Consider the following 57671-nt stretch of genomic DNA (forward strand, 5'->3'; position numbering starts at 1 on the left):
AATCAAGTTCGTTGAAAATTTTCATTATTATCAATTAGGTAACGAAGAAATGCAGTCAGGAATTTTTGAGCTCGACTCACGGAAAAAGTGCCGGTATTCGATTCAACCCCGAGGCGCCGGCCGTTCCATCCTGGGCGGTGCGTGTCTCGAATTCGGCTTCAACCATCAGCTTCCGCTGACAGGAATAAGGAGGTAGCCGACCATGACCATGACTTTCATGCAGAACAATTCGGCTCTCCGCGAAGCCGCACAAGATCTCCCGATACACAACGCTTGAGTTGGGTCACCAACTGCCTGCGCGATGTCTGAATACTGATATCCGTTGCGGTGGTATCCTAGTCACTGTCCCGTCGTGACCGCAAGGGTCCTGTCGAACAGTTTCAATTGCTGATGTCGGGAGACGATCTCTCTTCTTTGTCGTTTTGACCGGCACAGCACTCTCTTCAAGCGATTGATTTTCGAACCCGCCGACGCGCGGGAACAGGAGACCTGTGCCATGTGGAATGAACTGAACCTTCTCCGCTCGTATGTCCGCCAGGGCAACACCGATGCCGGTGGTTCCGTCTGCCGAATAGCTGCCGTGAACAGTCACGTCAGAACCAAGCAGAACAGGAGACCACCATGTCCAATGACAATCCGGAATACTACAAGGCACCGCGTGCATCTCGCACGTCGCGCAAGGTCACTCTGAAATCCACGGTTTCGTCCCGCGGATTTCTTTGGAACCACACCAGCGATCGCTGGGCTGGATACGAAAGTACCCTCGAAAGGGACTTTCTGACGATCTTGAACGTCCGCAGTGACGTCAAGCTCTGGCAAGAGCAACCCGAGCCCGTGACCTATGTCGATGATCAGGGAAAGCGCCGCACGCACACGTTCGACGTGTCGGTTCACCTTTTTAACGGCGAAACGGTTGCATGCGACGTCAAACCCCAAAAACGACTGGTTCGCAGTGGGATTGAAGAAGTTCACCGCCTCATCCGCCGCCAACATCCGGACTACGCGGACAAGTTCCTGATCCGCACCGATCGGCACATCTCTCGCGTTCTCGTTCGAAACGCCGAGCTGTTCCTCCGAGCACGAACACTCCGGGATGAGGAAAGCATTGAGGAGCTGCGCCGGCATCTCATCTCGATGCATGGCGTGTACCGCTTGGCTTCACTCGTCGCCCTTCTGAACGACCAAGCGGCCGGCTTCAACGCCGTACTCAACCTTATTGATAGCCGGGAATTGAAGCCGGTCACACGCGGCAGCATCAACGACAACATCGAACTCGAAATCTGCAAAGCAGTCTAACAGGAAAGGAAATTGAAAATGGCCAAACTTGACAAAGACTGCGGTGGCAGCCTTCAGGGTTCCGAATCTGAGACCAGGATCTGCCTCGACGAGCATGCGAAGATCACGCTCAGAGGACAGCCGCATGTCACGGTGTCGTCCAACCAGAAAGCTTGCGTGCTTCGACGTGTCGACCGCCCGCGGGTTTACACGAAGTTCACAAATGCTGAACTGGGTGATTTGATCGCAAGGGGCCTTCTTGTCCAGGAAGATAAACCGCTTTCCCATTACGAATTGCGTCTCAAGTACGATCACGAAATCCAAATCTGGCAACTTCCAGAAAAAGTCGCCAATCGCGTCGATTTCAGAAGATTCATTTGCCTTGAATTTCTTGCGTTTGAAGCCGCTGGCATCACTTCTCGAAGTGATGCCTCCATGGCCGTCGTGATCAGCCACATCCACGCGCATTGGCTGAAAGTAAATTCGAAACAACGCGGTGGCCACAAGCGCTTTTGCTCATCGCGAAACCTTCAGAAATTCCGCTGCCCACACCCCAGCACCGTTCGTCGTTGGCTCCGCAAATTTGAAGCCGGTGACTTCAAAGCCATGGCTCTCTGCCCGCCGGCACACAAACGCATCATCTGGAACCGGTGAAAGCCGCGCTGGAAAAGCACCAGTCCCGCCTGGAACCAAAACCCAAAAGGAAAAGGAAACCGATCATGACCGAACTCAACAGCACTCAGAACACCCCTTCAGTACCGGGCGCCGAAAGTCGCATCCGCTTCGCACCTGACACAAGAATTACGATCAAGGGTGTTTCTTATACCCAGGTCTTTTCCGACGAAGAAGCGTGCGTGTTGCGCCGCCTTGATACTCCGGAAGTCCATGAGAAGTTCACTTTTGCTGAACTTCTCGACCTTGTTGCGCATGGCCTCCTTACTGAAGAACCGGGCGCATTTTCACCGACCGTGGCACGCCTCAAAGTTGGACCAAACATCAAACTTTCAGATTTGAAACCGGAGGTCGCCGAACTGGTCAGGTTCCGCCAGTTCATCTGCGACGAGTTTCTCAAGATGGAGACAGAGGGACAAACCTCGCGCAGCGACGCAGCAATGGAGCAAACGATCAAAGTCCTTTTTGGACAGTGGTTCACCATGCTTGTGCAACGGGCGCCAGGCGCCCGGTTTAGTAGTCAGCAGACACAGGGAACCTTCAAAATCCCAAAGCCCAGCACCGTGCGCCGTTGGCTTCAGAAGTACGAAGCCGCAGACTTCAATGTGATGGCGCTATGTCCCTTGAAGCACAAATGTGGCAACCGGACGGACCGCCTTCACCCCGACGTTAGGGACCTCCTTCGCAGCAGTGCCAGGGAATACGCCAGCCTCCTGAAACCGACGATGGTGAAGGTCTATGAAGACTTCGTCGAACACTTCGACGCGTTGAACGAAGCACGCGCCCAAAAAGGGTTGCCAGCCCTTCCCAAGCCTAGCATCAGGGCCATGCGCACGGAAATTCGCAATCTCGCCCCTTATCACGTCGATGCCGGTCGAAATGGTGAGGCCTTCGCGGCGAAAAAATATGCGTATATCCAGGGAAAGAACAATCCTGAGTGGCCCCTGCAAGTGGTCGAAATGGACGAGTGGAAGGTCTCTCTCCAGACCCTCTTGAAGGGCATCGGCAGCTGGGAAAAACTCGGACTTTCGACCCGTGAGGATCTCAAGAAGGACCTCGGACGCATGCAGCTTTCAGCCGCAATCGACGTCCGGACAAAGTGCATTCTGGCAATGCAGCTGGCGCCCACGGCGACGACCGACCTCGCAATTTCTACCTTGAAAATGGCGATGTCCGACAAGAATGATTTCGCCAAAGCTGCCGGTTGCGAAACACCTTGGGACATGGCAGGTCGCATCCAGACGGTAAGGGTGGACAATGGACCGGCTTATACCGCCGGTGCATTTAGCACTGCCGCAATCGATGCCGGTATTGCCGTCGACTACACCGTTGCCGGTGCACCGTATCTGCGTGGATCCATCGAGCGTGTGTTCAGCACCATCCATACCAAACTTATCTCAGGATTTGACGGACGCACTTTCAGCAACGTTGTCGAGAAAGGTGACTACGACGCAGGTGCGCGCGCATCTCTTACGATCGAAGAACTCGCCCAGGCGCTCGTCCGCTAGGTGGTTGATGTCTACCACAACACGCCGCACGAAGGTTTGGGTGGACAAACGCCGCGAAGTTGCTGGCTTTCCCTGCGGAAAAAGGTCGGCGTTCCGCTCGCACCAAACGAAGATGCTATGCGCGCATGCTTCGGGATTACCGTTGAACGTCGCCTTCGGAGTGAAGGGATCCAGCTTTACTCCAACAAGTACCAGTCCACCGAGCTTCAGAGCATCCGTCGGGAACATCGAACCGGACAACTGAGAGTACGCTTCGATCCGGACGATATCGGGCACATCTCCGTAGATACGCCTAAGGGTTGGCTCAAGGTTCCTTGCACGACGAAAGAGATGCACGGAACGTCCCTCGAAGCGCATGTCGCCAGTCGGCAACGTCTGTTGGCACAGTATGGAGAAGAGGCTGCCCAGTCAGAAGCGCTCGTCAAGAAGGCACTCGCGGATCTTCGCCGGCTCTCGGACGAGAGCCGCAAGAACCGGAGCATTGCCTCCCCAGTCTTCACGGCTGACAACCTCGCCAAACTTGACGCCCATTTTTCAGACGACCGTCTGAGGGTCGATGAAGACTTCGAGGGCGACATTCTTGGGCTCGATGAACCCAATGAAACTGCCCAGACCAAACACGATCCAGACAGCCCAATTACCCACATCCAGGACGCTCCGCCGTTCCTGGGTGACGACGATGACGATGACTACATTTTGGAGGACTAACATGACATCTTCGAATTACCATACCCCCGCCCCTGAAGCACAATCGCCTGGCCCGAATGCGCCTGGCCGACGGCAGAGGTCGGCTGAGATCACGAAGCTTGAGGCAGAACTTCAGCACACCTATTTCCCTCAGAAAAGTGACGAAGACCTTCTCGACAGGCTGAACGACCTTCTCGACACCTTTGAAAATTACACCGACGCTGTCGAAACAATGGGATTGAGCCATGTGGGGAGATTGAAAGAAGGCCGCGCGCTCGCCATCGTCGGCGCATCCGGTGTTGGCAAATCAAGATCCCTTGAACGCGCCTTTGAATCTCTCGGAATGAATGATCGCAAAAGCCCGTTTCGGATTATTTCGATCAAAGCGCCATCCCCGTGCACACTGAAGCAACTGGGTACCTCTGTCCTTCAAGCGCTAGGCTATCCGGTTCGACGTGAACTGCGGGAAAATGTTGTTTGGCGCAAGGTGCGAGACCAGCTCAAGCTCCACGGCATTCGCTTCCTGCATCTTGATGAGCTGCAACACCTCACCCAGCTTGAGAACCCCAGCGATTCCATCAAGGTCTGTGACACCTTGAAGGGGCTCATGCAAGACGAAGATTGGCCGGTTTGGTTGGTTTTGTCCGGAATGCCCAACCTGGCGGCTGTGATTGAAAGCGACTTTCAATTGCGCCGTCGCTGCACATTTGTCCGTCTTGATCTGATGACACCGTGCGCAAATGATCTCCAGACAGTCCAGCGGATCATCAAAAACTATTGCAAGAAGGCGAAACTTGAACACCAGAATCTTCCGATGAACGAACTTTGCAGTCGCCTCATGCACGGCGCAGAGGGAAGAACCGGATATCTGATTGAAATCGTCCAGGACGCGCTTTGCAAGGCGTTGAAAGCTCGACGAAACATGCCCCTCATGGGCGACTTCGAGCTTACTTTTGAGGCCAGAACCGGCTGTCGCCCCGAACACAATGTTTTTGCCGAAGACGTCGAATGGCAGAATATTGACGTCCGAAACACTCTTTTCCCCGAAGACAAAGAAGAGGACGAAGTACCGCAGCCGAAAAAACGCCGTCTCAAGATCGTTCGGGGGGCCTGAGCATGGAACTGGACCCCGTCTACATTCCCTGTATCTATCCGGACGAAACCGTCGCCAGCTACGTTTCACGCGTAGCAAGTAAGGCCGGCTACACTGCCCGGGACTTTTGTCTCGACATGGAGATGAATTTCCAGGCTCTTTGCGATGGCAAACCGGAAGCGCTCGCCCGTTTCTCTGAACTTGTCCGTTTCGAAGGCGACCGGTTCCCGGCAGCAATCTTCAAACGCACCGGCGACTGTCGGTTCGAATTTAAGCAAGAACCGTTTTCCAGAAATTCGCTTCGTCGAGCGACAGTGAGGGTCTGTCCCCATTGCATTCAGGAAGACCTCGAGCGAGACGTTGATCATGAAAAGGTCAGGCCATACGGGCGTTGGTCTTGGAACATCGCCTCCATTCGGACCTGCTTGAAACACAAAACGCCCTTGGTCGTGGCTGCGCACGAGGACCATCCGCAGAAGGTGCATGATTTTTCGCCGCTCCTCCAACCGTTCGTGGAGGACATCAACCGACACGTTCTCGCTGCACAGTTACGTGAACCTTCAAGCCTCGAGATCTACCTGGAAAAACGGATCAGCGGAGATCAGCCCGAGAACTTGCTGTCATCCCTTCACCCTCACGCTTATGCCGCTGCCCGGGCCTGCGAAATCATCGGCGCGACAAAACTTTATGGCGCAAGAATCGTCGCAGAGAGTTTGTCTGAAGACCAGTGGTACGCAGCAGGTCAGGTAGGCTTTGACATCGCCATTCAAGGGGTAGATGGAATTCGCCACTACCTCGATCATTTGCAACATAAGTTTGCAAGCAAAAACCAAAACTGGGGCCCAAGACAAATCTACGGCCGATTGTACGAATGGCTTGCTCACGAAACTGAAGACACGGCTTATGACGATCTCAGGACGACAATCACCGAGCATGCATTTGAAACGCTGCCCATGGGGCCAAACGACGAGATCTTCGGTCGGCGCCCGGCAAAACGTATCGTGCATTCCGTTCATTCCGCTCATCAGGAAACCGGTGCTCATCCAAAACGACTGAAAAAAATTCTCCACGCGGTCGGGCTCATCGACCAAAGCCAACTCGGAAAGACCGACGAACGCATTCTTTTCAATGCTGACGACGCAAAGTTCTATCTCGACCGTGTCGAACAGAGCATGTCGATGAACCAGGTCAGGGCTTACATTAATGCGCCGCGGCCCGTCGATAGGTTGCTATTCGAAGCAGGCATTCTGAAGCCATGGCTTACCGGCGGAACAGTTATCTTCAAGGATCATGCTTTCGCGAAGTGCGACATGGATGAGTTCCTTTCGGATCTTACAACAGACACAAAACCTGTGACAAACGACGAGACTAACTTGGTTCCAATTCTCAAGGCGCAAAAATTGGCCAACTGCTCAACCTTGAAAGTGGTGCAACTGATCCTGGAACATCGCCTTCGTACGCTCCGTACTGATCCTAACGAAACGGGCTTTCTCTCCATTCTTGTCGATCCTGAGGAAGTGAAATCGCTCGTCCGGGGCAAAGACCATGGTGGGTATTCTCTGCGGGAGGTCGAAAAGAAACTGAAAACCTCAACCAAAGTGGTCAAAGCACTCGTCCAACGAGGTTGCCTGGAAGCCGAAACGGCCATCAATCCGGTCAACCGGTGTCCGCAAACCATCGTGAAGCGCGAAATCTTGGACGCTTTCATGAACAAGTTTGAGACCGCAAGTTCGCTGTCACGACGATTGGGTATCCACCTCCAGACGCTGATGAAGCATCTCCGGTGTTCGGGGATCGAACCAGCGTTCGCCGTTGAGGACGTTCACGCGACAATCTACGATCGAGAAATCGCGTCAAAGAAAGCGCAGGAGTTTACCAGACATGACCAACAAGAAGAGTCCTGACAAGCTCACGAATGTCGACGTCAGTTCGACCCCGGCCCTTCGGAACAGGTCCTCTGCTGAGTCTTCCGGTGCCACGAACCTGTGGCTCGATGAATTCACCGAACGGATGACACATCCAGGGCCAAAAGAAGAAGAGTTCTTTGAGCGCCGCCGGCAGCTCAACTTGGGCGCAGGCATCGATAAAAATGGAAACTTGGTAACATCAGGTTCAAAGCCCAAAGAATGAGCGGACCATACTGACGGAAACGCCCCGCGGCAGCCGAAGTTTGTATGCCTGGCAGGTTCGAACTTCAGTCGCCATCACCCTGATTTAGATACTCAGCGCTGCGGAAATTTCCGATCCTCGTTCGCATCAACATCTGGTTGGAATGCGCCTCCCTTTCGGGAGGTATTTTTTTGCCTGACGTCAGCTTTCCAAGCGTTTCTACCGAAATTGAGCAACACTTAGCTTTCATTTGAGTACTTCTTTGACCGAATTTCCGGATTGACTGAGCCAAATTTAGAAATAAAATTGTTTATTTTCAATACCTTACATATTCCGTGCGCCATACTATGCTTACCAGCACAGTTCGCCCAGGCTGGTTTCCACCGGCCAAAGCGCGGCTCCCGGCGCCCAGAACATTGAACACCCGCCCATCGGAAACGATCAGGCGGGTTTCATCTTTGGGCCATGTCCAATGATGCCGGATGCCTAACGCACCACGTCTATCGAGAGCTGCTGCACCGGAAAACGTGACTGTACGGCCTCACGGATGGCGAGATGCTATCAGGAACTCCCCCGAAAAATACAATACTGCGGGGTTGTTCCCGGAGAACTGTGCCTAAAGGCCCGCTGCTTTTGACGAGCCACACCGCAACCGCATGTCAAATTTCTCCCGGAACCCCTTCAGGCACCTGTATAAAATCACGCAAAATAAGCACCCAACCCAAGATTATTTATAAAATTACACAACCTAAAGTATTTTTCGCAGTAATGCGCCTCAATATTGGGCACGATCACAACACAATTTTTATTTACTATCCCGGATTATGGAAATCTGGCTAAAGCTGCAGTCTAATACATAGCCAGAGGAGCCGAAAGGAAGGGTGTTGACGGCATTGGATCTAAGGTCACTCAGCGGTGCTGCGATCGGTTTTTCCGCTCGCATTCGCGCGGTTGCGTGCCTGTTGCTCTTCGCTGCGCTCCCGCTCAATGCGCCCGCTGTTCAGGCGGAAAACATCATCCCGGACTTCAATCTGCTGACCGAAGACTGGAAGCCCTATCATTATGTCGAAGATGGCAAGGTAAAGGGCCAAACAGTCGATCTCCTCCTAGGTATTCTGGAGGAAATCGGATCAAGCCAGGGGCGTGAGGACATTGTGTTCCTCCCTTGGGCCCGCGCCTACAGGCAGGCACAAACCGAGCCGAACACCATTTTGTTTTCAACCGGCCGCACGGAAAACCGGGAAAAGCTGTTCAAATGGGCCGGGCCGATTCTCAAGTTTGACAGCTACTTTATCGGCAAGAAGAAGAGAAACTTCAGCATCGAAACGTCGGAAGACCTCCATCAGTACAAGGTCGGTGTTGTGATTGACGGGGCGAGCGCTGCCCTTGCGAAACGGCACGGCATCCCGCAGGAAAACACGACCTTCAACAGCGAGGGCGTCTTGAATGTGAAAATGCTGGCTGCCGACCGGATAGATTTTATCCCCATCCAGTGGAAGAATTTTGAGAGATTGGCAATCGAGGCGGGCATTGACCCGTTACAATTTGAGCCGGTGTTTTTGGCAAACACCATCAGCTTGAACTTTGCGTTTCATCTGGACACCCCGGACTGGGTTGTCCGGGAATTCCAGACGGCACTTGATGACGTGCTCGCACGGCCCGGACACGATGACGGCTCGAGCCCGTCGGACCTAAACTAGCCCTTCGGCGCATGGCAGCAGCCAAATATGATTTGCGCCAATTCTGCGCCCTCGGTGTCGGTATTATTTGACCGACTACAGCCTGCCGCTTGAGAGTCACCCCCGCGATGTGCTGACCATAAGCATCGTCCCCGAGTAAACGCGCCATTCCGAATTGGCAAAAATGCTATACCATTCAGATTTTTATCAATTGCCCGCTCCGGAGCAGGCGGCTAGCCTCTCGTGGTGGAAGTTTTCGAGAGGTGTTCGGCAGGCGTTTTCCGGTTCATTCAGTTTCTATTCCCCAAACAACAACTATCCAACAACAAGTCCACCGTAGACAACGGGCTTTACCCATTCTGCGCTTGGCACCAGCCGCAGCCGATACCGCTCCCAAACATTCCGGTTTTCATGGGAGGTCAGTTTATGTCGACATTCAAACTGGGGCGTATGGCAATTGTTGCCGGTGTTGTGCTGCTTGCTCCATTTCCTGCTTTTGGACAAACACAAGAAAAGCCCAACATCCTTGTCATCTGGGGCGACGATGTGGGGCAATCGAACATCTCCGCCTACACATTCGGCCTGATGGGCTACCAAACGCCGAACATCGACCGGGTCGCCAAAGAAGGCATTATGTTCACCGACTATTATGCCGAGCAATCCTGCACTGCGGGCCGCTCGTCCTTCATCATGGGGCAATCGGTGTTCCGCACCGGTCTGTCCAAGGTCGGGCTTCCCGGAGCTGAAGAAGGCATGCAGGCGGAAGATCCCACCATCGCGGCCCTTTTGAAAGACGAAGGCTATGCGACCGGCCAATTCGGCAAAAACCACCTGGGTGACCGGGACGAGCACCTGCCGACCAATCATGGTTTCGACCAGTTCTTCGGCAATCTTTATCATCTGAATGCCGAAGAAGAGCCCGAAAACGAAGACTATCCGCGCGATGCCGTTCTTCCGGACGGCCGGACCTTTCTGGAAGCCTTCGGGCCGCGCGGTGTGATCCGGTCGTCCGCGTCTTATGACGGGGGCACGGTGACCCAGGACATTGAAGACACCGGCCCACTCAACATTGAGCGCCAAAAGGTTGTTGACGATGAAACATCTTCTGCTGCGATAGCCTTTATTGAGGAAAAAACCGCCGAAGGCACTCCCTGGTTTGTCTGGTGGAATGGCACACGCATGCACTTCCGCACTCATGTGAAAGACGAAATGCGGGAGATTGCAAATGGTCTGACAGATGGTGTTGCTGATGAGTACACCGCCGGTATGATCGAGCACGACATGCATATCGGCCAGTTCCTCGACAAACTCGACGAATTGGGCATCGCAGACAACACGATCGTGTTTTATTCCACCGACAACGGTCCGCACATGAACACATGGCCGGACGCTGCGATGACACCGTTCTGGGGCGAGAAGAACACCCAGTGGGAAGGCGCATGGCGCGTTCCTGCCATGGTTCGCTGGCCCGGCAAGATCGAGCCTGGAACAGTTTCAAACGAGATTGTCCACCATATGGATTGGCTCCCGACATTCTTGGCTGCTGCAGGCAATGAAAGCGTCAAGGAAGATCTTCTTGAAGGGGTCACCTCCGACACGATGGGCCGGGACTACCGGGTGCATTTGGATGGCTACAACATCCTGCCGCTTCTCACCGGCGAAGTGGAAGAGAGCCCGCGTGATGAGATCTTCTATTTCACCGACGACGGCGATCTGGCGGCCCTGCGGTATGCCAACTGGAAGATCACCTTCCTGGAGCAAAAGGCATGGGCCACTTTCAGGGCCTGGATGGAGCCGCTGACCCCGCTTCGTGTGCCCCTGATCACCAACTTGCGCCGCGATCCTTATGAGCGGGCATATCGGACGTCCAACACCTACTACGACTGGATGCTCGACCGCGCCTATTTGCTGGTCCCGGCGCAGCAATATGTGGGCAGGTTCCTGGCGACCTTCCAGGAGTACCCGCCCCGCCAGGAGGCCGCCTCTTTCAGTCTGGACAAGGTGATGGAGAAACTGAGCCAGCCCGGTGGCGCACAGTAGTCATTGGATAGATGGAATGGGGCGTCATCGGGTGCCCCATTCTCAGCCTCGGGAGGGCAAGAAATTCCGGATATCAAAGACATCGTGAATGCGCTGAAGCAGACCCGCGACGCGATCGAGCTGAAAATCCATCTGGGCAGCAAAGAGCTCCAAAGGAAATGGGACGAGCTGGAAAAAAGTGGGACAGGTTCGAAGCTGAGGCGAAACTCAGCGAATTCGCTCAATAAATTATTGAAGCCACCTCCCTGCTTGGCGATGAGCTGTCCAAAGCCTTCAAGAAAATGAGGTCTGCAGTTTGATCATGCAAATACGTTGTTTGTTTCCAGGCATAATGGTGGCAATTGCCGCCACGTCGTCTCAAGCCGAAGCCCAGGAGCATCCGAAGCTCGTCTTGCAGATTACAGTTGATCAGCTGCGCGGTGACTTGATCGACCGGAACATTACGTACTTTGGCGAAACAGGTTTCAAACGCCTTCTTGAAAACGGCATCTACTACACCAACGCCCATCATCGGCACGCAAACACAGAGACAATTGTCGGTCATACAACACTAGCGACAGGCACCGATCCCGCTGTTCACGGAATGGTTGCCAACCTCTGGTTCGACCGGGCGACCGGCAAGCCGTTTTATAATGTTCAGGATCCTGATTATCCGCTGCTCGCGATGTCCGGGGTAGATCAGTCTACCGAGATCGATCCGACCCAACGGGCTGCGACATCTGATGGACGCTCCCCCGCGTCGATTTTGTCATCGACCCTGTCTGATGAAATTGCGATCGCGAATGCTGGCGTTTCGAAGATATTCGGGGTGTCCGTCAAGGATCGCGGTGCCATCTCTATGGCCGGCCACGCCGGAACGGCCTACTGGTTCTCAAAGAGCGACGGCCGGTTTGTCACGTCCAGCTACTACATGGACACCTATCCAGACTGGGTAAACGCTTGGAACGATGCCGGGCATGTTCTGGCCTACGCTTATACAGATTGGGAGCTGACTGACCCTGAACAAACCTATCGGTTTGCGGCCTTCGATGATGCGGAGTGGGAAACCGACTTCCCGGGATTTGGCCGCACATTTCCGCATCCATTCGGAGCTTGGGACAGCAAGTATTATACGACGTTTTTGACGCTCAGCCCGGCAGGTGATGAGTTGACGGCATCATTTGCCAAGACACTGATCGAAAAGGAGGATATCGGTTCAGACGATGTGACCGATTATCTCTCGGTGAGCTTCTCATCAACTGACTATGTTGGCCACATTTTTGGCCCCTCCAGCTTGGAAGCCGAGGACAATCTGCGCCGCCTTGATGCAACCATTGGCCGACTGCTGGATCATGTGGACCAAAGGATCGGTCTGGAACACACCTTGGTCGTTTTGTCAGCAGACCACGGCGGAGCGGAGGTTCCGGGGTACCTGGAATATCTCGGTATTCCGGCCGGCTATTTCACTTTCGATGACATAGACAAGGAACCTGCCGCGAGAGCTTTGATTGCTGAGTTTGGGGTCGCTCAGGAGCTCATTTCTTCCTTTTCCCAGCCTTACGTCTACCTCAATGAAAAGCTGATTTCGGACAAAGGACTAGTAAAGGCGGACATTGCCAGAGCACTCGCCAGGGAACTGCAAAAGATGCCGGCCATTGCCTATGCGATTTCCAGCGAGGACCTTGCAAGTGCTGGAATTGCAAAAACGAGTGTAAGTGATGCAGTGCTGGCGAACTTTCATGCCTCGCGGTCCGGCGACGTTTATGTCGTATTTGAACCTCACTGGTTTGTAGGCGATTTTGACGGGCTTCATGTTGCCTCTCACCACGGATCCCCCTGGACCTATGATACGCATGTCCCGATCATCTTTTCCCGGCCGGGGATGAAAGCAAGCCGCATCCCGACGCGTGTCGAAACAGTCGACCTCGCGCCGACCGTTGCCGCCTACTTGAGGATCAAGGCTCCCAGTGGCACTCGCGGCAAAATCTTGGATGAGGTTGTCCACTCTCAGTAGTTTTAGGATCAGCGCGGACCGCTCGATGACAACATCACTGCCACATATCCGAGACGTTAGGACCTGCATGCAGCAGTCGATCATAGGCCCAAAAAATGGATGTAGACTGGCAGTCAGATTTTCCATGGGAGCTAGGCACCTGAAAAAAGCCAGCAATACCAAGCTGGTAATTTCAATTTTCCTGGGACTGACGGGTCTTGCTTTGGCAACCAACTCCGCGTCCAGAGCAAACGGGGATTTCGTTTTGCTGGACGGCGGCACCTTTACGATGGGCTCGAACGAGCACTATCGGGAAGAAGCGACCGAGCGGCAGGTCACGGTGAGCCCGTTCCATATCAAGAAAACCGAAGTCACCAACGCCGAATTCCGAGCCTTTGTGGAGGCGACAGACTATGTCACCACCGCCGAGCGGGACCTGGATCCAGCCGAAAACCCCAACCTTCCCAAGGAACTGTTGCAGGCAGGGTCCATGGTGTTTGCCCAGCCCCCTGGAAAAGTGGACCTGTCCGATTTCCGTGTTTGGTGGCGCTATGTTCCTGGCGCAAACTGGCGGCACCCGGAAGGACCTGGCAGTTCGATTGAGGGAATGAACGATCATCCGGTGGTTCAGGTGTCCCCGGAAGACGCACGCGCCTATGCAGAGTGGGCCGGCGGACGCCTTCCGACGGAAGCGGAGTGGGAATTTGCCGCCCGTGGCGGACTGAACGGTGCGGAGTATACCTGGGGTGACAGCTACGATCCCGAGCAAGGTTGGAAGGCCAACACATGGCAGGGCCTCTTTCCAAGTGTCGACACGAAAGAAGATGGTCATCACGGATCTGCTCCGGTCGGATCCTATCCGCCAAACGCCTACGGCCTTTACGACATGGCCGGAAATGTTTGGGAACATGTGTCCGACTTTTGGGTACCCGGACATCCCGAAGTCGCGGCAACGGACCCGGACGGACCACCAGAGATTCTGGCGGCCAATTTCTCTCATCCGAGCGTTGGAGCCATGAATGTCGTAAAAGGCGGATCCTGGTTGTGCTCCCCTTCCTATTGCCTAAGATACCGCCCGGCCGCCCGCCAGAATGCGGAGCGCAGGCTTGGCACAAACCATATTGGCTTTCGCATCGTCAAAGATGCCGAGCCGTTGGAAGAAGGACCGGCTGAATGACCGATGCTCCCGACATCAAACGATTATCACAACAGAAGTTGAAGGCTTGTGCCGCTGCCTTGATGACTTCGGCCGTCGCCGCGGCGATGGCGCCGGCAACGTTGGCCGCGGATTTGCAGACGCCCGTGCAGGCCGCCAGCGTGCCAGTCATCCCGGTTGAGCGCAGCTGGGAATTTGTGATCGCGCCCTATCTCCTTGCACCCACCATTCAAGGGGATACGACCATAGGCCGTTTGCCGAACACATCGCTTGACGTGTCCCCGGGAACGATTTTTGAAAACCTGCAGTTTGGTGCGATGGGCCATTTTGAGGCCCTTTATGATGGCCGGTTCGGTGCGACCCTCGACATCGCCTATATGGACCTCGGCTCGGGCCGCACGTTCCCGCGCGTCGGCGGAACGGCCGATGCAGGTGTTAAACAGCTGGTGACCGAGGCCTTCTTCGGCTACCGGTTCTGGACAGGCGGACGGGACTGGCTGGAGGCCTATGCTGGCGGCCGCTGGTGGTACAACCAGATCGACTTTAACGTCAGTGTGCCAGGCAATTCGTTTTCCCGCACGATCACCGAACAGTGGGTAGATCCTGTCATCGGGCTGCGCGGGCAGCATTTCTTCAATGAAAAGTGGTCTGTCTTTGGCAGCGGCAATATCGGCGGGTTTGGACTCGTTTCCGACTTTACCTGGGGTGCGCAGGCCGGGGTGGGCTATCATTTCAATGACCGCTGGGCACTGCATCTTCAGTACAAGGCCACCGGTGTGGACTATGACAACGGCAAATCCGGGACCTCCGCATTTTCCTATGACACCGTCACACATGGTCCGATGGCGGGTGTTGCGTTCCGCTTTTGATCAGGCCATACCCGGGCAGCAGCTAAATCTCGGCTGCTGCCCGGCACCGTGACATCAGGATCGGCCGCGCTGTTCGAAACGCGGCAACATCGCTGAAAAGTCTTGGCCTTTGCCGTTTTCCTTTTCAACGAAGTCTTCGTAAAGCGTTCTGGCGGCCGCACCCATTGGCGTGTCGGCATCGGCAGCTTCGGCAGCTGCCTGGCTGAGGCGGAGATCCTTGAGCATCAATTCTGCGGCAAACCCAGGCTTGTAGTCATTGTCGGCCGGCGATTGCGGGCCGACACCAGGTGCGGGACAGTAGGCGTTGAGGCTCCAGGAATAGCCGGATGATGTGGACACCACATCAAACATCGATTGACGGTCAAGGCCCAGCTTGTCCGCCAATGCAAAGGCTTCGCATGTGGCGATCATGGTAACGCCGAGGATCATATTGTTGCAGATTTTGGCGGCCTGGCCGTTGCCCGCGCCCCCGCAATGGACGGCTTTCTGCCCCATGATCTCAAACAGCGGACCGGCCGCCTCAAAGCTTTTGTCATCACCGCCAACCATGAAGGTCAGCGTTCCAGCGGCCGCGCCGCCAACGCCTCCGGACACCGGCGCATCAAGAAATCCAAGCCCGGAGGCAGCGCAATCGGCCGCAACCGCCCGTGCAGCATCAACTTCCACGGTGGAACAATCCACCAGAACTGAACCGGCCTGCATGCTTGGCAAAATGTCTGCAGCAACCGATTTCAGGATGGCGCCGTTTGGCAGCATCGTGATGACAACATCGCGGGCGTCTGCGGCCTCCGCGGCTGTTGCAGCTGCGGTGACACCCTCCGGCATCGGGGCGGACAGGTCAAAACCGGTGACCGAATGCCCGGCTGCGGCAAGGTTCCGCGCCATTGGGCCGCCCATATTGCCCAATCCGATGAAACCGATTTGCATGTTTTTCACTCCCATTTGAATTGCCGGCGATGTGAAATCGCAAGCTTCCGGTGCCTTGTTTTTCCGAACTGGTCCAATCTTGAACAGAACCGGCGGGCACCTTGTTTGATCTTCGCGTTCGGTCAGCTGGCGGTAGATCGGCATCGATTTGCCGCCCTAAACTGATCGAGTAGTAACGGGTCGAGCAAGGGGTGTTTCCTGCTCAACGTCCGACTCCCTTAGCCTTAATGGGCCTCACGAAACAACGGAAGGGCGCATTGCTGCGCCCTTGGTCTTTAATTGACTTGATGGAGGTTTGGCCGCGGATCACGCAGCCATGATTGCGCTGTTGGCCGCAACGATGGCGACCGCATGAACCCGGTTCTTTGCGCCAAGGCGCTCGATCGCATTGCGGATATGAGCCTTAACGGTTGCTGTCGTGACATTCAGATCATAGGCGATCTGCTTGTTCACTTTCCCCTCGCAGAGCTTCAACATGATTTCCAGCTGGCGCGGCGTCACACGCTCGGTCAGATCGACCGGCCAGCCAAAGGCATTGGTGGCCATGGAGTTTGGCAGGGTTCCGGCCGGCTGGGCCTGGGGGACAAAATGAGCAGTCATGACCGGGGTCCAATCCTGGTTTCTTAGACGATGGTCAGACTGTTCAACAAATCGTCAGTCTTGTAAAATGTAAAAATGCATACTGCATATTGCTAATAATTAGCATTTGAAATCCGGCAGATCCGATGAACAAAAAACTCTACTCCGGCCACACCTTACGGCAGATCCGCAACGATTTTGGTCTCTCTCAGGTAGAGTTCGCCAGGAAGGTCGGATTATCAACCGCCTATGTAAATCAGATCGAGAACAACAACCGCCCGGTAACTGCATCCGTTCTGCTTACGATCAACCGGATTTTCGGGGTCGACCTCGCGGCCTTCGAGGAAAACGACCTCGACCGGGTCGTCCAGGATCTTGAAGAGATTTTTGCAGACACCCAGTTTCACAGCGCCTCCATCAAACGGCAGGAGGTCCACGAACTGGTCACCCGCGCCCCGGGAATTACCAAAGCCATTATGGACCTTTACGGCACGCTTCGGAGCTTTCATGACCGCGACGCGCTGACCGACGAGCTTTTCCAGCTGAACGGGCCTGCAGACGGGCCGGTTCAGCTGCAAAAATCCGCCTATGATGAAGTTCGCGATTTCTTTCACTACACAGACAATTATGTGGACGCGCTGGACAGGGCCGCCGAGCGCCAGTCTCTGGATATCGGGCTCCCAAATGCGCACTCCAAATTCAACCGGCTGTGCGAATGGCTTTCTGAAACCCTTCGCATTACGGTCACTCAGGACGGATTTGACGATGGGACAATGATCCGCCACCGCGAGTTTGAACGAACAATCTCCGTGGATCGAGCCCTTCCGGAGACCACCAAGAGTTTTCTTCTAGGCTCCCTGATTGCCGAATTCAGCGCACAAGACCTGATAACCAGTGAGGTCCAGCGGGGCAGATTCAACACACGCTCAGCGGAAAGCATCGCCCGCCTAGCCCTTAGAAACTATTACGCAGGTGCGCTGCTCCTGCCCTATGGCGCTTTCCTAGAGGCCGCGACGCAGAGCCGGCACGATATTCAGTTTCTCTCCCATCACCTGGGAGCGAGTATCGAAACGGTCTGCCATCGGCTCTCAACGCTCCAACGCCCTGGCGCAAAAGGCCTCCCCTTTTATTTCGTCAAGATCGACCGGGCTGGAAACGTCGTGAAACGGCACAGTGCGACACGGTTCCAGTTCGCACGCTTCGGAGGGTCTTGCCCGCGCTGGAATGTCCATCAAGCCTTCGAACAGAACTCGGGCAAGTTCACGACCCAGGTCGCGCAGATGCCGGATGGTGTCCAGTATTTGTGTATTGCGACCAGCGTCACAAAACACTCCCACAGATATGGTGACGGCGAGCGCCGCTACGCGCTCGGATTCGGATGTGAGCTCAAATATGCCGACGCCATTGTGTATGCCGACAACCTTGCGGTCGATTCCCCATCCGATATCGAGGAAATCGGCGTGAATTGCCGGATCTGTCCGCGGGACACCTGCGACCAGCGCGCCTTTCCGGCAATGGACAAGGAACCCTATATCGATCCCGTTCAGCGCGGGATCGTTCCCTACCGCGTCACCTCGGCCAAATGATAAAGGCCCGAAAAGGAGGCTGATCGAGAGGCTGTAATTGCCGGTCTGTGACCTATATTCCCGGAAAACGGACTGCCCGCCCCGAAGGACCGATATGACCAAACCTCTGTTCCAATTCGACAACACCTACGCCCGTGAATTGCCCGGCTTTTATGTGGACTGGAAGGGAGCAGAGGTTCCACAGCCCGAACTGGCGCTTTTCAACCAGGATTTGGCAGCCAGCCTTGGGCTCAATGGGGCTGAACTGGAAACGGAGGCAGGTGCCCGCATTTTCGCGGGCGTCGACAGCCCCGAGGGCGCAGCCCCCCTCGCCCAGGTGTATGCCGGACATCAATTCGGTGGGTTTTCGCCCCAGCTGGGCGATGGCCGCGCATTATTGATCGGAGAGATTGTCGACCCTGAGGGCCAGCGCCGCGATATCCAGCTAAAAGGATCCGGCCGCACTCCTTTTTCGCGCGGCGGAGATGGCAAAGCCGTCTTGGGGCCCGTGCTCAGAGAGTATGTCATTGGCGAAGCAATGCACGCCCTTGGCATCCCTACCACCAGAGCGCTTGCCGCGGTCACCACGGGCGAGCGCGTTTACCGCGAAGGACCCAAACCCGGGGCGGTCTTGGCGCGTGTTGCCGCAAGTCACCTGCGCATTGGAACGTTCCAATATTTTGCGGCCCGTCAGGAGACCGACAAGGTCCGCCAGCTTGCTGACTATGCCATCCACCGCCACGACCCCGATCTGGTAAGCGCTGACGGCAAGTATCTGAAATTCTTTTCAAGGGTTATCGAAAGACAGGCGGCGCTGGTTGCAAACTGGGTATTGGTCGGCTTCGTGCACGGCGTGATGAACACGGACAACACGACAATCTCTGGAGAAACGATCGACTATGGCCCTTGCGCCTTTCTCGACGCTTATGATCCAGCTGCAGTCTTCAGTTCAATTGATCACGGCGGAAGATACGCTTTCGGCCGCCAGCCGGTGATCCTGCAGTGGAATCTTGCCCGGCTCGCGGAAGCCATTCTCGCCTTGATCAACCCGGACGATCTGGACAAAGCGGTGGAACAGGTCACCGAAGAATTGAACCGGTTCCCCGACCTTTATCGCGCCCAGTGGCTCAATGGCATGCGCCAAAAGCTTGGCTTAAAGTCAGAAGACGCGGCAGATCAGAAGCTTGCAGAAGATCTTCTTGCGCTGATGGCAGACAGCGGGGCCGATTACACGCTCGTTTTCCGGACGCTTGCAGATGCAGCCACCGGCAACTCGCAAGGCTTGAAAGCGCAAATTTCCGATCTTGCAGCCATTGAAGAATGGCTGGCCCGCTGGACGGACCGATTAAGCCTCGAAGAGGCCGGCCCGGATGTGATCGCAACACAAATGAACGCGGTCAATCCTCTGTACATTCCGCGCAACCACCTTGTCGAATACGCACTGGAACAAGCGGAGGCTGGAGACCTGGCCCCTGTGCGAAAGCTTTTGGAGGCAGTTACCGCGCCTTACGAGGCACGCGATGGCTTTGAAGACTTCACCCAGCCCGCACCCGAAAATTTTGGTCCCTATACGACGTATTGCGGGACCTGACCCATCGGCCTGCTGGAATGATGCGGCAGCAACCATTGCGTTGGCTGCAGTATAGCCGCGATGCTTCGAAAATGAACGCAGGCGGACGTGTCCAGAGTGGACGCGCCCCTCGCCGCCGGAAATCTGAAACTCACAGCCGCGCTCGAAGGGCCAACGCCCCCCTGCCGGCAGGCGCCTATCGAGCGGCGAACGCTCTAACCGGCCCACCGGATAGCCTCTCCAATTCCGGTAATTTTCAGCCTTACGACCCATACCGGAAAAAACCGGCCGCAATGGCCTTACAACAATGACAAGGTCCTCAACACCAATAAATAGTGCAACTTGAATGACAAAATCTTCGGGAGAGAAAATTCGATTTTTGCCTAAATTTTCCGCAAAGAAAGACCCTTTCATAACGCTGGGTAACGGTTTGGATACACCTCGAGGCCTAGGCATTTACGCATAACAATATCTTCCGGAAAGGACACATGATGCGTACACTTGCTGGTCTGCTGGCACTCGCTGCGGTGGCAATTGCGGCACCTGCTCAAGCTGCCGACATTAATCTGACCACTGAGGAATACAAACCGTTCAACTACACGGACGGCGACAAGATCGTCGGCTTTGGCGCTGAGCAGGTATTCGAGATCATGAACCGCGCTGGTCTCACCTACGAAGTTGAAATGGCTCAATGGTCCCGCGCAATCGGATTGGCGGAACGGGAAGCAAACTACTGTGTCTTCACCGCGGCCCACACCGAAGAGCGTGACCCGAAATTCCTATGGGTCGAGCCTTTGAACGTGGACCGTACCTTGCTGATCAAGATGGCAGGAACTGACGTCAATCCGGCCTCAATTGACGATGCCAAGGCGTACACAGTCGGTACCCAGTCCCAGGACTATACGGAATCCCTCCTCCAGCAGCAGGGCTTTCCGAAAATCGATGCTGCAAAAGACATGGAAACAACCTTGAAGAAACTGGAAGCCGGCCGGATTGATCTGGTTGCTGTTTCCGAGGCGTTCTACAAAGGCCTGAAACAACGCGGCATTGACGTGGAGACTGCGGTTGTCCTTTCAGAAACCGTGCTTTCAATGGCCTGTAACCCGGGCACAGACGCAGCAAACGTCAAGAAAATGCAGGATGCGCTGAAGTCCATGATCGACGACGGAACTCAGGAAAAGATCCTGGCGAAATACCAGTAACTGACCTGAACTGTCGGTAAGTGTTAGACGAAGCAAGGCCCCGGTGCAGGGATGCACCGGGGCCTTTTGCCTGAATCATGTTTTGATCGGCATCGGGTAGCGGGTTCTCCCTGCAGGTGCCTTTCCAAAGAGCATGCGCTCAATTGATTTCCCTCGGCCGGATATAGGACCCGATGATGCGCTCAAATTCGCCATTGTCGCGGATAATAGCCATGCCACGGTTGAAGGCGTCGATGAAATACGGGCCATCATCGATCTGACGGGAAATCAGCAAATGATAGGACCAGGGGTATGTCATACTTTCCAGATGGCCTATGCGTTTACGCTGCTGCTCGCTCAGATGCTCGAGGATGGCCTCGTACCCGCTGGTCTCCAGTTCCGGCACGAAATCAACCCGCCCCATGACCAGCATTTGAAACAGCTGCTGATTGTTTGGAACGCGGGAAACGATGATCGAGTTATCGTCGACAAACGGTGCAAATTGCCGGCCGAACGCGCTCGAATCCAGAGCGCCCATGACCTTTCCCTTCAGGTCTTCCGGTTTTTGAGCCGAAATCGGATTATCGCGTGAGTAAAAAACAACCTCGCGAAGCGTGAAGAGTGGATCGCTTGCAAGATACAGCCGGTCTCTTTCCGGGGTAAGGACCCACATGAAGCTGCCGTCCCAAGCGCCCCTTTCGACCAGCATCATGGCCCGGTTCCATGGAAAGAAACCGTATTCCACCTCAATGCCGGCTGCATTGAAGGCTGCGGTCACCAGTTCAGAGGCCGCTCCATAGTTCGGCAAGTCCTTGGATTGATAAGGCGCCCACTCTCCATTGGTCAACCGGATTTTGGTCGGTGCATCTGCGGTTGCCGGGCCCGCTACGAGCAATGAGAGCAATACGGCTATCAGCGTCTTCATGGCGGCTCCGATCTTTGATGAAGCTACTTCAGGGTGTGAGTGTTACACAAACACAATTATTCTCCAAACCTGCCGGATATTGAACCTGCCCAGCGTCACCGCCGCCACCCGATGGACAGCTCCATTTCAGGCGAACGCTCGCGGCAGTGTCCTCCGGTAGCTGCTGAAAGGCCGGGGCGCTGCCTTCGGTCAGTCCATGCTATCCGGTATCAGACGGTTCCCAATCAATCGAAACTCTCAGCAACGTCATACATCACAGGTTCGAAACTCTTGCAGAGTTCACCAATCCGCCGGTTCCGGTCCCGCATTTCAGGTGTGCGCAGCATCGCTAAAAAGTCTTCGCGGCGCCGCCATTGCGAGTAATTGGCAATCCGGGTCTGGGCATCATTCACATGCAGCCCGGCACCAATGAAGCCGGGCTGATGGCGAATGAAACTTTCATAGGCGTCCTTCAACAATTCCAGCAGGTCGAAGCACGTTCCAGGCGTCATCTCAAAGGTCGTGATCACGGTTTGATAATCCGTGTCACTGGTAATGTGTGGCATGGCTCTCCTCCTTCCATGTCGCAAGGAAGGCTGACATGTTTTGAAAACACCGGCAAGCGGATGGCTTATCCCAAAGACAACTGATTATAACCCATCTGACCGGGTTTTGAGGGCTTTCGGATAGGCGCATGTCGCAGGGCGATACGGTGTTATCGCTCAAGACATGCAACGCAGCCGAATGCCCTCAAAACCCGGCCTTCGGTAGCATCTTCTCGCTCCCCGGACATCGTTTCACCGCTTGTCCGGTAAACCAGACCGCACGGCGCGATGCGCCTCGCCGGAAAACGGGAAGAGGCCATCACATGGGTCATAATCAGGTGTCTTTGGTACTACCATCGGGCGGGAGCGTGACCCCATCGATTTGCATGGACAGGACGGCTTCCCGGGAGAGCGACAAGAGCTTTTCGAAGTGTCCGGCCCGCGAGCTTCCCTTCCGCCACGCGAGCGACATCGTCCTGTTCAGTGGAACACCTTCCACCCTTTTCAGCAGCAAATTTGGCTCCTTGCCAAATTCCGAAGCAACGTAAGCGGCCGGGAACAGCGCAAGCCCCATACCGATGGAGGCCATCTGCCGGACTGCGTCCAGGCTTGTTCCTTCATAGTCCTGGCGGAACTCGGCCCCTGCGGCGCGGGCAAGCTCTTGCACGTCATTGTGTAGCCGAAACCCCTGCCCCAAGGACAAAAGCTTCTCGCCGCGCAACATGGACACCGGGATCACACCGACACCTGCAAGCGGGTGGGTCCGCGGCACGGCCAGGACAACTGCCTCATGACACAGGATACGGTCTTCGATCTGGTCGGAGCGCGTGATGTCCGGGGTCATGACGCAGTCCAGGACGCCGGACCGCAGCTGTTCCTCAAGCAGGCCCGGCCGGTCTTCACGAATATAGAGCTCCAAACCCGGGTAGGCCTGCTTCAAAATTGGAAGCAAATACGGCATGAAATAAGGCCCGAATGTGGACGAGACCCCGAGGCGGATGAGGCCGCCGAGATTACCTTGACCCGCTTTTGCCGCCAGAACGAACTCGTCGAGATTTTCCAGCACTTGACGTGCCATGGGCAGCAAGCGTTCGCCAGCAGCGGTGAGCGAAACAACGCCGGCACTCCGCTCCACAAGTACCGTCTCAAGACTTTCCTCTAGAAGCTTGAATTGAGACGATAATGTGGGCTGAGAAACATTGCATTTATCTGCAGCTTTTCCAAAGTGCAGAACCTCCGCAAGGGCTGAAAAATACTCTAGCTGACGCGCAGATGGCCGGAACGGCATTGCGGACATCTCCATGATAGGAAAATTCTATTACACCTATCATAATAATGTATTTCTTCTATCGATCCAACAGCCCCATATCTACACCACCAACGGTCCCCAGTTGAAGGAATGATGCAATGTATAACCGGCTAAGGTCTCTCCAAAACCAGCATACCACCTTGGATTCCCTGATCCGCCGGGAAGAAATGCACCCTTTTCCTGACCGCCAGCACATCCGCAGTCTGAAGAAATTCAAGTTGCGCTTGCGCGACGAAATCATCCGGCTCGAACAGAGCCTCAACCCGAATGCCCTTCCGGCCTGACCCGCTCGGAATATCAATCAGAGGAGATCGAGCAATGACACCGTTTTGGGCCGCAATGGCGATGCCGGGCTGGAAACAACCAACCGCACGTCAAACAAGGTTGCGTGACTTGGAAGCGCGCATGGGTGCCTTTCTGGTCGAGAAGGACGTTACACGGACATCGTGTCCGAACGTATTGAACAACATCCGCAATGCCCGCTCATCCGTCCAGCAGGAACTCACCAAGGGAAAAAGCCCCAACGCGTGATGCCCCCACGCCACCCTTATCTGCTGGACAAGCCCGCCCGTACCGCAAACGGGCGGGCTTTTTGTCATTGCGCAGGACAATCTGAGATCAGTACACTTGGCGCACCTGTTTTCCTGCCAGGATGCTTTCATGCCAGATTACTATGCGCCAACAGGCGGCCACCCGCCGCAAACACAACTCTTGACTGATCGGGCAGTCTTCACCGAAGCGTATGCCGTCATTCCCAAAGGCACGATGCGCGACATCGTGACAAGTTTTCTGCCGTTCTGGACGCTGACAAGGCTATGGGTGCTGTCGCGCCCCTTGTCCGGTTTCGCTGAAACGTTTTCCCAGTACATCATGGAAGTTCAACCCGGCGGAGGCAGCCAAACTCCGGAAACAGATCCAGAGGCGCAAGGCGTACTGTTTGTGGTGAGCGGAACCATGACGTTGAGCATCGAGGGAACCAATCATGAGATGGCGGAAGGCGGCTATGCGTATCTGCCAGCCGGCTGTGACTGGCAACTGGAAAACACCGGGAACGAACCGGTACGGTTCCATTGGGTTCGCAAGGCCTATGAAGCAGTGCCCGGACTTGACGCACCAGAACCATTCGTGACCAACGAAAAACGGGTCGCCCCCAAGGTAATGCCGGGCACCGATGGCAAATGGGCAACGACCCGTTTCGTCGAACCGGAGGACCTGCGGCACGATATGCATGTCAACATAGTGACGTTCGAGCCGGGCGCTGTCATTCCGTTCGCGGAAACCCATGTGATGGAACACGGTCTTTACGTTCTAGAGGGCAAGGCCGTTTACCGCTTGAACCAGGATTGGGTGGAAGTGGAGGCCGGCGACTACATGTGGCTCCGCGCCTTCTGCCCCCAGGCTTGCTATGCAGGCGGTCCGGGCAGGTTCCGCTATCTGCTCTACAAGGACGTAAACCGGCACATGAAGCTGCGGTAGGCCCATGTCCGAAACGATTTTCACACAGCCATTGACGGCAGACCTGTTTGCCCCGTTCGGGGATGTGCTGGAGGCGGCCGGGACACCGGACAAGATCATCAACCAGGGCAAATGCGGCCGCTATCACGATCTGGCCGCACCCGACATAGTCGGGGACGGTGCCCGTGCGGGCATCAGCCTCTTTCACTCGGAAAAGAGAACGCTTCCCTATAAGCTCGAACTTGTCGAGCGGCATCCCCTTGGCAGCCAGGCTTTCATACCGATGACACAGGCACCGTTCCTGGTGATTGTTTGCCCGGATGAAAACGGGCGGCCGGGACGCCCCCTCGCCTTCACCACCGCTCCGGGCCAAGGGATCAATCTTCATCGGGGCACCTGGCACGGCGTTCTCACCCCGCTTGCAGACCCGGGCCTTTTTGCCGTGGTCGACCGTATTGGCGATGGCGACAACCTGGAAGAATTCTGGTTCGATGAACCATTTCTGGTGGCGGGCAGCACGTGAATCAACTGATTAGAAAACTGGCCTAAGCGATTCCAAAATCAACAAAAAAGGCAGCCTGCCGGGCTGCCTTTTTTTTCGCTTTTCAGATCATTCGGCAGGCACTGGCTCTGCCGACGAAGTTTCCTGCGGCCGCGCGGGATCTGCCTTGCTTTTCTTGGGCGGGCGCACCCGGAAGAACAATGCATAGAGGACCGGCGCGGCAATCAGCGTCAGCACCGTTGCAAAGGCCAAACCACCCATAATGGTCACCGCCATGCCGCGGAAGAATGCATCCGACAGCAAAGGCGCCATGCCCAAGATGGTGGTGATGGCCGCGAGCATAACCGGGCGCATACGCGAGACACTGGCCTGCACTATCGCCTCATACTTGTCCATTCCTTCACGAATGAGCAGATCGATCTCCTCCAGAAGGACAATAGCATTCTTGATCAGCATGCCCGAGAGCGACAGGAAGCCAAGGAGTGACATGAAGCCGAAGGCCGTGTCTGTTGCAAGCAATGCGATGGCCACGCCGTTGATAGACATTGGCACCATCAACCAGATGATCAGAGGCTGGCGGACCGATCCGAACAAAAGGATCGAAATGATCAGCATAACGAGGAAGCCGAGGGGCAGCTGAGCTCCAAGCGACGCCTGAGCATCGTTGGTGCTTTCATATTCCCCACCCCACTCGAGACTGTACCCGGACGGCAGTTCTATCGCCTCGATCTGGGGCCGGACCCGGGCCAGAGCGGCCGATGCCGTTTCACCCGCGGTGGTCTCCGCCTTTACGGTCAGCGTGCGCACCCGGTCGCGCCTGTGGATCAGGGTGTCCTGCGGCTCCATGACGAATTCCTGGACGACCTGATCGACCGGGACATACCGCCGCTGGCTGCTGCTCCAGATCAAGGAATCGGCAACACTCTCATTCACTGATATGCCGTTCTGATCGGCTTTGCGGGCCACAATGGGAATGCTCTCGTCGTCATCCCGGTAAGCGCCCACACGGACACCTTCCGTCGCGAACTGCAGGGCAACGGAAAGCTCTTCACGGGTGACGCCCGAGATGCGCGCACGGTCTTCATCGAAAATCGGGCGCACGACCAGTTCCCGCTGGCGCCAATCGGTATTGACATCGGCGAGCCCGTTTTCCGGCAGCGAAAAGATAGCCTGCGCTTCACTGCTGAGCCGTTTCAGAACATTGGCATCAGGGCCGGAAAAACGCGCTTCGATCTTCGCGCCTCCACCTGGACCAAAAACCAGCCGCTTGGTGATGATCTGCGCGGAGGGAAATGCGTCAGCAAATTGCACCCGCAGGTCCAGTGCCAGCATGTCGATGACATCCCGGCTGGCGGTCCGGACAATCATGTGGCCATACGACGGGTTCGCATCTTCCGGCGCGTATGTAAGCATGAAACGCGTCGCTCCGCCGCCAGCGAAACTGGTGACAGATTCGACACGGTCATCTTCCATGATCGCAGCTTCCATCGCCTTCAAGTCCGCATCCGTGGACCGGATGTCCGTTCCCTGGGGTGCCCAATAATGCACATAGAACAGCGGCGTGTTGCTATCCGGAAAGAAGGCTTGCTTTACATTTCCGAAGGCCATCACACAGACGACCGTGATCCCGATCAACGCAAGGACCGTGAGCAGCCGCACATGCAAGGCTCCGACCAGCAGGCCGCGGTACATCATGTAGAGGATGCCCTTGTACGGGTCGTGCCCGTCCGTATTCCCTTCCGTCGTTCTGAAGAAATATTTCCCGAAAAGCGGCGTGACCGTGACAGCGAACACCCAGGACAAAATCAGCGAGATCCCGATCACGGCGAACAGGGAGAACAAAAACTCGCCTGTTGCATCCGGAGACAGACCAATTCCGGAAAAGGCCATGATCCCGATCACGGTTGCTCCGAGAAGCGGCCACATGGTCTGCCTCACGATCTTGCTGGCAGCATCAATCGCCCGCATCCCGCGCTGCATGTTGATCATCATGCCTTCCGCAACAACGATTGCGTTGTCCACGAGCATGCCCATGGCAATGATCAAAGCACCAAGCGAGATCCGTTCCATTTCGATTGCGAAGATCCGCATGAAAAGAACGGTTGCCATAACGGTCAGCAGCAACACGGTGCCGACCACAAGGGCCGCCCGCCACCCCATGAAGAGGGCAAGAACACCAATAACGATGATGACGGAAGCCGCGAGATTGATGATGAAGCCATTCACCGATTCATCAACGACGATGTTTTGCTCGTAAATCGGATGGATCTGCATACCGACAGGCAACTGGGCTTCGATTTCCGCAAGCTTGTCGATGACGCGCCCGCCGACTTCCACGATATTGGTGCCATCGACCTGGGAAACGCCAATGGTGACGGCCTCGTGCCCATTGTGCCGGATCAACCGGTTTGGCCGTTCCGGTTCGCCCAATTCCAAGCTTGCAATGTCGGACAGGCGGATCATCGCGGTCGAGCCGGGACGGCCGATCACAAGATCCTGGATACCTCTGAAATCATCGAAGGCAGAAGCTGTCATAAGCCGGATGCGCTTGTCACCGGAAACACCGGACCCGTTCGTCTGGATCCGGTTTTCCGCATCCAGAACGCTGATGATATCGGTCATGGATATGCCAAGGCCGGCCATCTTGTCCTGATCGACATTCAGGTAGATGACATCTTCAGGTTCTCCGGCGATCTCCACCTTGCCGACACCTTCAACGGTCAAGAGTTCCCGGCGGATCTTCTTGACGGTTTGGCGGATGTCGCGGTTGGTGTATCCATCGGCCGTGAACGCATAAAACAGCCCATAAACATCACCGAAGGCATCATAGACGAGAGGCGTTCCGGCACCGGCGGGCAGGTTCCGGACCTCATCATTGACCTTCCGGCGCAACTCATCCCAGACTTGCGGCAGTTCGGTCCCGTCATATGTCGGCTTGATTTCCACGCTGATGCGCGAAAGCCCCGGCTCGGAGACGGACGTAATAATGTCCAGTTGCGGCATCTGCTGAATGGCCGTTTCCAGCCGCTCAGTGACTTCATTTTCAACCTCGGCAGCGGTCGCCCCAAGATATTGGGTTATGACCTGCGCCTCCTTGATGGTGAATGCCGGGTCTTCGAGCCGGCCTACTGTTGTCAGCCCCCATAATCCGCCCAGAAGGGCCATGAGGACGATCATCCAGGTGTTGACTGGTTTTTGGATGGAGTAGCGTGCAATATCCACGAATTCTGATCCCTTTTTGAGAACCGGACCGGATCAGTTCAGCCGGCGGACGGCTTGACCATCGCTCAGATAGGCAACCCCGGCAGAAACGATTTCATCGCCTTTTTCAAGACCGGCTCGCACGGGCATGAAATCCCCCATGACCGTTCCGACTTCGACAATCTGTTTCGTGACTTCGCCGCTTGCCTCGTCAAAGGTCCAAACGAAAGAGTTTCCATCGCCATCAACGGCAATTGCGCTTGACGGAACAAGAAGCTGCTCTCCCAATTCCAGGCCCTCCGGGAGGAATTTAACAACAACAGATGCCGTCATCCCTGGAAACAACTGTTCCGCCTCTTCCCGGGGCATGGCAAGGGTAATGCGGTAGGTCTGTGTGACCTCATCGACCCGCGAAGAGTGTTCCCGGTAGCTGAGCGGAAACAATTTGTCGCCATATGCGGGGAATTTGGCCTCAATGGAGACGACTTCGGATTCAGTGACCCGTCCAAACAGTGCTTCGGCGACGTTGATATCGACCTGCACTTCGGAAATATCGTGCATTTGAACAATCGGCGTCCCAACACTGACTGTAGTAAAGTTCTCCACCAATCGGAGCGAGACAATCCCGTCGAACGGTGCTCTCAACTCAGTGTATTGAAGGTTCTGCCTGGCCTCGGATAACGCTTCTACGGCCAAGTCGTAAGTGTTCTTTTGCTCGTCATAGGAGGACTGCGAGATCACGTTGCGCTGCCGCAGGGTCTCAAGCCGGTCCAACTCCCGCTTGGCCTGGTCCGCATCCAGCGATGCCTCCCGCAAGGCGCGGTCATAGTCGGTTGTGTCCAGTTTGGCGATCAGGTCGCCTTTGCTGACTTGTTGGCTTTCCAGAACCGGAAGTTCGACCAGCCGCCCGGGAACCTGAAACGACAGATCAACGGTCTGAACGGCCGCCACACGTCCGGCAAAGCGCCGCTCCAAAAAGCCGATTTGATCCGTCACGGTGAAGATTTTTGCAGGCCGCGGTGCGGAATGCAGCTCCGCCTCGGCCTCGGCAACCGGATCCGGTCCGGCGTCCTGACACGCTGCCAGAAAGCCTGCTGCCAGCACCACACAGGCCCAGCGGGTCAGCGGCGTTTTAAGAATTCCCGTCATTGGGTACCGTCCTAATCTCTACCGCACCTCCCGGTCGGATTGGATCGCAAAGCGACCCATCAACCAGGAAAAGATGCTCTAACACATTCAAATCAAAAGCCATTCTTCCCAGAATGACAGAACAGGTATATTTCTGCCCTTATGGGAATTGCTCTAGTGTGCGGCCAGCCTCTGGCGTAAATCCGCAAAAACAGCCAGGCGGTCCTGCTCACTCAGCAGCGAAACACAGTGCGCCTCAGAAAAATGCAAACCTTCCAGACTGGCCCAAATGGCAAGGTCCCGGCCTATGTCCTTTGTTTCCGCCTCAATGGCCGACTTGAGCCTTTTTTTCACAGCTACGAAAGGTTCCGACAGTTCCGGCTGGTTCACCTTGATCGCAAGAATTGCCTGTGCAACATCGCGCCGCTCGCGAAGCCACCCTTCGGTTACGTCAATCATAGCCGACAAGGTCGGGCAGTCTGATGACAGGTTGCTGGCACGTGCGGCGGCGACTGCCTCCTCAAACTGGCCCGCCAGATGTTCCACCATTCCGGTGATGAGAACATCCTTCGTGGGGAAATTGTAGAGAACGCCGCCCTTTGAAAAACCAGCCGCTTCAGCAACTGCATCAATCGTTAGCCGGGCAGCCCCTTCCCGCCGGATAAGATCAAGCGCCGCGTCCAGAATTTCAGACTTTGATCCGCGCGTGGAACGCGCGTTTCGGCTGTTCATTTTATACCGTCCAGTCAGTACAGTTAAATCACTAAATAAACCGTCTGGCCGGTACAGACAAGAGGTAAATACAACGACCCAATGGGCCGCCCAAGATCCCTGGCCGGTTATAGGACCACTTTATCTTGATATCCCGGAGACTTAGGCGGCAGCTCCGGCCATCGCGGATTCCGTCGCCGCTTGTTCTGCGGCAGCGGCTTCTGCGGCAAGGCGTGCCCGCTCCTGCGCTTCTTCTTCCATCGTTGCGGCATATTCGATGAAGTCGTTAGCCGCCATGGGAGCTGCGAAATAGTACCCTTGCGCCGCGGTCACACCGAGCTCAAGCAAGCGCTCGATCTGCTCTTCTTCTTCAACGCCCTCGGCAATGATGCCCATGCCCAGATTGTCCGCAAGCTCAACCATGGAATCCACGATTGTCGTGGAGCTGTCATCGGAGCTGATGCTGTCGATGAACATCTTGTCGATCTTGATGATGTCCACGCCCAGTTTTTGCAGGTAAGCCATGCCACCGTGGCCTGTCCCAACGTCATCAAGCGCAACGCGGACCCCCATTGCCTGGAGTTCAGCCATGATCTTGCGGGCAAGGTCCATATCCTCAAGCGGATGCCGCTCTGTCACTTCAACCACAATCTGTTGATAGGAAATTTCGGACCGCTCGAAAATCGCCTTGATATCCGACACAATTTCGCGGTCCAGGAAATGACCGGCGAACAGGTTGATGGACAGCTTGAAGTCTGGATTTTCTCCGTAAAGCGGGCCAATTTCTTCCGACGCAACGCGCATCATGTGCCGGGTCATATCGAAGATGTGGCCGTTGTTTTCAGCATAAGCCATGAATTGGCCAGGAGAGACGATCATGCCGTTCGGACGGCGCCAGCGCATGAGCACCTCACAGCCACGCACCCGCTTGCTCTCGATATCCATGACCGGCTGATAATAGGGAATGAACTCGCCATTCCGGATTGCGGCGACGAATTCGTCGTTGGCCTCGTTTTCTGGACGCCAGGACAACCAGACACCGATGGCGACAAAAACGATGGCCATCCCGACACTTGCAGCGGCTGCAATCACCTTCAGGTCATTGACGACATGTTTTGCGGCAGACAGCGGAGCATTCACCGTTGCGACCAGGGGATACAACGCGGATCCGACTTCAACGGTCAGAATATCCTCGGGGTTGTTGCCTTCCGAATTGTAGCCGCCGACATCGTACCAGAGCAGATCGCCTCCCAGACGAAGCTCTGTTCGGCGGTAGGACCGCAGATAATCCGGTCCCGGATCCATGGCGATCACCGCCGGGGTAACCTCGGCGAAAAGGCGTGTCTGATCTTTCAGATCCCAGCTGATGACGGCCGCACGCGCCCCAAGAAACTTGCGCTCCAGCATTCCAATGCCGACCAATGGACCGTCAGAGCGCAGCGGCGGAAGGATAACCGTATCGGAAAGCTCGCGGTCAGGCGTGATACACATCCGCCGGCCGGTTGCGTCGGCAAGTCCAATCGCATCGATCATTCCGAAGTCGATGATCAATTCCTCGAAGATCGCCCGGTCGCTGCCGCTACAGGTTTGAACATCGTCCCTGTCCAACCTTTGAAGCAGGGAGACAGTCGCGCTGACGGCCTCTTCGGCCCGGTGAATAGCGACCTCGCCCATGGACTGCATTTCGGTCAGGGCACGCCGCTCCGCAAATTGGTTCAGCGTGAAATTGGCCACAAAAAGCGGCGCCATCGCCAAAAGCAGCGCGATAACTACCGTTCTTGCAAATCCGAAATACTGGAGGGACAACACGCTGGCCTATGATGAACAATCTCTTTCCGACAATGGCCGATATGGGTAAACAAGGACTGAATGCGGTTCGGTTTCATCCAAATCAAAGCACTGATTGCTGCGACCATGTTTTGCTGCGCACCGAGGCGAAACGAGACGACTACGGGAGGTCTTAATGCAGGCATTGTTTATTGGACAAGCCTATATTGATGTGACGTTTTTGACGGATTGTCTGCCAACTGGCGATCAGAAAACGATTGCGCAGGATTACGCCATCAGCTTTGGTGGAAATGCGGTTACGGCGGCTTTTTGCTGCGCCAAACTTGGCGGAAAACCTGAACTTTTGTGTTCCCAGGCCGATGACTGGCTTGCCCGCATGTTTCAGGACATGGCCGCCAAATACGGTATTTCCATTCACGGTCGGAAAGTTGAAGAATCCTCCCTCTCCTTCATAATGCCGAACGGTGGCAAACGCGCCATCGTCCGCTGCCGTGACAATGACTTTTTGCATCCCTTCCCGCCCTTGACACTGACCGGCCTGAAAGCCCTTCATCTCGACGGCCACATGCCGGATGCCGCCTTGCATTATGCAAAAGCGTGCCGGGAGCTCGGCATTCTGACATCGCTCGACGGCGGCGCGGTGCGCGAGAATACCGATGAGCTTTTGGCCCATATTGACGTTGCAGTGGTATCCGAGCGCTTTTGCGAGCAACTCGGCAAATCAGTGGGCGAGACACTGGCCTATCTCAGATCAAAAAACTGCCCGGTGGGTGCGGTGACCCTCGGAGACCAGGGGATGGTCTGGTACGAGCATGGGGGCCCGGACAAAGTGCTGCCCGCCCTCTCGGTTCCTCTGGAAAAAGTCGTCGATTCAAATGGCGCTGGCGACATTTTCCACGGCGCTTACATTTCCTCCTTCCTGATTTGGCCGGACAATGGCTGGGATCAGCATTTCAGGTTTGCCCGAGGTGCTTCGACCCATGCCATCCAGCATCTTGGCAATGAGGCCAGCCTGCCGACGATCGACGATATCCGCCGGGCAAACGACAGCTTTGACGAAAAAGCTGCAGCCGCGTGATCAGCATCACACTTTCGGGCTGATCAAATTGCGAAGTAACACCGCAGGGCCGCTGACAAGCGGCCTTGTTTCCATTCCCGCCATGGCCCAATGTGGTCACGGCCCTTATCCATGATCGTGGAGTTTTCCGATGTTTCATTCAAGACCGCCCCGTTTTGCCCTCGGCTTGACCACTGCCGTCAGCCTTGTCGCCCTTCAGGCGGCGGCAGCACAGGCCTTTGAGCCAAGTGGATCTGAGATCGCTGACGCTTTCCTGACCGTGATTGATTCTGGAGACGGTGAAGTCACGAGTTATGGGGCCGTGGACGACAGCGGCGGTACGGTGACCATCAAGGATATTGTCGTTTCAAACGCGGATTCGGACGATGGCCAGGCAACAATCGCCAGCACCAGCCTTACCGGCGGTGAAATGCAGTCTGACGGGCGTCTGGCGATTGATGAGCTGAAACTGGAAAACTTGACGCTGACGGCCGATGACGGCGGACTGTCCCTGCAAAGCTTGACCGCTACAGAGCTCCTCCTTCCCTCCAAGGAAGAACTTGCCTCAGACACGCCGCCCCCAGGACCGGGCTATAAATCGCTTGAGATCAACACGGTCGCCATCAACGATGAAAACGGAAAGGTCGCCGATATCCAGTCGATCACATCCGTGATTGACGAGTTGGATGGAACCCTGCCGACGGCCGGGCGTTTTTCCTTGACCGGCGCAACCGTGGACGTGAATGCACTTGAGGATGATGACGTTCAGCCGCTGAAGGACCTTGGCTATCAAACGCTCACGGTCAACCTCAACGGTGAAGCAACATGGGACCCTGACGCGGCTACCGTCGATCTGAAGGAGTTTAAGATCGATGCAGAAGACGCTGCCAGTCTCAGCCTGGCCTTCTCCCTTGGCGGGGTAACGCGCGAAGTCGTGACGGAGCTGAATGCAAAATCGGACAAGCCCGAAGAGGCGATGGCACTCCTCCAGAATGTCACCATCTCCAGTGCGACCATTCGGGTCGACGACTCTTCCCTGACCGGCCGTATTCTCGATCAGGAAGCCAAGAAAGCAGGCGTGGAAACGCCTCAATATGTGGCTGGCCTGACCGGCAGCCTTCCGCTCATGTTGGGCATGCTGCAAAATCAGGCTCTGCAGGATCAGGTCGCTTCCGCGGTGACCCAGTATCTCAACGATCCGCAATCGCTGCAGGTCACCGCCGCGCCGGGCGCGCCCGTTCCGATCTCGCAGATCATGGGCACGGCGATGATTGCTCCTCAGATGATCCCCCAGATCCTGTCCGTTGCAATCACCGCGAACGACTGAATTTTCGCCGCATAAACCAAAATGCCCGGGTCGTGTGACCCGGGCATTTTTGTTGCCTGGCAAAGCTACTCGGCAGCGGCATTCCGGCTTTGGAATTGCAGTTCGCACAGGCGCCGGTAGATCCCGTCATGCTCATAGAGCTCGTTATGCGTTCCGCTTTCGACCACCTTGCCTTGATCCATGACATGGATCTGATGCGCATGCCGCACGGTGCTCAAGCGGTGTGCAATCACCAGCGTCGTGCGGCCTTCCATCAAATGTTCCAGAGCGGACTGTATCTTGGCTTCAGATTCAGCATCGAGCGCCGATGTGGCTTCATCAAGCAAAAGGATCGGCGCATCGCGAAGCATTGCCCTCGCAATTGCTATGCGCTGGCGCTGGCCACCGGACAAATTGCTGCCCCCCTCACCCGCACGGGTGTCATAGCCTTCAGACTGCTTCAAAATGAATTCATGCGCATTCGCGAGCCGGGCTGCGGCCTCGATTTCATCCTGGGTCGCCCCTGGTTTCCCGGCAGCGATGTTGTCCCGGATGCTGACATTGAACAAAAACGAGTCTTGTCCAACATAAGATATTTTGGATCGCAAAGAGGCAATCGTGACGTCCCTCACGGGCTGGCCGTCAATTGTGACCTCCCCTGCCGACGGGTCATAAAACCGCTCGATCATGGCAAAAACTGTGGACTTACCAGCCCCCGAAGCCCCAACGAGCGCTGTCATCTTGCCAGCTTCGGCCACAAAACTCGTACCCGCCAGAGCCGCATGATCTTGATAGGCGAATTCAACGCCGGAAAACGCGATCTGCCCACCTTCAACCTTCAAGTCGGCCGCATCAGGCGCGTCCGACATCGCCGGTTCACGGTCCACCAGCTGATACATCAAACGCAGCCCGACAATCTGTTTTCCCAAGTTGACATTGAGCCTCGCCAGACGCCGGGCCGGATCATAAGCCAGCAGAAGCGCCGTAATAAACGAGAACAAGGCGCCAGGGTCTTGTCCGAGTTCAATGACCGAATACCCACCATAGAAAATCACGAGCGCAATTGCGAAACCACCGAGCGTATCCATAAGCGGAGACGTGCGCGCCATCAGCGAGGCAATCTTGTTGGATTGTGCCTGCACCTCTTCAACGCCCGTTGCCATGCGTTGGCGCATGACCGGCTCCATACCGAAGGCTTTCACAATGCGAACCCCCAGCACTGTTTCCTGCATGGTCGACTGAATTTTCGCGGTCGAAACCACCTGCCGCTTGGCGTATTGCTTGACCCGGCGGACCAAGACTGCGACTGCGGCAACCGCCGGCGGCATAATGAAGAAGGCAAAAATGCTCAAGAACGGGTTCTGCACCACCATCACAACGACAAGACCGATGAGTGTCAGAACATCCCGGCCAAGGGAAACAACAATCAAATCAAGTGTCGTGCGTGCAGCAGCTACGCCTTGAGCAACACGCACATTGAGCTCGGCGAGGGAATTCTTGTCGAAATAGGCCTGATCCTGTCGAATCAAGTGGTCAAACATCCTGCGCTGTAGATCAGCTACAATCGCGTTCCCCACCCGGGCCAGAACAACCATCTGGCCGTATGTAGACGCGCCTTTCACTGCGAAGATCAGCATGACGGTTGCAGCGATGACATAGACCATGGTCTTGTCGCGATTGACAAAGACCTCATTGACTACGTCCCCCATAATCCACGCGCTCGCCGCCGTTGTCGCGGCAACAAGGCCCATGAATAAGAACGCAATCAGATACCGCGGAAGATAGGTTCGGAAGTTTTCACTAAACAATCGCCGGATCAGCTGAAACATGCCGTCCGGGTCTGTGAATGTCTTTGATTGAAACGGGTTTTGCACTCGGCAGCGCCTTCCAAAAAGGGGCTGCCATACAGTAAGGAGGCCAGCAATGCCGGCCTCCATCCGAGGCAGCTCCCCGGTGTTCTATCAGATTTCACGGCCTGCGCGAAAGACTAGGCGTCCGGCAGATTGAGCCGTAGGTGCAGCTCGCGCAGCTGGGCCGTATCCGGCATGCTCGGCGCGCCCATCATCAGGTCTTCCGCCTTCTGGTTCATCGGGAACAGCATGACTTCGCGGATGTTTGCTTCGTCAGCCAGCAGCATCACGATGCGGTCGATCCCGGCCGCACAGCCACCGTGCGGAGGCGCGCCATACTGGAAGGCGTTGACCATGCCGCCAAAACGCTTGTCGACTTCCTCGTTCGGATAACCGGCGATCTCGAAAGCCTTGTACATGATTTCCGGCTTGTGGTTCCGGATCGCACCGGACACCAGCTCGTGACCGTTACAGGACAGATCGTACTGATATCCGAGAACTTCAAGAGGATCGCCTTCCAGCGCTTCCATGCCGCCCTGCGGCATGGAGAAAGGATTGTGCTCGAAGTCGATCTCGCCGGTTTCCTCGTCCTTCTCGTAGATCGGGAAGTCGACGATCCAGGCAAATTCGAACCGGTCCTTGTCGGTGTGGCCGAGTTCGTCGCCGATGATCATGCGGGCCTTGCCGGCAACGGCTTGGAACTGCTTGGGTTTGCCGCCCAGGAAGAACGCCGCATCGCCAACGTCGAGACCAAGCTGCTGGCGTATCGCTTCCGTGCGCTCCGGGCCGATGTTCTTGGCCAGCGGGCCCGCTGCTTCCATGGAGCCGTCTTCGGCTTTGCGCCAGAAGATGTAGCCCATACCCGGCAGGCCTTCGCCTTGCGCAAATTTGTTCATGCGGTCGCAGAACTTGCGGGACCCACCCTTCGGAGCCGGAATGGCGCGGATTTCCGTGCCCGGTTGCTCCAGAAGGTTTGCAAAGATCGCAAAGCCGGATCCGGCAAAATGCTCGGAAACGATCTGCATCTTGATCGGGTTTCTAAGGTCCGGCTTGTCGGTGCCGTACCAAAGCGCCGAATCCTTGTAGGAGATCTGCGGCCAGTTGCGGTTGACCGGGCGATCCTTGCCGAATTTCTCGAAGACGCCTGCGATCACCGGCTCAATGGTGTCGAAGACTTCCTGCTGCGTGACAAAGCTCATTTCCATGTCGAGCTGGTAGAAGTCGGTCGGCGAACGGTCGGCACGCGGGTCTTCATCGCGGAAACATGGCGCGATCTGGAAGTACTTGTCGAAACCGGATACCATCAGCAGCTGCTTAAACTGCTGTGGTGCCTGCGGTAACGCGTAGAACTTGCCCGGATGCAGGCGGGACGGCACCAGGAAGTCGCGTGCGCCTTCCGGAGAAGACGCCGTAATGATCGGTGTCTGGAACTCGTTGAAGCCAATCGCCCACATGCGGTCGCGGATATCGCGCACAACATTGGAGCGCAGAATCATGTTGTTGTGCAGCTTCTCGCGGCGCAGATCCAGGAAGCGGTACTTCAGACGCACTTCTTCCGGGTACTCCTGCTCGCCGAAGACCGGCAACGGCAGTTCCTTGGCAGAGCCCAGGACTTCCATATCGCGGATGAAGACCTCGATCTCACCGGTTGGAAGGTCCGGGTTGATGGTTTCCTCGGTCCGCTTCTTCACGCTCGCATCAATGCGAATACACCACTCGGACCGAACAGTTTCGGCCAAACCGAAGGCCGCAGAATCAGGGTCGACGACGCATTGCGTCATGCCGTAGTGATCGCGCAGATCGATAAACAGCACCCCGCCATGATCTCGGACCCGGTGGACCCAGCCGGAAAGACGGATGGTCTGGCCTTCGTCGGACAGACGCAAATCCCCGCAAGTATGGCTACGGTAGGGATGCATTCTCGTTCCTCGATTCTTTCAATCTCATGTGTGCAGCGCGCCGCGTGGTGCCGTGTCCAACTGGCGCGAAAAACCGGAACGGCCCGCGGATGGCAGGCCGTGCGCGCTGCACAAGCCACGATGCTGCATGAAAGTCAAGGGAGAGGCCGGGGCGCCGGTGTAGATCCTTACCGCGCTGATGCGTTTGAACATGCAAACGGATACTATTCGGCGTTTGCGCTCACGCCATGATCCGCAGCCGTGGGAAGATCTGCATGAGGTCCAAGGATGTCGCGGAGCCTTCCGTTTTTCTGCAGTTGGGAGATCTTTTCGTCGATTTCCCGGATGAAGGCCCGCCCCGGCTCTGTGTCATGACAAACGAAGGAGATGGGCAAACGAATGTTTTTCAAGGTGATTGGACTGACACGAAGCACATCCGGTTTCCCCAATTCATCTAACGCGAGTGCTGTATCCGGATGGTGGCCCAAAAACGCGTCCAACCTCCCGAGGCCGAGCATGTCAATCAACTGTTCTTCCGATGGGATCGGAACATACTCATCCGCGTCTGGAAGACCATGAATGGTGCCGGATCCTTCAATGTAGCCGACACGGGCCGGGTCGAAATCCAGAAGGGATGTGAAGGATTTGCTGTTTCCGGTGGAGTAAATTCGCAAGGATACGATATCGACAGTCTGTGAGGCGATTAGTGAAACGCCAAGATCTCCCGCATCGAGCCCCATGATATTTGTGGGAAACAAACAGCTTCCAGCATCACCGAGAAACAGAGCTCTGGCGCGGTTTAACGGGGCAGCGCCCCGGGGGATTTGCGACAGATTTCCCGACAGCAGCACGTCCAGCAGAAGATCATATTGCTTGCCGCTGGTTTCCGTCAGCCGATGGGGAAGATAATTGAGGTAAAGTTTAGAAAGGCCCGACTGATCCGCGCCAGCGTTTCCCGGTGTCAGCAGCAAGGCCAGGACAACAACAAGTCCAGCATATCCAAGTCTGAGCTTGTGAAAGGTCATGACGAATTTTGTCTCCGCAGCGCTGCCCGATCAAGCTTAAACGTTATCCGGACAACCGGCAGGTTGGGTCGAGCGCGGCAAACATCCGGCCTACAAAATCTCATTGAGAGACCTTGGCGCCAACTGCATCTTCGGCATCTTTTGGAAGATCGGCATGCGGGCCGAGAATTCGCCGGATGTCGCCAGCGCCATGCAATTGTTCAATCCGGGCGTTTACGTCGTCAATAAAGTGCCTTCCATCGGCCGTATCATGACACACGAATGAAATCGGAAAGCGGACATCGCTTACGGTGATGGGGCTGACGCGCAAAAGGTCGGGCCGGTTCAGGTCATCCAGCGCAAGCGCGGTGTCCGGATGATGTCCCAGGAACGCATCAAGACGCCCGAGCTCCAGCATCTTGATCAATTGTTCTTCGGAAGGAATGGGAATGAAGAGCTCATGCTTCGGGCCAAGCCCTTGGACAGTCCCGGACCCTGCGATGTACCCGACCCGTCTTGGATCAAAGTCATCGACGGACGTGAAGGCTCTCCCTGTATCGGCTGTGGGTGTGTAGAGCCTTAGAGAGACAATGTCGACGAGTTCAGACGATACGATCGCGTCCGGCTCTGCAACCGCATAAAGCGCTTTGACACTGATCGGAAAATACAGCTGCCAGGATCAGACAAAAACAGTGTCAGTGCGCGTTTCATGGGGGACGCTTCACGGGCCGCGCGCAGCTCTGGGTCTGCGAAGATCCGGTCCAACAATAGATCGTATTGCCTGTTACTGGTTTCGGTCAGCCTGTGCGGCAGATAGATAAGATGAAGGCTGGTTTCGGCAGCGGAGGTAACTCCAATGCCAGCCAGCTTCAACGCTATCGCCAGGAACGCGATGGCACACCGGCTTGCCGTCTTTTCAGTATATTTTTTCACAACCGCGATTGTCCCAAAGGCCAGCCACTCATCCACACGACGAGGCCTTCCACTTACGTAACCTACCTATGTCATTATTCAGAAAAGGTCACTTGTGAAGTTAAAAAATACCCCCAGTTCTTGACCCCTTTTCCAACAAGACCTGAATTTCAAAGACACATGCGCGTGATCTAGTCATGAGACAGTCTCTGCCCTTCAGGCCCGGGGCCGGACACTGGGAAGCGGCCGTGGTTAGTGTTGGCAGCAATTTTAGGGATCAGCTTTAACGCACTTAAACCAGTGTGATAGTCTCATGAGAGGCGGCCTGCGGGTGCTAAAGGCATTTCGTCGAGGGCCAGATACCGGGAAGGAAAGATGTCAAGGTCTTCAATGCTCCGTTCTGCCGCCCTGACAATCCTTGTGTCCGGCCTTCTGTTGAGCGCGCAAGCTGGAACCCGACTGCTTGCAGCGGATGAAGCCAGCACACTTACAACACCATCCCTCGTCGTGGATCTGGACACGGGCGATGTATTGCATGCCGAGGCGGCTGGAGACCCCTGGTATCCCGCTTCCACCACAAAGCTGATGACGGCACTCATCACGTTCCAAGCGCTTGAGCGGGGGAACCTCGAACTTTCAACCCCGGTTATCCTGTCCCGCAACGCAATGGATCAGAAGGCGGCCTATGCAGGTCTGAAGACCGGCAGTGCCATGACTGTAAAAGACGCGCTTTATGCGGTTCTTGTCGGTTCGGCGAACGAAGTCGCTGTTGCCCTTGCCGAGACCGTTGCAGGGTCAGAGGCCTCGTTTGTCGAGCAGATGAATGCCGAAGCGGACCGGCTTGGGATGACCGCAACGCAGTTTACAAACCCCAATGGCTTATTCGACCCGGAGCAGACGGTCTCTGCACGGGACCTTGCCCTTCTTGGCCGTCATGTCTTTCAGATGTTCCCGCAATACCGGGACATCTTCCGGACCGCAGCCGTTACCATCGATGGCAAGGAACTCGTTTCCTATAACGACCTGATCACGCGGTACCCGGGGACGATGGGTCTCAAGACGGGTTTTGTGTGCCCGGCGGGCCGGAACATCGTCGCGATTGCGGAGCGCGATGGCAAACGCCTGCTGGCGGTTGTTCTTGGAGCGACCACAGGGCGGGAACGCTCGGAGCGGACGGCCAAGCTCTTTGACGAGGCCTTTGCCGGAAGCGTCTCCGCAAAAGGCCACCCCCTCGCCGAGCTGCCCAACAGCCCGGACAAAAAGCCGGAAGACATGCGCATGCGGCTTTGCAGCAATCAAACGGCAGCCTATGAGGCGGGTCAGAACCAGCGCTATCCGATGGGCCTGCCCGGAGCGCCAAGTTACCTGAAGGCCCCTGCTCCCGCCCCGGCCTACAGCTTCCAGACCTGGTTCGTCCCGCAGCCGGAATTCGTGCCCGTGCCCAGCGCGAAGCCGATCCAAGCCGCCCGGCTCAACACGTCTGCGCAAACGGCAGGGGAAATCATCGAAATCATTCCTCCCGAAAAACCGTCTCAGCCGAACGGCTGACAGTCTTGCAAGATAACCACATTTCCAATCAGTACCGAAACGGCATGCTGCGGCTGTTGATTTGCAATCCGCCAGGTTTCCAAGATCCGGCGAAATCGAAACGACCTGCCTGCCGAAGCTTAGATTAGGCCCGGGCTTACCCTGAAAGGTGTACCTGACGATGTTGACGCTTGCGGTAGCAAGTGCTGGCTGCCAAAAAGAGGCAACGTCAGATTTGGAGATACTCAAATGAAAGACATTGTCATCACAAGTGCCGCGCGCACCGCAGTCGGCAGCTTCGGCGGTTCCCTGAAAGACATGGCACCGATTGACCTCGGCACGGCAGCTGCAAAGGCTGCGATTGAGCGCGCGGGCATTCAGGCCGATCAGGTCGAACAGGCTTTCTTCGGCAATGTCATCCATACAGAGCCACGGGATATGTACATCTCGCGTGTTGCCTCCCGTCAGGCCGGTGTGCCGGACCACGCGCCCGCGCTCACCATGAACCGTCTATGCGGGTCCGGTCTTCAGGCAATTGTCTCTTCGGTCCAGGCCATCTCCATGGGCGATGGCGATGTAACACTCGCAGGCGGCGCGGAAAGCATGAGCCGGTCCGGGTATCTGATGCCTGCCGCCCGCTGGGGCCAGAAGATGGGTGACACCACCGCGCATGACATGATGACCGGTGCCCTGCACGATCCATTTGGCATTGGACACATGGGCGTAACTGCAGAAAACGTTGCGGAGCAGAACGGCATCTCCCGCGAGCGTCAGGACGCCTTCGCACTGGAAAGCCACCGGCGTGCCAGCGAAGCGATCAAGAACGGCCACTTCAAGGACCAGATTATCCCGCTGACCGTTGGCCGCCGCGGCAAGGAAACCGTCTTTGATACGGATGAACATGTCCGCCACGAGGCCAAGATCGAAGACATGGCCAAGCTGCGCCCGGTCTTCAAAAAAGACGGTCTGGTGACCGCCGGTAATGCGTCCGGGCTCAACGACGGGGCAGCCGCGATTACCCTCATGACGTCTGAAAAGGCCTCTGAACTGGGTGCCACGCCGCTGGTGAAAATCCGCGCTTATGGCGTTGCCGGTGTTGATCCGGCTGTCATGGGCATTGGTCCGGTCCCGGCGATGCAGATCGCGATGAAACGCGCCGGCATCACAGCGGCCGATCTGGATGTCGTGGAATCCAACGAAGCTTTCGCCGCCCAGGCCTGCGCTGTCAACGATCTGCTCGGATTGCCGGGCGAAAAGGTCAACCCGAATGGCGGTGCAATTGCACTCGGCCACCCAATTGGAGCAACGGGCGCCATCATAATGACCAAGCTCATTTATGAGCTGAAGCGGACCGGCGGCTCTCTCGGGGCTGCCACCATGTGTATCGGCGGCGGCCAAGGCATCGCGATCATCGTCGAAAACGCCGGCTAACGCCTGACAAAGCATTCATCAGGGCGGCCAATTTGGCCGCCGCCTGAGTTTGATTGCAAAGCTCCGAACAACCACGGTCATCCCGGTCAAGTGCAGCGCGAACCGGGATCGGAGAGCCACACAACTGGAATTCATGCGCCCATTGTCTTGATCCGCCGAGGCTCACCGATCCCGGGTCTCCGCTACGCTGCGCCCGGGACGACGAAATAAGTGTTTGTCAGCGGTATTGAGGCGGCCAATTTGGCCGCCTTTTTTGTGTGTCGGTCAAAGACCCCAATCTGCTTTTCGCCCCGCCTTAAGTTGAAAAACTGCTCGTATCCCGTGATGATGGAGTTCCCCACGCGAAACCCCATCAAGGACTTCATCTGATGCCCCATCTTCAACAATGGATTGCCGGCGCAGCCGCTGGTGTATTAGCGGCCAGCCTGAGCCTCCTGCCCCTGTCCGCACAAGAGCCGCCCAAAATGAAGATGACCACCGAAATTCCGGATGGCATCACGACACCTGACAACATCGAGACTCAGCTTGGCGATTTGAACTTCTTTGACGGGGTGCCGGATGCAGACACGACAGAGAAGATCTATAATCTCTACGATTTCTCGCAGGCCTACCAAGCCTATCTCAATGGCCTGAAAATCGCCTCTATGGATGCGATGCTTCGCGGCATTGAGGAATGGGGCCCGGCCAACACAACTGTTGTTCAGTTTGCGGACCTGATGGATTCAACCGCACTGTTCCTGACGCCGAACACCACCAGTGTGTATCAGACGGCCGTCCTGCGCATGGGCGATGAACCGATGGTGATCGAGACACCGCCAAACGTGCTCGGCTTCATTAACAATGCCTGGTTCAAATATGTCATGGACTTCGGCAACCTCGGTCCGGACGAGGGCAAGGGCGGCAAATTCCTGATCCTTCCGCCCGGCTTCGAAGGTGACGTGTCCACGGACGGTTACACCGATGTCGTGCGGACCGACACCTATGCCCATTGGGTCTTGTGGCGCGGCTATCTTGATGAAAACGGATCTCCGGAAACCGCTGTCTCGCAGACGCAGGAGCGGTTCCGGATCTATCCGCTCTCGCAGGCAGATAATCCGCCAGAGATGACCTTCGTCGATGTGTCGGGCAAGGAATTCAACACCATCCACTTAATGGATGCGCGCATGTTCGAAGAGATCAACAACGTCGTGCAAGCCGAGCCGACCTATGGCGAAAGCCCGGAACTGCTCGGCTATCTGGCGGCGGTCGGCATTATCAAGGGCCAGGACTTTGCGCCTGATGCACGCATGCAGTCGATCCTGGAACGCGCTGCGGCGGCTGGAGCCGTCACCGTCAAAACACTGATTTCCAAACCGCGCGCGGCCGAAGCCTACTGGTATCCGGGTGAAAGCAACTGGCAAAACGCGTTCCCGGGCGGCGCCTACACGTTCACCATCGACGGTGCGATGAAACATGACTTCCGCTCGGCCTTCCACTTCTACGCGACCGGCATCACCCCGGCGATGGCGTTCAAATCCCCGGGCAAGGGCTCGCAATATGCCTTCACCTACCGGGATGCGGACGGAAACGCCCTGGATGGCGCTAAGACCTACAAGCTGAATGTTCCGGCGAATGTACCTGCCAAGGATTTCTGGTCGTTCACGCTCTACGACAACCAGACCCGCTCCATGCTGCAGACCGACAAGCAGTTCCCGGCCCTTGGCAGCAATGACACCGGGCTGGTGCAAAACGCCGACGGCTCGACCGATATCTACTTTGGCCCGGAAGCGCCGGAGGGCAAAGAGAGCAACTGGCTGCAAACGGTACCCGGCAAGGGCTGGAACACGATCATGCGCCTTTATGGCCCTCTTGAGCCGTGGTTCGACCAGACCTGGCGTCCGGGCGAAATAGAATTGGTGGAGTGAGCGAAAAACCGGTCCGCCGGAACATTTTGGTCACGTTAGAGGGCAATGTCAGCACGCAAGGGTTCCCTTTGGGAACCTGAAAAACCTCTATCCAACTGGACCGAAAAGACTTTTGCCGGAGCGTTCCTGCCGCTATGGTCGGCCATGTCCTTTCCGTTAACGGCAGGCTGCTTTCGCAGCCTGCACAGTTATACGGGCTGGCTGGGAGGAAAGAATGGCAGATACCGAACGCCCGTGGACGGCGTTTTACGGGCCCGACATGCGCGCCGACATCGAGACCGCATCCTATCGCAATATCGGCGATTTGGTCCGCTCGATTTCGGATACCCACGGCAAGTCCCCCGCATTTACCGCTTGTATGCCGAATGGCATGAACGGCACGTTGACCTTTGCCCAGGTCGATGAAATGTCCGACGCTTTCGCTGTCTATCTGCGCGAGGTGGCAGGACTGACCAAGGGCGACCGCGTCGCGCTCCAGATGCCGAATTGCCTTTCGTTTCCAGTCGCAGCCTTCGGCATTTTGAAGGCCGGCTGTGTGCTGGTGAATGTCAATCCGCTTTACACGGCGGAGGAGATGGCCCGCCAGTTCCAGGATGCCGAACCGCATGCCCTCGTCATCATCGACATGTTTGCCGACAAGATCCCGGCAGCAACGAAGGGCCATCCGATCCCGAACATCATCGTGACGCGGGTTGCCGAGTTTTTGCCAACGCTGCCGCGGGGCATCATCGGACTGGTGCAAAAATACTGGGACAAGAGCGTCAAACCGATCGAATTTTCCCATATCCGGTTTGCCGAAGCCCTCACCGCAGGGCGGGCACACCGTGAGAAGGACCGGATCGAAGTGGATGCGTACCACCAGTCCATTGAGCCGGATGACATTGCCTGTCTGCAATATACGGGTGGGACCACCGGCACGGCCAAGGGCGCCATGCTGACCCACAAGAACCTGATCATCAACATGGAGCAATCGCTGGAGATGATCCCGACGATTTGCCGGGGCGAAGAGGTCGCGCTCACAGCTCTGCCCATGTATCACATTTTCGCATTCACGGTGAATCTGCTCGCTTTCTACCGTCTTGGCTCGCGCAACATTCTGATCCCCAGTCCGCGTCCGCTGACAAACCTCAAAAGAGCCTTTGAGAACTATAAAATCACCTGGATGAGTGGGGTCAACACGCTGTTCAACGGGCTCAACAACGAACAATGGTTTCTCGATACGCCGCCGAAACACCTGAAACTGTCATCGGCCGGCGGCATGGCGCTGCAGGCCGATGTGGCCCGGCGTTTCGAAGAGATTACCGGAAAGCCGGTGCTTCAGGGCTATGGCCTGACGGAAACATCGCCCGTCCTCAGTTTCAACCCGATCGGAAAAATCCGCGACGGATCGATTGGCGTTCCGGTTCCCTCCACGGTCCTGAGATGCGTTGACGACAACGGGCATCCGGTTCCGCAGGGCGAACGGGGCGAGATCGCGGCGAAAGGTCCGCAGGTCATGGCCGGATACTGGAAAAAGCCGGCCGAAACCGCCGAAGTCCTGAAAGATGGCTGGTTCATGACCGGGGACATTGGGGTGATGGATGCCGACGGCTACTTCACCATCGTGGACCGGAAAAAGGACATGGTGGTTGTGTCGGGCTTCAACGTCTATCCGAATGAAGTCGAGGACTGCCTTGCCACTCATCCAGGCATCTTTGAATCCGCCGTGATCGGTGTCCCGGACCCGTCAACCGGCGAAGCGGTGAAAGCCTTTGTGGTTCGTACCGACAAAAGCCTCACGGAGACAGAAATCCGGGCCTACTGCAAAGAGCATCTCACCGCCTACAAAGTCCCAAAGCTGGTTGAGTTCCGTGACGAACTCCCGAAATCGAATGTCGGCAAAATCCTCAGAAAAGACTTGCGCTCAAAAGCCATGAGCGCCCAAGCGGCGGAGTAACCGATGGTTGGAGCATTTGAACAGGCGCTGCTCGCCGCAATGATTTTTGTCATCATGCTGGGCATGGGCGCTTCGCTCACCCCGCGCGATTTCTATCTTGCCCTGCGCAGGCCCTATGCCCTTGGAATCGGGGTCGTCTCGCAATACGGCTTCATGCCGTTCATCGGCTTCCTGATGACAATTGCACTTGGCCTGCCGACACCGATCGCGCTCGGACTATTGATCGTCTCGTGCATGCCAGGCGGCACCACGTCGAACATCTTCACCTATTTCTCAAAAGGCAATCTGGCTCTGTCCGTTTTAATGACAGTCACCTCGACCGTGTTCGGTGTGATCCTGATCCCGATTGTCCTTCTCGTTTATGCATCCGCCCTTGATCTTGAGATACCCCGCGAAAACATCATTGCGACCCTGGTGATCCTGCTGGTGCCGGTCGGCATCGGCATGACCATGCGCCGCCTGAATGCCAATGCCGGTGCCGTGACAGAATTTCTCGGCTCAGCGCTCGCCCTCTTCTTCATCGCGTTCATCGCAATTTCATGGGTTCCGCGAAACTGGCAATTCCTGCTGACCACAGCGCCCAGCACATATTTCGTGGCCATCATGCTTGGCGTCTTCGGCATCAGCATAGGCTACATCTTTGCAAAATCGCTCAAGCTTCATCCACGCAATGCCCGCACCGTTGCCCTTGAAACAGGCATCCAAAATGCTCCCCTTGCGATTGCCATCATCGCCCTCACCTTTCCCGGCGAAGAGCAGCAACCCATCATGGCGGTGGGCGCCCTTTATTCGCTCTTCATTGTGATGACATCAACTTTGGTGACGCTCATTTTCCGCCGCGCAAACACCGCAGCGGAGCAAAAAATACCAGATAGCCTGCTCTAATCCGGCAGCGCCGCGGCGGAAGACGTTCAACGCCCGAAACTGACCGGAGAATAGTTGGCCGGACAACTTCGGGCGTTTGAAACCACTTGGCTGTTGCTTGAAGCTAAGGCTGCCGCTGGTGGGAAGCCGGGACGACCACCTCAGGGCTAGGTGGTTGGCAGGGCTTTAAGACGCGCTGCTGCGACGAAACTGGCGAAAACGCGGCAGCTGGCGGCTGTCTTTGATCAGGTATCAACGGCCTGTAGCAATGGGTGCCACTGCCCCCGGATCTCATGGGACCGGGTATCGGAATAGTCGAAAATCCCGGATCCCGCAGCTGCATGTTTTGCATAAGCGACCCGGTCGGAAATCCGCGCCAAAAGCGGGTAGCCCTTCTTTGACAGCGTCTGCTCCAGTTCCCCGACCTGGGTGGACCGGCGGTTGATCCGGTTTGCAACCACGAAAATGTCCGCCTTGCCTTTCCGGACACGCTTGATGTCGGAAATTCCGTCGAGAAACTTCAAGGTTGCGTCCCAATCGAAAGCGGACGCCAAAACCGGGACAATAATGTCGGACGCTTCTGCGATCAGGTTCTTGGCATGCTCGGAGCGCAAGCCCCCCGGGCCATCTATAACAATCGCATCCAGTTTCTTGTCCTTGTCCCCAATCGCCTCCTCCTTGGTCCAGTTCAAACCTTCGATAGCGGCGAGGCTCTTCGGTCGGCGCTTGAGCCAGGACAGGCTGGATTTCTGACGGTCGGCGTCTGCAAGGGCAACATCTTCACCGCGCGCGGCCAGTGCAGCTGCAAGATTCGTCGCAACGGTCGTTTTTCCGCATCCGCCCTTGGAGTTCACCACCAGAATCTTGCGCATGTCCTCACCTCTAAAATCTTCTCTTGTATTGCCGCCCAACATAGGCGCACAGATTGCACCTTTTCAAGTGCAGCGCTTCGAAAAGTTACCATTTCGTGGCGACAAAGCGGCAGACATCGGGTATAGCTTTCGATCACCATGGAAGTGATTACAAAAACAAAAGATCTCGCTGCTGCCTGCCAGCGCCTCGCCGCCTACGACTATGTCACCGTTGACACGGAGTTCCTCCGTGAAACGACCTTCTGGCCGAAACTCTGTGTCATTCAGATGGCCGGTCCCGACATGGCCTTTATCGTCGACGCCTTGGCCGAAGGACTTGACCTTGCTCCCTTTTTCGACCTTATGCGCGACGCCAGTGTGACAAAGGTCTTCCATGCAGCCCGTCAGGATATTGAAATCATCTACCATTTGGGAGAGCTGATCCCGGCGCCGCTCTTCGACACCCAGGTTGCCGCCATGGTTTGCGGCTTTGGTGATTCCATTTCCTATGATCAGCTGGTCTACAAGGTGACCGGAGCGCGGATTGACAAGTCGTCCCGATTCACGGATTGGGCCCGCCGTCCGCTGACAGCCAAACAGCTTGATTATGCTCTCGCAGACGTGACGCACCTGCGCGACGCCTTCCAGTTCCTCAAGGCAAACCTTGCCGAACAAAACAGAAGCCATTGGGTTCAGGACGAAATGGAGGTCCTGACGTCGATTGCGACCTACCGGACGGATCCTGAGCAGGCCTGGAAGCGGCTCAAACTGCGCGTTCGAAAACCAATCGAACTGGCCGTCATGATGGAGTTGGCCGCCTGGAGAGAGCGTGAGGCCCAGTCGCGGGATGTGCCGCGCAGCCGGGTAATTAAGGATGACGCGATCTATGAAATCGCAGCTCAACAACCCGCCTCAGCCGAAGCCCTCGGCCGTCTGAGGACCATTCCGCGCGGGTTTGAGCGTTCCAAATCGGCGGACGCGATCATTAGGGCCGTTCAGAGGGCCCTCGACTTGCCGAAAAACGATCTTCCGAAACTGCCGAAAGGCCGTCAGGCACCGGACGGGTCAGCGGCTGCGGTCGACCTTTTGAAGGTGCTGCTCAAACTGGTCAGTGAAGCGCATGGCGTTGCGGCAAAAGTCATTGCGACTGTCGACGATATCGAAAAGATCGCAGCGGACGACGATGCCGATGTCGCCGCTTTGAAGGGCTGGCGGCGCGAGCTTTTCGGTGAAACCGCCTTGAAACTCAAACGCGGTGAAGTGGCCCTCGCCTTCCAGGACCGGCATATCGTTGCCATCGAGCAACCCCCTGCGCCTGTCAGCAGCCAAGCAGCCGAATAGCCAAAGATCAGTGTCTCTAGCCCGACGCTAGATCATGCCATATGCGATCAGCTTTGAGCCGTGAACCGGCTCCGGTTTATCGCCCGCTGATCTAGCCGTGTCCATCGCATCAGATGGCGATGGTGATGTGCCGGTCCACAATCTTCGCCAGTTGACCGACCCGTTTGCGCAAGCGCTCACCATCAAGATCGGAAAGGCTCTTGCCCAGCGCCAGAACAACTTCATCGCCTGACGTTTTGATTTGCACTTTCGGCAGCATGCCCGCCATGGACGCACTGAGAAGCGATGCCACGCGCAAAATCGCCCCCAGCATCTTCGCCCGGCTTCTGAGGCGGTCCGTGAACAGGTCCCTTATGACCTGAGACAAGGCCCCTTCCCGTAAGCCCTCATGACGATAAAAAACCGAGGCTGCCAGATAAGCGCGGCTGGCGTGATCCAATCCAACAAAGGACGCGTTGGATATGATGTTCAAGCTCTGCTCGCCGCGGTAATCCGGATGTGCGCGCCAGCCGATATCCGACAACAGGCAGGCAGCCCGGCGAAGGCGCACCTCCTCCTCCATCTCATCAATGCCAAGGACTTCGAACAACCGGTCTGTCCAGGCAATCAGCTCCTCGGCATGCTCCGGAGAGCGGGCCCTCAGCGTACACAGCTCACGCGCAGCCTCAATCACGGGATCCTGCACCTGGATGTCCTCCGGAAGGCGCTCATGAAGCAGGCCTTCACGGACCCCGGTTGCAGAGAAAACGACCCGTTCGGCCTTCATGGAGGTCAGGATCTTTTCCATGACCACCGCCCCGATCGGCACCAGGGCGCGGCGCTGTTTGGAGACAACCTCGGACATGTCGATGCCCTCGAGGTTCGCGACCTGAATATCCCGGCAGAACGCAATCGCCTCTTCCGCACCGATTTCGTAATTATGCATCACATGCAGCGGATATCCTCTTTGCATGAGATGCAGCCGGCCAAGGGAGCGCCAAGTTCCACCGACAGCATAAAACGTACGCTCGCCAGCCGCCAATTCCGGCCACTTATAGTCTTTGAGGGTTTCAGCCGTGATTTTGAGTGCCTTTGAAATTTTGCCGCCCGCCATTTCGGTCAGGCGCAAGCCGCCGAGCGGGAATGTCATCCCGTGTCCGGGCGCGTTTGGCGCCACTTCGACAAGCTCAAGGCTGCCGCCACCCATGTCGCCGACAACCCCGCGCGGTTTCCAGAACCCGGCAATGACGCCCATGGCGGAGTAGTAGGCCTCTTCGTTGCCGTCGAGAATCCTGACTGGCGCTTCCAGGATCTTTTCCACCTCGCGGACAAACTCGGGCCCGTTCTCCGCGTCCCTCGCCGCGGCCGTGGCAACAATGTAGGTTTCCTGGCAATTCGTGTGCTCAATCAGCATCTTGAACCGGGTGAGTTCGCCCAGAGCCAGCTTGACGGATTCATCGGCAAGACGGCCGGTTGCTGCGATCCCCCGCCCAAGACCGGCCAGCAGCTTTTCATTGAACAGCATGGTCGGCGTCCGGGCCTTGCGCTCATAAATGACAAGGCGCACGGAGTTCGAACCGATGTCCACGACCGCAACCGGCCCGGACCCGTTGAGCCGGCCGCGCGCCGGCTTGTAGTCGCTTGCCATTCTATCCTCGTTTTTGCCGCTCGAGGAACGGCCGCGGACGGTCGCTCTTTAAGGATTTGCCCCGGCCGGACAGCGATGGATTGGTCATGAAATACTGATGTGCATTGAAGGGTTCTTCATTCGCATTCGGAACGATCCGCTCATGGCTGCCATCAGACACGATCCGCCAGCTCTGCTGGTTGTCCTTCATGTTGGCGACCATGATCTGATCCAGAACCTGTTCGTGAACCGTCGGGGTTCGAAGCGGGGCGAGTACCTCCACCCGCCGGTCGATATTGCGCGGCATCAGATCCGCCGAGCCGATATAGACCCGCGCCTCCGGCGATGGCAACCCATGGCCATTTCCAAAGCAGAAAATCCGTGAATGCTCCAAAAACCGGCCAACAATAGACTTCACGCGGATATTTTCGGACAAGCCGGAGATACCGGGCCGCAAACAGCAGATGCCCCGAATTATAAGGTCGATCTGCACGCCCGCCTGGCTGGCCCGGTAAAGTCCGTCGATGATTTCCGGGTCCACGAGGGAATTCATCTTCATCCAGATTTGCGCCGGACGCCCCGCCTTCGCGTGCTCGATCTCCGCTTCGGTAAACTCCAGCATGCGTTTGCGCAGGTTGATTGGAGAAACCGCCAGGTGGTTCAGCTCCTCTGGTTGCGCATAGCCCGTAATGAAATTGAAAACCCGGGCAGCATCTTCGGCGATATCCGGATCGTCTGTGAAGAAAGACAGGTCTTCGTAGATGCGCGCTGTAATGGGATGATAGTTGCCTGTGCCGATGTGGCAGTAGGTCTTCAGCTGCCCATGCTCACGCTTGATCACCATCGACAGTTTGGAGTGGGTCTTCAGCTCGATAAACCCGAACACGACCTGCACGCCCGCCCGCTCCAGATCGCGCGCCCACTTGATGTTGGCCTCTTCGTCAAACCGGGCCTTCAATTCCACCAGAGCAGTCACCGATTTGCCAGCTTCGGCCGCCTCAGCCAGTGCCTTCACGATGGGGGAGTTATTGGACGTCCGATACAGCGTTTGTTTGATGGCCACCACATCCGGATCGCGCGCGGCCTGACGCAGATACTGCACAACTACGTCGAAAGACTCATAGGGATGATGGACAATAATGTCCTTCTGGTGGATCGCCGCCAGGCAATCGCCTCCATGCTCGCGGATGCGTTCGGGAAAGCGTGCCGAATATGGTTCAAACTTGAGATCCGGACGCTCCAGGTCAACGATCTGCGAAAGATTGTTCAGCGCCAGAAGACCTTTGGCCAAGAAGATCTCGTTGTCGCTGACATTTAGGGCTTCCGCGACAAACTCGCGTAAGGCGGGCGGCGTCGTTTCCTGGATCTCCAGCCGGATCACAGAGCCCCGGCGGCGGCGCTTCAGCGCGCTTTCGAAAAGCCGGACGAGGTCTTCAGCTTCTTCCTCGATTTCAAGATCGCTGTCCCGGATGACGCGGAAAGCCCCCTTGCCCCGGATCTCGTATCCCGGAAACAGGCGGGCGATGAACAGGCTGACAACCTTTTCGATGGCGATGAAACGCGCGCCGCCCTCAGGCGGTCCAGGCAGCTGGACGAAACGGTCCACCTGGTTCGGTATCCGCAATAAGGCAATCATCCCCCGGCCACCGGACACCGGAACCAGTTCAAACACGATGGAGAAGCCGAGGTTCGGAATGAACGGGAACGGGTGCGCCGGATCGAGCGCCAGCGGGGTCAGAACCGGAAACACATAGGACAGGAAGTATTCCTGCAACCACGTCTTGTCAGACGGAGACAGGTCTTCAACGCCGGTAATATGAACGCCCTTGTCAGCGATTTCGCCGCGCAGTTCCCCCCATATCCGTTGCTGGGCGGCCTGGAGCTCGCGGACAGCTTCGCTGATCTTTTGCAGTTGTTCTGTCGGTGTCAGTCCATCGTCAGAAAGGTTCGTAACCTCGGCACGCTGCTGGCCTCTAAGACCTGCAACCCGAACCATGAAAAATTCGTCCAGATTGTTCGCGGAGATCGACAGGAAGCGGACGCGTTCAAGCGCGGGATGGTTCTCGTTCCGCGCTTCTTCCAGAACGCGCAGATTAAACTGCAGCCACGACAGTTCGCGGTTCATGAACCGTGCCGGTGACGTTGCCAGGTCTTCGCCGTCGGGTTTTGTCACCCGCGCCATCTGGGACGCGGCGGCCTCATCGGGCGGGAGTGAGGTTTCGTGGCGTTCAACAGTCTCGGACATGGCACCATCCTCACGGTGTGCGTAAACGCAAGTTACAAAACGCATGCTCACAAGTGACTAGCATGATCGCGCAAGCGGACAAACCGGCTGCCGCTGTTTGAGCGGCAAGTGAGCATGTTTCATGGCCTGTTATGCACATCTTCCAGTACGCGTCCAGCGAGCTGCTTCGTGATTTTCACACGCCCTGCAAGCGCCTCGCGGTCGATGGCATCCACGGCCCGTATCGCGACCCCCAATGACCGCTCCATCCGCACAACAAGATAATCAACTACACCGATATCCACCGAGATCTGGCGGTCCGCGAACAGCTTCACCAGCACCCGTTGCAGGAGATCATCGTCCGGTTCGAGAATTTCGACCGGCGTTGCCGCCCGAAGCCGTGACATCAGATCCGGCAGGGTGATTTTCCAGCTGACCGGCCAGGTGCGGCTGGTCAGCAGAACGGTCTTGCCTGACTGGCGGGCCGCATTGAGAAGATGGAAAAGCGCTGTGTTATCGACACCCTCATGCGCGTCTTCCACAACACATGCTGGCGCAGCTGCAAGGCTTTCTACGGACGCTTCGGTGAGAGCCTTTGCATCTATCACCGCAGCCCCTGTGTCCGTCCGGAAAGCTTCCACAAGATGGGTCTTTCCGGAGCCCACAGGTCCCGCCAGGACAACAACCGGCGACGGCCAGTCGGGCCAGCGTTCCAGCAGTTCAAAGGCCGCAAGGTTGGAGCGCCCGATCAGATAGTCGTCGCGGCCGAGCGCGGCCTCATGCGGCAAAATCAAAGGCAGTTGGCGCGGAGGTTCCGCCATCATACTCGCTACTGTTCGTCGGTGGCGGCCGCTTTCCGGCCCGTTCCACGGTATACTGAGCTCGCTAGGTACTGCCTCAGGGCAAAACGCGCAAGCACGCCGATCATGGCAGCCGCCGGAACAGCCACCAGCATCCCCACAAATCCAAAGAGATATCCAAAGGCAAACAGAGCGAACATCAAGGTGACCGGATGCAGCCCCGTGCTGTCTCCGACGAGTTTCGGCTGCAGGATGTTGCCTTCCAGGAACTGGCCAACTGCGAAAATGGCCCCGATAATGACGATCATCGGCCAGTCCGGCCAGAACTGAACCAGTGCGACACCCACAGACAAGATGAAACCGAGGGCAGCCCCGACAAATGGGATGAAACTGACGAGCCCTGCGCCCATACCGATCAACAGGCCAAAGTTCAGACCGGCAATCGCAAGAGACGCTGCATAGAAGGTTCCCAGGATCAGGCAGACAGAAAGCTGTCCGCGGACAAACCCGGCGACGGCTTGATCCATTTCCCGCGCAAGCGCCCGGAGCTCTTCAAGGTGGTCGCGCGGAAGCCAGCCGTCGATGCGGCCCACCATCTTGTCCCAGTCAAGCAGCAGGTAAAAGGCCACTACGGGTGTGATGACAAACAAGGACAAGATCGATAGCAGCGCCTGCCCCCCGCTCCAGATCGATTGGGCCAGCTTGCCGACAAAGGAGGCCCCCTGGCCGACAAGGTTGGACATGTTCGATTGCAGGTCTTCTAGGCTGATCCCGGCAATACTGGCGAGCCGGCCGCCAAGCTGTTCTGACACAAGGGCCTGGAGCTGTTTCACTAGCTCCGGAAACCGGTCCAGGAAGCCGAGCAGCTGATTCCCGAGGATCGGAAGGACCAGAATGAAAAACAGAACGAGGATCAGGACGAACGAAAACAGGATTGTCACGGTCGCCCAGATACGGCTCATGCCCATCTTTTCGAGCCGGTCGCACACCGGATCCAACAGATAGGCAACGGCCATCCCGGCGACAAACGGCAAGAGAACGCTCGAAAACACATAGAGAAAAGCGCAAAATACAGCCAAGGAAATGAGCCAGAATTGTACCTGACGCTGTAGTGTCATTCGTCTTTCCTTCCCGATTTGCTTCGAGCCGCTGCGGGCACTTAGGCGGTCCGGTGGCGTCCGGTCAAGTGCTGCAAAGGCGGGCGGTCACCTGAGGGCGCCCCGAGCCCGGGCCTTGTGCTCAAGGGCTCAAAGCTGTATGCGCGGCAAGGACTGTTGATTGCGGCCGGGCGCGCCCGCCTTTCCGCCGAAAATTCTGGAGCCGTCATGAGCCAATCCACACCCAACGGACAAAACGGTCTGACCTACGCCGATGCAGGTGTTGATATTGATGCCGGTAACGAACTGGTAAATCGCATCAAGCCGCTGGTAAAGGCAACGTCGCGGCCAGGCGCGGACAGCGATATTGGCGGTTTTGGAGGTCTGTTCGACCTCAAGGGCGCCGGTTTTCAGGATCCTGTTCTGGTGGCCGCCAATGACGGGGTCGGGACCAAGCTGAAGATCGCGATCGAGTCCGGCCAGCATCGCACGGTTGGAATTGATCTGGTCGCCATGTGCGTCAACGATCTTGTGGTCCAGGGCGCCGAACCCCTTTTCTTCTTGGACTATTTCGCAACCGGAGCCTTGGACATCGAGACTGCAACGGATGTCGTTGCAGGCATTGCAGACGGCTGCAAACAGGCCGGCGCAGCTCTGATCGGTGGTGAGACGGCCGAAATGCCGGGCATGTATGCTGCGGGCGATTATGACCTGGCCGGTTTTTCCGTCGGAGCGGTTGAACGGGGACAGATTCTGCCCCGCAAAGATGTCGCAGAAGGCGATGTGCTGCTGGGTCTGACCTCCTCGGGCGTACACTCCAACGGCTTTTCCATGGTGCGCAAGATTGTTGAACTCAGCGGGCTGGAGTGGTCTTCACCGGCCCCGTTTGCGGCCGGACAGAGCCTCGGCGAAGCGTTGATGGAACCGACCCGGAATTTACGTCAAACCCTTGCTGGCTGCCCTGAAAGCGACCACTGGAATCAAGGCCCTTGCCCACATCACTGGCGGAGGTCTTCCGGAAAACCTGCCGCGCGTTCTTCCACAGAACAGCTCAGCCCGGATCGACCTTGCAAAGATCCCAACGCCCGCCGTGTTCAAGTGGCTTGCGGGCGCCGGAGGTGTTGCCGAGACTGAAATGCTGCGGACGTTCAACTGCGGCATCGGCATGGTCCTGGTCGTGGATGAAGCCGAGGCTGAAAAGGTCAAGGATGCCCTCTCGAACGCAGGCGAAACCGTTGTCGAGATCGGACGGATCGAGAAACAGGGCGATGCACCCCTGCTCTTTGACAACACGCTGGGGCTGGCGCAATGACGCGCAAAAAGACGGCTGTTTTGATTTCCGGCCGGGGCTCGAACATGGGGGCCTTGATCTCGGCTGCAATGGATCCAAACTATCCGGCCGAAATCGCATTGGTTTTATCGAACCGGCCCGATGCCAAGGGGCTTGAACGGGCCGTGGAATTCGGCATTCCAACGGCGGTTGTGGATCACCATGACTTTTCCGGCGACCGCGAAGCCTTTGAACGGGCTGTTGATGCGGTCTTGAAGGACCGCAAGATCGATTTGGTGGCGCTTGCCGGCTTCATGCGGATACTGACACCTTATCTGGTGAACTCATGGTCTGGCCGCATGATCAAC

General features: G+C 56.5%; 48 protein-coding genes and 1 pseudogene (1 of these 49 only partly in view). 30 read left to right on the plus strand and 19 right to left on the minus strand.

Features of this window, described 5'->3' with window-relative positions:
* The 13 genes from E1180_RS22165 to E1180_RS04370 form a co-directional block, all read left to right on the plus strand.
* A partial coding sequence (locus tag E1180_RS22165; RefSeq protein WP_208996930.1) for a hypothetical protein occupies positions 1–196 on the plus strand: 196 nt, incomplete at its 5' end.
* Positions 197–621: 425 nt separating this feature from the next.
* Complete coding sequence (locus tag E1180_RS04315; protein ID WP_155189851.1) at positions 622–1296, plus strand: hypothetical protein; 675 nt, start codon at positions 622–624, stop codon at positions 1294–1296.
* An 18-nt stretch (positions 1297–1314) separates the two neighbouring features.
* The gene (locus E1180_RS04320) at positions 1315–1929 is read left to right on the plus strand and encodes a hypothetical protein (protein ID WP_196220523.1); all 615 of its coding nucleotides are present in this window, start codon (positions 1315–1317) and stop codon (positions 1927–1929) included.
* Between the two features lie 65 nt (positions 1930–1994).
* On the plus strand, positions 1995–3455 hold the full coding sequence (locus E1180_RS04325) for an integrase catalytic domain-containing protein (protein ID WP_155189853.1): 1461 nt from the start codon (positions 1995–1997) through the stop codon (positions 3453–3455).
* Between the two features lie 117 nt (positions 3456–3572).
* Positions 3573–4163 (plus strand): Mu transposase C-terminal domain-containing protein, encoded by a 591-nt coding sequence (locus tag E1180_RS04330; protein WP_155189854.1) that lies wholly within the window; start codon positions 3573–3575, stop codon positions 4161–4163.
* On the plus strand, positions 4135–5256 hold the full coding sequence (locus tag E1180_RS04335) for an ATP-binding protein (RefSeq protein WP_244313957.1): 1122 nt from the start codon (positions 4135–4137) through the stop codon (positions 5254–5256). Before E1180_RS04330 ends, E1180_RS04335 begins: the two co-directional genes overlap by 29 nt.
* 2 nt (positions 5257–5258) lie before the next feature.
* On the plus strand, positions 5259–7139 hold the full coding sequence (locus tag E1180_RS04340; protein WP_155189856.1) for a TniQ family protein: 1881 nt from the start codon (positions 5259–5261) through the stop codon (positions 7137–7139).
* The gene (locus tag E1180_RS04345) at positions 7117–7365 is read left to right on the plus strand and encodes a hypothetical protein (protein ID WP_155189857.1); all 249 of its coding nucleotides are present in this window, start codon (positions 7117–7119) and stop codon (positions 7363–7365) included. The genes E1180_RS04340 and E1180_RS04345 overlap by 23 nt, the downstream gene beginning before the upstream one ends.
* Before the next feature lie 863 nt (positions 7366–8228).
* Positions 8229–9044: a substrate-binding periplasmic protein gene (locus E1180_RS04350; RefSeq protein ID WP_155189858.1), complete on the plus strand. Its 816-nt coding sequence runs from the start codon at positions 8229–8231 to the stop codon at positions 9042–9044.
* A gap of 429 nt (positions 9045–9473) precedes the next feature.
* Positions 9474–11063 carry an arylsulfatase gene (locus tag E1180_RS04355; protein ID WP_155189892.1) on the plus strand — a complete coding sequence of 530 codons (1590 nt, stop codon included), beginning with the start codon at positions 9474–9476 and terminating at the stop codon, positions 11061–11063.
* Positions 11064–11364: 301 nt separating this feature from the next.
* Entirely contained in the window at positions 11365–13056 is a 1692-nt protein-coding gene (locus tag E1180_RS04360; RefSeq protein ID WP_155189859.1) for an alkaline phosphatase family protein, read from the plus strand.
* Positions 13057–13180: 124 nt separating this feature from the next.
* Positions 13181–14212, plus strand: coding sequence for a formylglycine-generating enzyme family protein (locus E1180_RS04365; protein WP_155189860.1), 1032 nt, complete (start codon positions 13181–13183; stop codon positions 14210–14212).
* Positions 14209–15060, plus strand: a complete 852-nt coding sequence (locus E1180_RS04370) for an outer membrane protein (RefSeq protein WP_155189861.1) — start codon at positions 14209–14211, stop codon at positions 15058–15060. Before E1180_RS04365 ends, E1180_RS04370 begins: the two co-directional genes overlap by 4 nt.
* A gap of 54 nt (positions 15061–15114) precedes the next feature.
* On the opposite strand, the gene mmsB is transcribed toward E1180_RS04370, so the two are convergent.
* Positions 15115–15987: a 3-hydroxyisobutyrate dehydrogenase gene (gene mmsB / locus E1180_RS04375; protein WP_244313956.1), complete on the minus strand. Its 873-nt coding sequence runs from the start codon at positions 15985–15987 to the stop codon at positions 15115–15117.
* A 306-nt stretch (positions 15988–16293) separates the two neighbouring features.
* The gene (locus tag E1180_RS04380; protein WP_155189862.1) at positions 16294–16587 is read right to left on the minus strand and encodes a response regulator transcription factor; all 294 of its coding nucleotides are present in this window, start codon (positions 16585–16587) and stop codon (positions 16294–16296) included.
* Between the two features lie 125 nt (positions 16588–16712).
* Between E1180_RS04380 and E1180_RS04385 the strand changes: the two genes are divergently transcribed.
* The 3 genes from E1180_RS04385 to E1180_RS04395 all read left to right on the plus strand — a co-directional run bounded on the left by E1180_RS04385 (position 16713) and on the right by E1180_RS04395 (position 20903).
* Complete coding sequence (locus E1180_RS04385; protein WP_155189863.1) at positions 16713–18152, plus strand: helix-turn-helix domain-containing protein; 1440 nt, start codon at positions 16713–16715, stop codon at positions 18150–18152.
* 94 nt (positions 18153–18246) lie between these two features.
* On the plus strand, positions 18247–19722 hold the full coding sequence (locus E1180_RS04390; protein ID WP_155189864.1) for a protein adenylyltransferase SelO: 1476 nt from the start codon (positions 18247–18249) through the stop codon (positions 19720–19722).
* Positions 19723–20189: 467 nt separating this feature from the next.
* Positions 20190–20903, plus strand: a complete 714-nt coding sequence (locus E1180_RS04395) for a substrate-binding periplasmic protein (RefSeq protein ID WP_208996932.1) — start codon at positions 20190–20192, stop codon at positions 20901–20903.
* Between the two features lie 139 nt (positions 20904–21042).
* Here E1180_RS04395 and E1180_RS04400 read toward each other — a convergent pair whose 3' ends face one another.
* The 3 genes from E1180_RS04400 to E1180_RS04410 all read right to left on the minus strand — a co-directional run bounded on the left by E1180_RS04400 (position 21043) and on the right by E1180_RS04410 (position 23634).
* Complete coding sequence (locus E1180_RS04400) at positions 21043–21807, minus strand: substrate-binding periplasmic protein (RefSeq protein ID WP_155189865.1); 765 nt, start codon at positions 21805–21807, stop codon at positions 21043–21045.
* 224 nt (positions 21808–22031) lie between these two features.
* Positions 22032–22352, minus strand: coding sequence for an antibiotic biosynthesis monooxygenase family protein (locus tag E1180_RS04405; RefSeq protein WP_155189866.1), 321 nt, complete (start codon positions 22350–22352; stop codon positions 22032–22034).
* A gap of 313 nt (positions 22353–22665) precedes the next feature.
* Positions 22666–23634, minus strand: coding sequence for a LysR substrate-binding domain-containing protein (locus E1180_RS04410; RefSeq protein ID WP_341873546.1), 969 nt, complete (start codon positions 23632–23634; stop codon positions 22666–22668).
* Between the two features lie 104 nt (positions 23635–23738).
* Here E1180_RS04410 and E1180_RS04415 point away from each other — a divergent pair, with 104 nt between their 5' ends.
* From E1180_RS04415 to E1180_RS04430, 4 genes are all read left to right on the plus strand, one after another.
* Positions 23739–23924, plus strand: a complete 186-nt coding sequence (locus E1180_RS04415) for a YdcH family protein (protein ID WP_155189867.1) — start codon at positions 23739–23741, stop codon at positions 23922–23924.
* Positions 23925–23958: 34 nt separating this feature from the next.
* Positions 23959–24171, plus strand: a complete 213-nt coding sequence (locus tag E1180_RS04420; RefSeq protein WP_155189868.1) for a hypothetical protein — start codon at positions 23959–23961, stop codon at positions 24169–24171.
* 129 nt (positions 24172–24300) lie between these two features.
* Positions 24301–25116: a bifunctional allantoicase/(S)-ureidoglycine aminohydrolase gene (locus E1180_RS04425; protein WP_155189869.1), complete on the plus strand. Its 816-nt coding sequence runs from the start codon at positions 24301–24303 to the stop codon at positions 25114–25116.
* Positions 25117–25120: 4 nt separating this feature from the next.
* Entirely contained in the window at positions 25121–25618 is a 498-nt protein-coding gene (locus E1180_RS04430) for an ureidoglycolate lyase (RefSeq protein ID WP_155189870.1), read from the plus strand.
* Positions 25619–25705: 87 nt separating this feature from the next.
* Here the strand turns inward: E1180_RS04430 and E1180_RS04435 are convergent, their stop codons facing one another.
* The 4 genes from E1180_RS04435 to E1180_RS04450 form a co-directional block, all read right to left on the minus strand.
* Positions 25706–28819: an efflux RND transporter permease subunit gene (locus E1180_RS04435; protein WP_283404610.1), complete on the minus strand. Its 3114-nt coding sequence runs from the start codon at positions 28817–28819 to the stop codon at positions 25706–25708.
* Positions 28820–28852: 33 nt separating this feature from the next.
* Entirely contained in the window at positions 28853–29947 is a 1095-nt protein-coding gene (locus E1180_RS04440) for an efflux RND transporter periplasmic adaptor subunit (protein WP_155189871.1), read from the minus strand.
* A gap of 153 nt (positions 29948–30100) precedes the next feature.
* Positions 30101–30658, minus strand: a complete 558-nt coding sequence (locus tag E1180_RS04445; protein WP_155189872.1) for a TetR/AcrR family transcriptional regulator — start codon at positions 30656–30658, stop codon at positions 30101–30103.
* Positions 30659–30799: 141 nt separating this feature from the next.
* Positions 30800–32446, minus strand: coding sequence for an EAL domain-containing protein (locus tag E1180_RS04450; RefSeq protein WP_425280892.1), 1647 nt, complete (start codon positions 32444–32446; stop codon positions 30800–30802).
* Positions 32447–32600: 154 nt separating this feature from the next.
* Here E1180_RS04450 and E1180_RS04455 point away from each other — a divergent pair, with 154 nt between their 5' ends.
* Positions 32601–33503 (plus strand): sugar kinase, encoded by a 903-nt coding sequence (locus E1180_RS04455; protein WP_155189873.1) that lies wholly within the window; start codon positions 32601–32603, stop codon positions 33501–33503.
* 130 nt (positions 33504–33633) lie between these two features.
* Complete coding sequence (locus E1180_RS04460) at positions 33634–34809, plus strand: AsmA family protein (protein ID WP_155189874.1); 1176 nt, start codon at positions 33634–33636, stop codon at positions 34807–34809.
* Positions 34810–34874: 65 nt separating this feature from the next.
* Here the strand turns inward: E1180_RS04460 and E1180_RS04465 are convergent, their stop codons facing one another.
* The 5 genes from E1180_RS04465 to E1180_RS04485 form a co-directional block, all read right to left on the minus strand.
* Positions 34875–36662, minus strand: coding sequence for an ABC transporter ATP-binding protein (locus tag E1180_RS04465; protein WP_208996934.1), 1788 nt, complete (start codon positions 36660–36662; stop codon positions 34875–34877).
* Between the two features lie 113 nt (positions 36663–36775).
* Positions 36776–38557: an aspartate--tRNA ligase gene (gene aspS / locus E1180_RS04470; RefSeq protein ID WP_155189876.1), complete on the minus strand. Its 1782-nt coding sequence runs from the start codon at positions 38555–38557 to the stop codon at positions 36776–36778.
* Positions 38558–38760: 203 nt separating this feature from the next.
* A complete protein-coding gene (locus E1180_RS04475; RefSeq protein ID WP_155189877.1) occupies positions 38761–39561 on the minus strand; it encodes an ABC transporter substrate-binding protein in 801 nt (266 codons plus the stop codon).
* Positions 39562–39661: 100 nt separating this feature from the next.
* Complete coding sequence (locus tag E1180_RS04480; RefSeq protein ID WP_155189878.1) at positions 39662–39967, minus strand: hypothetical protein; 306 nt, start codon at positions 39965–39967, stop codon at positions 39662–39664.
* 152 nt (positions 39968–40119) lie between these two features.
* Entirely contained in the window at positions 40120–40473 is a 354-nt protein-coding gene (locus E1180_RS04485; RefSeq protein ID WP_155189879.1) for a hypothetical protein, read from the minus strand.
* Between the two features lie 354 nt (positions 40474–40827).
* On the opposite strand from E1180_RS04485, the gene E1180_RS04490 reads away from it, so the two are divergent.
* The 5 genes from E1180_RS04490 (at position 40828) to E1180_RS04510 (ending at position 48135) form a co-directional block, all read left to right on the plus strand.
* Entirely contained in the window at positions 40828–42000 is a 1173-nt protein-coding gene (locus E1180_RS04490; protein WP_208996935.1) for a D-alanyl-D-alanine carboxypeptidase family protein, read from the plus strand.
* Positions 42001–42228: 228 nt separating this feature from the next.
* Positions 42229–43410 (plus strand): beta-ketothiolase BktB, encoded by a 1182-nt coding sequence (gene bktB, locus E1180_RS04495; protein WP_155189880.1) that lies wholly within the window; start codon positions 42229–42231, stop codon positions 43408–43410.
* 368 nt (positions 43411–43778) lie between these two features.
* Positions 43779–45314 carry a DUF1254 domain-containing protein gene (locus tag E1180_RS04500; protein WP_155189881.1) on the plus strand — a complete coding sequence of 512 codons (1536 nt, stop codon included), beginning with the start codon at positions 43779–43781 and terminating at the stop codon, positions 45312–45314.
* A gap of 214 nt (positions 45315–45528) precedes the next feature.
* On the plus strand, positions 45529–47250 hold the full coding sequence (locus tag E1180_RS04505; protein ID WP_155189882.1) for an AMP-binding protein: 1722 nt from the start codon (positions 45529–45531) through the stop codon (positions 47248–47250).
* Between the two features lie 3 nt (positions 47251–47253).
* On the plus strand, positions 47254–48135 hold the full coding sequence (locus tag E1180_RS04510; protein WP_155189883.1) for a bile acid:sodium symporter family protein: 882 nt from the start codon (positions 47254–47256) through the stop codon (positions 48133–48135).
* A 224-nt stretch (positions 48136–48359) separates the two neighbouring features.
* On the opposite strand, the gene E1180_RS04515 is transcribed toward E1180_RS04510, so the two are convergent.
* On the minus strand, positions 48360–48986 hold the full coding sequence (locus E1180_RS04515) for a ParA family protein (RefSeq protein WP_155189884.1): 627 nt from the start codon (positions 48984–48986) through the stop codon (positions 48360–48362).
* A gap of 138 nt (positions 48987–49124) precedes the next feature.
* On the opposite strand from E1180_RS04515, the gene rnd reads away from it, so the two are divergent.
* A complete protein-coding gene (rnd, locus tag E1180_RS04520) occupies positions 49125–50306 on the plus strand; it encodes a ribonuclease D (protein ID WP_155189885.1) in 1182 nt (393 codons plus the stop codon).
* Positions 50307–50415: 109 nt separating this feature from the next.
* Here the strand turns inward: rnd and E1180_RS04525 are convergent, their stop codons facing one another.
* From E1180_RS04525 to E1180_RS22365, 4 genes are all read right to left on the minus strand, one after another.
* Complete coding sequence (locus E1180_RS04525) at positions 50416–51933, minus strand: Ppx/GppA phosphatase family protein (protein WP_155189886.1); 1518 nt, start codon at positions 51931–51933, stop codon at positions 50416–50418.
* Position 51934: 1 nt separating this feature from the next.
* The gene (locus tag E1180_RS04530) at positions 51935–54157 is read right to left on the minus strand and encodes an RNA degradosome polyphosphate kinase (RefSeq protein ID WP_155189887.1); all 2223 of its coding nucleotides are present in this window, start codon (positions 54155–54157) and stop codon (positions 51935–51937) included.
* A gap of 119 nt (positions 54158–54276) precedes the next feature.
* Entirely contained in the window at positions 54277–54957 is a 681-nt protein-coding gene (locus E1180_RS22360) for a P-loop NTPase family protein (protein ID WP_155189899.1), read from the minus strand.
* Between the two features lie 8 nt (positions 54958–54965).
* Positions 54966–56054 (minus strand): AI-2E family transporter, encoded by a 1089-nt coding sequence (locus E1180_RS22365; protein ID WP_155189888.1) that lies wholly within the window; start codon positions 56052–56054, stop codon positions 54966–54968.
* Between the two features lie 207 nt (positions 56055–56261).
* Here E1180_RS22365 and purM point away from each other — a divergent pair.
* Positions 56262–57345, plus strand: a pseudogene (gene purM / locus E1180_RS04545) (phosphoribosylformylglycinamidine cyclo-ligase).
* A protein-coding gene (gene purN, locus E1180_RS04550; RefSeq protein WP_155189889.1) for a phosphoribosylglycinamide formyltransferase crosses the window boundary here: on the plus strand, positions 57342–57671 show its 5' portion. It continues 321 nt past the right edge of the window; the window shows 330 of its 651 coding nt (coding positions 1–330); it begins with the start codon at positions 57342–57344; its stop codon lies beyond the right edge, outside the window. Before purM ends, purN begins: the two are co-directional and overlap by 4 nt.

Origin of the sequence: Roseibium denhamense, from assembly GCF_009711415.1 — a bacterium.
GTDB classification, from domain to species: Bacteria; Pseudomonadota; Alphaproteobacteria; order Rhizobiales; family Stappiaceae; genus Roseibium; species Roseibium denhamense.

Bases quoted from the DNA above. Each gene is read 5' to 3' on its own strand.
- E1180_RS04315 (WP_155189851.1), top strand. From the start codon at position 622: ATGTCCAATGACAATCCGGAATACTACAAGGCACCGCGTGCATCTCGC.
- E1180_RS04320 (WP_196220523.1), top strand. From the start codon at position 1,315: ATGGCCAAACTTGACAAAGACTGCGGTGGCAGCCTTCAGGGTTCCGAA.
- E1180_RS04325 (WP_155189853.1), top strand. From the start codon at position 1,995: ATGACCGAACTCAACAGCACTCAGAACACCCCTTCAGTACCGGGCGCC.
- E1180_RS04330 (WP_155189854.1), top strand. From the start codon at position 3,573: ATGCGCGCATGCTTCGGGATTACCGTTGAACGTCGCCTTCGGAGTGAA.
- E1180_RS04335 (WP_244313957.1), top strand. From the start codon at position 4,135: ATGACGATGACTACATTTTGGAGGACTAACATGACATCTTCGAATTAC.
- E1180_RS04340 (WP_155189856.1), top strand. From the start codon at position 5,259: ATGGAACTGGACCCCGTCTACATTCCCTGTATCTATCCGGACGAAACC.
- E1180_RS04345 (WP_155189857.1), top strand. From the start codon at position 7,117: ATGACCAACAAGAAGAGTCCTGACAAGCTCACGAATGTCGACGTCAGT.
- E1180_RS04355 (WP_155189892.1), top strand. From the start codon at position 9,474: ATGGCAATTGTTGCCGGTGTTGTGCTGCTTGCTCCATTTCCTGCTTTT.
- E1180_RS04360 (WP_155189859.1), top strand. From the start codon at position 11,365: ATGCAAATACGTTGTTTGTTTCCAGGCATAATGGTGGCAATTGCCGCC.
- E1180_RS04365 (WP_155189860.1), top strand. From the start codon at position 13,181: ATGGGAGCTAGGCACCTGAAAAAAGCCAGCAATACCAAGCTGGTAATT.
- E1180_RS04370 (WP_155189861.1), top strand. From the start codon at position 14,209: ATGACCGATGCTCCCGACATCAAACGATTATCACAACAGAAGTTGAAG.
- mmsB (WP_244313956.1), bottom strand. From the start codon at position 15,987: ATGCAAATCGGTTTCATCGGATTGGGCAATATGGGCGGCCCAATGGCG.
- E1180_RS04380 (WP_155189862.1), bottom strand. From the start codon at position 16,587: ATGACTGCTCATTTTGTCCCCCAGGCCCAGCCGGCCGGAACCCTGCCA.
- E1180_RS04385 (WP_155189863.1), top strand. From the start codon at position 16,713: ATGAACAAAAAACTCTACTCCGGCCACACCTTACGGCAGATCCGCAAC.
- E1180_RS04390 (WP_155189864.1), top strand. From the start codon at position 18,247: ATGACCAAACCTCTGTTCCAATTCGACAACACCTACGCCCGTGAATTG.
- E1180_RS04395 (WP_208996932.1), top strand. From the start codon at position 20,190: ATGATGCGTACACTTGCTGGTCTGCTGGCACTCGCTGCGGTGGCAATT.
- E1180_RS04400 (WP_155189865.1), bottom strand. From the start codon at position 21,807: ATGAAGACGCTGATAGCCGTATTGCTCTCATTGCTCGTAGCGGGCCCG.
- E1180_RS04405 (WP_155189866.1), bottom strand. From the start codon at position 22,352: ATGCCACACATTACCAGTGACACGGATTATCAAACCGTGATCACGACC.
- E1180_RS04410 (WP_341873546.1), bottom strand. From the start codon at position 23,634: ATGGAGATGTCCGCAATGCCGTTCCGGCCATCTGCGCGTCAGCTAGAG.
- E1180_RS04415 (WP_155189867.1), top strand. From the start codon at position 23,739: ATGTATAACCGGCTAAGGTCTCTCCAAAACCAGCATACCACCTTGGAT.
- E1180_RS04420 (WP_155189868.1), top strand. From the start codon at position 23,959: ATGACACCGTTTTGGGCCGCAATGGCGATGCCGGGCTGGAAACAACCA.
- E1180_RS04425 (WP_155189869.1), top strand. From the start codon at position 24,301: ATGCCAGATTACTATGCGCCAACAGGCGGCCACCCGCCGCAAACACAA.
- E1180_RS04430 (WP_155189870.1), top strand. From the start codon at position 25,121: ATGTCCGAAACGATTTTCACACAGCCATTGACGGCAGACCTGTTTGCC.
- E1180_RS04440 (WP_155189871.1), bottom strand. From the start codon at position 29,947: ATGACGGGAATTCTTAAAACGCCGCTGACCCGCTGGGCCTGTGTGGTG.
- E1180_RS04445 (WP_155189872.1), bottom strand. From the start codon at position 30,658: ATGAACAGCCGAAACGCGCGTTCCACGCGCGGATCAAAGTCTGAAATT.
- E1180_RS04455 (WP_155189873.1), top strand. From the start codon at position 32,601: ATGCAGGCATTGTTTATTGGACAAGCCTATATTGATGTGACGTTTTTG.
- E1180_RS04460 (WP_155189874.1), top strand. From the start codon at position 33,634: ATGTTTCATTCAAGACCGCCCCGTTTTGCCCTCGGCTTGACCACTGCC.
- aspS (WP_155189876.1), bottom strand. From the start codon at position 38,557: ATGCATCCCTACCGTAGCCATACTTGCGGGGATTTGCGTCTGTCCGAC.
- E1180_RS04475 (WP_155189877.1), bottom strand. From the start codon at position 39,561: ATGACCTTTCACAAGCTCAGACTTGGATATGCTGGACTTGTTGTTGTC.
- E1180_RS04490 (WP_208996935.1), top strand. From the start codon at position 40,828: ATGTCAAGGTCTTCAATGCTCCGTTCTGCCGCCCTGACAATCCTTGTG.
- bktB (WP_155189880.1), top strand. From the start codon at position 42,229: ATGAAAGACATTGTCATCACAAGTGCCGCGCGCACCGCAGTCGGCAGC.
- E1180_RS04500 (WP_155189881.1), top strand. From the start codon at position 43,779: ATGCCCCATCTTCAACAATGGATTGCCGGCGCAGCCGCTGGTGTATTA.
- E1180_RS04505 (WP_155189882.1), top strand. From the start codon at position 45,529: ATGGCAGATACCGAACGCCCGTGGACGGCGTTTTACGGGCCCGACATG.
- E1180_RS04510 (WP_155189883.1), top strand. From the start codon at position 47,254: ATGGTTGGAGCATTTGAACAGGCGCTGCTCGCCGCAATGATTTTTGTC.
- E1180_RS04515 (WP_155189884.1), bottom strand. From the start codon at position 48,986: ATGCGCAAGATTCTGGTGGTGAACTCCAAGGGCGGATGCGGAAAAACG.
- rnd (WP_155189885.1), top strand. From the start codon at position 49,125: ATGGAAGTGATTACAAAAACAAAAGATCTCGCTGCTGCCTGCCAGCGC.
- E1180_RS04525 (WP_155189886.1), bottom strand. From the start codon at position 51,933: ATGGCAAGCGACTACAAGCCGGCGCGCGGCCGGCTCAACGGGTCCGGG.
- E1180_RS04530 (WP_155189887.1), bottom strand. From the start codon at position 54,157: ATGTCCGAGACTGTTGAACGCCACGAAACCTCACTCCCGCCCGATGAG.
- E1180_RS22360 (WP_155189899.1), bottom strand. From the start codon at position 54,957: ATGGCGGAACCTCCGCGCCAACTGCCTTTGATTTTGCCGCATGAGGCC.
- E1180_RS22365 (WP_155189888.1), bottom strand. From the start codon at position 56,054: ATGACACTACAGCGTCAGGTACAATTCTGGCTCATTTCCTTGGCTGTA.